Here is a 57,671-nt window from a genome sequence, read left to right on the forward strand (position 1 = left end):
ATGGGATTTCGTCAGCTGACCGTGTCCGACGGCGACAGCCTCGCACACCAGATCGCGCTCAGGTGAAGGCCACATGCGCCGCGCTCCTCGCTAGCCGGCAAACAAAGGCGCACTCAGCGCGCCTTTGTGGACAGCGGTGGAAAAAGGCGCTAGAGCGGTTTCATGACCGACACGCCCCGTGAAATCGAACTCAAGCTCGAACTTGACACCGACGCGCTGAAACGGCTGAAAACCGCGCCCGCGCCGGCGGGGTTCTCGGTCGATCGCGCCCGCACGCGGGTCCTGCGCTCCATCTATTTCGACACGCCCAACCAGGCGCTGCGCCAGGCGAAATGGTCGCTGCGGGTGCGCAAGGTCGGCGCGGACTGGATCCAGACGGTCAAGGCCGGAACGGGGGTTTTCGGCGGGCTGTCGACCCCCAGGGAAAGCGAGAGCCGGGTGGAGGCCGCCGTGCCGGACCTGACCCGCATTGCCAATGCGGATCTGCGCACCGGCCTTTGGGATCTCCTCGACGGCGCGCCGCTGTCGGCCGTCTTCGAAACCGAGATGCGGCGCACGACCCGTGTCTTTCGCGGCGCGGCGGAGACCGTCATCGAGGTGGCACTGGACACGGGCGAGGTGCGCACGCTGGAAAAGATCCAGCCGCTGAACGAAGCGGAGTTCGAACTGGTCGCGGGCGACGCCGGCGACCTCTTCCGCCTCGCCCGCGATCTGAGGGGGACCGGGGAAGCGCGGTTTTCGCGGGCAAGCAAGGCCGAGCGCGGCTATGCGCTGCTGGCGGACGCGGCCACCGAGGTCCTGCCGCAAAAAGCCGGGGCCGTCAGGCTGTCGCCCCGAAGGGACACGGCCGCAAGCGCGCTTCAGACCATTCTGCGCTCCTGCCTGGAGCAGATCGCCACCAACCGCGATGCGAGCCTTGCGCTCGACGCGCCGGAAGGCCCGCACCAGATGCGGGTCGGCCTGCGCCGGCTTCGCAGCGCCTTGAAGATCCACCGAAAGCACCTTCCCGAAGCAGACGCTGGCGAGCTCGACGCGCAGGCCCGCGCGCTCGCCGCACGGGTCGGCGCGTTGCGCGATCTCGATGTCCTTGCCGGCGAAATCGTTGCCTCCGCCAGCATCTCCGCACCGGCGGGCATCGATCTCGACCGGCTGCGCGCCACCGTGAGGAGCGCGCGCGAAGACACCCGCGCCGGCTTGCGCGTTCAGCTTCTCGATCCTTGCGTCAATGCGCTGCTTTTCGATCTCGCCGCTCTTGCCGAGGACGTGACGCTCAGCCCCGAACCGGAAGACGGCGACGCGGGCGCGCGCCTTGCCGCGCCGGCGACCGCCTTTGCCGCCCGGGCGCTGGAAAAGCGCTGGAAGGCCGTGGCGCGCCTCGGCGCACGCCTCGACGAGCTGACGCTCGAGGAGCGGCACGACATGCGCAAGGCCTTGAAGAAGCTGCGCTATGCGATCGAGTTCTACAAATCCCTCTACAAGAGGAAGTCGGTCAGGCCGTTCCTGTCGACACTGAAGAAGCTGCAGGACGTTTTCGGCTATCTCAACGACGTCGTGATGGCCCACAGACTGGTCGACCTCTTGCGCGAACGCGGCACCGCCGAAGGCGACGACATGCTGGCAGCCGGCTTCGTCATCGGCTGGCATGAGCGGCGCGCGGAGATCGAATGGGAGCGGGCACGCGCGCTTTGGGACGACACAAGACACGTGCGCAAATTCTGGCGCGACTGACCCCGGCCACGGTGCCGGCGGGACCGTCCCGCCTCATCCGGATGCGGAGCGGGGCCCCGACGCGGGTCCGTAGAGCCGCAGGCGCTTGCCGAACAACCGCAGCACGATCCCGCAAACCTGGCCCGCATCCGACAGCGCGCTGGCCAGCCGCCCGGAGCGCAGCGGCGACCAGACCAGGTGGTTCAACGCGTATCCGGTCTTTGTCACCGCGATCCGCGACGCTTCAAGCCACACACCCCCGCACGACGGCTTTCTGCGCATCAGGATCTGCACATCCGTCATGCCGTCGCGCAGGCCGCGCCGGAACATGTAGCCAAGGGCAAGGCGTTCGACGGGCACATGCTCGCGAACGAGCGCCCTGCCGGCCACAGCGGTGCGGGCACCCCCCTCCACGAGCCGTTTGAGAAACTCCCGGTCGCCGCCCCCCGTCGTCCCGAACTCGGGATAAAACCAGTCGCCCCGGTTCGCCGGCAGGGCGCCGACCCGCAACAACAGGTTGCTGGAACACAGCGTTTCGCCGGATTTTGAGAAAAACCGCCCCGCCAGCGCCCAGGCCGGCGGCGGTCCCTCGAACACCGGCTCGACCGGACCGCAGGCGATATCGCAGCGCTCCGCGAGCGCCGTTCCCAGAAGCTCTTCCAGCCATACGGGATCCGGCACTTCGTCGTCATCGAGAAACGCGAGAAATTCGAAGCCGGCATCGACGGCGAGCGCCATCGCCGCATTGCGCGCCGCCGTCACCCCGGTCACCGCCACCCGTCGATAGACAGGCGTAAGCGCGTCGCTCAGCAGGTCGGCGACCGCCGCCTCGGCCGAGCGCGCGCCATTGTCGGCGACGAAGACGGTCAGACGCCCCGGCAGCGTCTGTGCCGCAAGTGCCGCAAACAACGCCGGCAACATCGCGTGCCGGTCGCAGGTGCACAGGCACACGCACACCCGGGAGGCGTCGAGGGGCCGTGCGTCGCTCACAACGGCGTCCTTTCCGACGCCAGCCCCGATGACGTCGCGACCGCACCGGCATCGTCGGCCACGCCGTAGAAGCGCGTCTTGCGCCCTGCAAGGCACATCGCGATGCCGCAGGCCGTTCCGATGTCCGCGACCGCGCTTGCCAGACGCGCCCGCGACGTGAGGCTGGCGGCAAGGTGATAGAGCGCGTAACCGCATTTTCGCGCGGCAACGCCCGTTGCGGCAACAGCCCGCGATGCGGGCGGTCCCGGCGCGTGCCGCAGGATCTGGACCTCGACATAGCCGTCCCTGAGGCCGCGTTGGAACATGTAGCCAAACCGCAGCCGCGCGGCGGGAACATGCTCGCGCACAATCGCGGTATCCGCTGTCGCGACGCCCGCGCCCTCGCGCGCAAGCCGCTCCAGGAACTCACGATCCTCGCCGCCGATTGCGCCGAATGCCGGCTGATACCAGTCGCGCGCATCCGTCGGCAGGCTTGCCGCCCGCAGCATCATGTTGCTGGAGCAGGCGACCTCGCCGGTCTTGACGAAAAAGCCGCCTTCAACGGCCCAGCGCGGCGGCGCAACCGCGAAATCGGGCAGGACCGGCCCATAGACCAGATCCGCCCCCGTCTCCTGCATGCGGGCATGCAGCGCGGAAAGCCAGCCCGGATCGGGTACCTCGTCGTCGTCGAGACAGGCGATCCAGGGCGCACCGCTCTCGCGGGCAAGCGAAAGCGACCGGTTGCGCGCGGCGGCAAGCCCGCGCGCCTCGAGCCGGACATAGGCAATCGTCAGCGCCCCGGCGGCCGCACGCTCCAGCGCCACGCCCTGCGCGCTGAAGGTGCCATTGTCCACAACCACGACATGAAACCGCAAGCCGGTCGTCTGGCGGGCGAGACCGTCCAGAAGGAGGCCGAGCCGGTCCGGCCGGTCGCATGTGCATATGGCAACACAAATGTCAGGCATCGCTCGACAACAAGGCCCCGTGGTTCGATCGCTCGACGGTCGCATGCGGCCGGCACGCGATTTTCTCCCGATGATGTCGCACGATTGCCGCCCCGCAGACCAGAGCGTATTCGCGGATCCTTGAATGACGTTGCGTCATGCTCGATGAAAGGACAAGATGGACATCTCAATCGGGGCGCCCGGCGCATGGCCCGCATCTTCTGTTTCTGGACCGGTTCCAACGAGATGAGCGAGAACCGCAAACGCGGCATTGCGTCTCTGCGCGCGAACACCGGTTGCGAAATCGTCCTGATCACGCCGGACACACTCACCGACCTGGTGCCGGCGGCGGACCTTCATCCCGCTTATCGCCACCTCAATCTGGCGCATCGCGCCGATTACTTGCGCTGCTATGCCATGCGGCACGAAGGCGGCGGATATGCCGACATCAAGCCCAATCACCACGACTGGACGCCCTGGTTCGACCGTCTGGCGTCGAGCCCGAAGCTTTGGGCCATCGGGTATCGGGAGCATTCGCCCGGCTCGGTCTCCAACATGTACACGTCGTCGAAAGACCTCGGGCGCGCCGCGCCACGCCGCGCGGCCGCCTATCTCCACCGAAAGTGGCTTCAGGCCAACCACAAGCGGCTGATCGGCTGCTGCGCCTTCATCTGCAAGCCCGGCACACCCTTCGTCGAGGAATGGTGGCGGGAGATGAACCGCCGTCTCGACCGCCTGCTTCCCGAGCTGGAACGAAACCCGGCGCGCAGGCCGCACGAGCGGCCCGGCGACCTCGTCGACGGCGTGCCGTCACGCTATCCGGTTCCCTGGACGCATATTCTGGGCGACATCTTTCATCCGCTCGGACTGAAATACACCCGCCGCATGTCGCGCGACCTGCCGCCGCCGGAGTCGCGCAATTACCGTTAGGGCGGGAGGCGCCGGTTGGCGAAGCCTATTGCACCGGCGGCCGGTCTTCGTCCTGTTTCTTCTGGCCGAGACCGAAGGACCCGAGAAAGCCGGACGGCAGGCCGAAGCCCTGTTCCACCGCGTCGAGCACTTCCTTGTCGTCGACCTCGCCATCCAGCACCTTCTGCACGTCGATCTCGGTGTTGCCGCCCGTCGCGCGTTGCAGCGCCTCGTTGGCGACCTCGCCGAGACCGCCGGACGGAACGCTGTCGGCAACGCCCTTGAACAGCCCGCCGCCGAGGCTTTCCAGCTGCTTCAGCGCCGCTTGCGGATTGTCGAGAATGCCCTTGATGTCGGGGTAGATCCGCGGCCGGGCCCAGGAGCCGCGCACGATCACCGGCACGCCCAGGCCGTCCAGCTCACGCGCCTCGCCCTTGTCGCGCGGCACCGGCGCCGCCCCGCCGAGATCGGCGACCACCCGCGGCTCCAGCCGCCAGTCGAGCGTCTTTTGCGGCATGTCGACCGTGCCCGCGCCCGTCAGCCGCACAAGCGGCCCGACCATCTCGAGGTCGGAGGAAGTGGCGATGCCCCTGTCGACCGCGAAGCTTGCCGCGAGCACGGAGAAATCCGTCTTCTGCGCCGGGTTTTCCGACCAGCCGAGCAGTGTGTCGACGGTCAGCCCGCGCACCATCTGCGGAATGTTGAGACCAAGGATAGCGCCATTGGAGAAGTCGAACCGTGCCTGACCCGCGAGGGCCTCGACGAGCTCCGCCTGGCTGGCGCCCTGTGCGGAGAGATCCATCGAGGCCGCCACCCGGCCCTGGATCCAGTCGAAATCCGCCAGCGCGCTCAGGAAGGGCCGCGCGCTCACATTCTCCAGCGCGCCCTTGACGCTCACCTGCGGCACCGACCCCGAGCCGTCGAGAACGAGCGTGGCCCGGCCCGCCCCTTCGTAAAGCGCCATTTCCGCAAGCTCGGCGGTCAGGCGTCCGTCGCTCAGCGCGACCTGAAGCCGGCTGCGGCCGATTTCGATCCCGCTCGCCGAAATCGTCTCCGCGCTCAGATCCAGTTCCGCATCCACGGTTTTCAGCGCGGCCAGATCGAGCGGGTCGCGCGACCAGCCGGCATCGACGGGCGCTCCGGCTCCGGCTCCGGGCCCGGCGGCACCGGACGCGCCGGCGGTCGCGGAGCCGGACGCGGACCCGAGATAGGGATCGAGCCCGAGGCGGCGCAGCGCCAGCGTCGCGCTGACGCGCGGGCGTGCACCGCCGAGCGAGACCTCGCCCCGGCCGCGTCCCTCGATGTCGTCGAGCCGCAACGCCGCGTCGCTGAAACGCACCAGATCCGACGCGGCCTCCAGGTCGCCGGAGAAGGAAAATGCCCGCAGGCCGCCGCCATCGGGGAGCGGCGTTCCAAGCCAGCTTGCCAGCGCCCGCAGGTCGGCGGTTTCCAGGAACACCCCGCCGTCGAGCGCGCCTTCGGGCGACAGCGCGCCCTCAAAGCCCGTGCTCGCCCGCGAACCGGCGATCTCCACCTTTACCGGCGCCGGAAGACCCGTCATCAGCAGGGACGGCGTCGCGCCGCCCTCCACGCGAAAGGTCTCGCCGCGCCAGACAAAACCGCCCGACAGCGCGACCGGTCCGTCGACACCGGCGAAATCGAGTGCCAGCGCAAGATCGTCAATACGCCGCGCGGCCGGATCGTCGCCGATGGGCGCCGGTACGGGCAGATCGTCGATGCCGCCTCCGGTCAGCGTGAGCCGGCCGGACACGTCCAGAGCGCCGAGAAGCGTGGCCGTGTCGCGCCCGCGGGTGGCAAGCGCGATTTCGCCGCCCAGCGTGCCGCGCGCCTGTTCGCTCCGGCCGGCAAGCGTGAGGACCTGCGACAGGCCGAGATCCGAAAGCGTCAGGTCGGCATCGATCTCCGGCGCCGGCGCATCCAGACGCACCTTGCCCTGCCCGCGGATCTCGCCGCCGGCAAGGCGCAGGGAGAGCGTGCCGATCTCGAGGCTTTCGGCGGAGACCGAAAGGTCGGAGGCAAGAGCGTAGGGGCCGGGATCGCGTGCCAGCGGCATCCGCAGCCCGGCGAAGAGATCCGTCAGCCCGTCACCATTTGCCGAGACCCGCAGGCGGCTTTGCGCCGACGGCGCCAGGTCGCCCTCGATGGTTGCCTGCGCGTCGGCCGCGGAAACCGTGAGGTCCACCGCGCTCGCGCCGCCCTCGGACAGCGCCAGCGGGGCGGACACGACGCCGGTCAACGCCACGGTGAGATCGCGGTAGCCGACCGAGCCGTCGAGTTCGAGCGGCCCGGCGAGCGAGGGAAGCTGAAGCGTCAGGTTGACCGCCTCGACCGTGTGCCGCAATCCGCTGCGCCTGTCGTCGTAGGTCACCTGTCCGTCGACGATCGTCAGCCGGTCGATGCCGATGCGCGCGAGAAAGGGTGTATCGGTGTCGGCGGCCGGGGCGGACGACGGGGCAGACGGGGCAGGGACCGGCGCGGCATCCCCGTTCGATTGCGAAATCGCCTGTGTCGCCGAGGTCCAGCGGTCGACGGGAAACGCGGGACGCGGCGACCAGCTCGTCGTGCCGTCGGGGCCGATTTCGGCCAGGATCACCGGTTGGTCGAGGTTGACGTGGGTAAGGCGGATGTCTCCGCCGAACAGTCCGCTCCAGGCAAGACCGAAATCGATTTCGGCCGCGCGCGCGAACTCGACGCCATCGGCGCCGGAGGCCGCGGAAATGCCCACGTCCTCCGCCGTCATCCGGAAACCGGGCAGAAGCGACAGGCCGACGGGTCCGTCGAGCCGCAGCCGCCAGCCGGTGTTTGCCTCGATGCGCGCGATCAGCTCGGCGCGGATGGCATCCTTCGGCAACAGCAGAGGCACGACCAGAACCACAAGGGCCAGGATGAAAAAGAGGCTCAAAAGCCCGACGACGACCCGTTTCAAACCGGTCTCCCAAGAAATTATGCGAATCACCGGCAGTGTACGGCAAAGCGTGGCCGCAGCGTGGCCGCCCGCACGGTTTTAAAGTGGCCACGCGCATCCGCGCCATGGACAAACTCGTGACAATTTCCGATGTTCAACCGCAACACACGGCACGGACCGCGGGAACGACCGGGTTCGTGCCCGCTTGCAAGTGCTAGGAGGGCGCATGTTTCAAGCCTTGAAAAGCTTTTTGAAGAACGCCGTGACCGGCGAGAACGACACGTTGACATTCGCCGAGGACGACCATCGTCTGGCGGCGGCCGCACTCCTGGTCCACATCGTCTCCGTCGACGGTGTGGTGGACGACGCGGAGCGCGCAGCCCTCAACGACGTCCTCAAGCATCACTATCAGCTGACGCCGGAGATGACGGCCGACCTCATCAAGGCGGCGACCCGGCGCGACAACGAGGCGGTCGACCTTTACGGCTTCACTTCCGTCCTGAAGCGCTCTCTCGAAATCGAAGAGAGGCTGAAGATATTGGAGATGATGTGGCAGCTCGTCTATGCCGACGGCATCGTCCACGAATTCGAGGACAACACCGTCTGGCGGGTGGCCGAGCTCCTCGGCATTTCGTCCCGCGATCGGCTGGCGCTGCGCCGCAAGGTCGCCGGCGACACCGACCAGGACACGGCCGAAGACCCTTCGTGACCGCGCCCGACGGCCTTTTGCCACGGCAAGGGTCGACGCAGCAGGGCAACGCACGATAGACTTTGCCGATGATCATCGATCCCAAACAGATGCAGGGCCGGCCGAAGGTCCTGATCGTTCTACATCAGGAAACCTCGACGCCCGGCCGCGTCGGTCAGGAACTGGTCAAGCGTGGCTTTGCACTCGATATCCGCCGGCCCCGTTTCGGCGACCTGTTGCCGGAGACACTCGAGAACCACGAGGGCGCGGTGATCTTCGGCGGTCCGATGAGCGCCAATGACACGGATGCCTTCATCCAGCGCGAGACGGACTGGATCGACGTTCCGCTCAAGGAAAAGAAGCCCTTTCTGGGGATCTGCCTCGGCGCGCAGATGATGGCGCGCAATCTCGGCGCGCGCGTCACCGGCCACAACGACGGACTGGTGGAGATCGGCTATTACGACCTGCATCCGACCGAGGCCGGCAAGGATCTCCTGCCCTGGCCGACCAAGGTCTATCAGTGGCACCGCGAGGGTTTCGATCTGCCGGCCGGCGCGGAACTTCTGGCGCGCGGCGAGACCTATCCCAATCAGGCCATGCGCTACGGCCCGGCCGCCTACGGCATCCAGTTCCACCCGGAGCTGACCTACCACATGATGGTGCGCTGGACGACGCGGGCCGCACCGCGCATGGAGCTCCCCGGAGCACGGTCCCGGCGTGACCATTTCGCCGGCCGCTATGTCTTCGATCCCGCCGTCAAGGCGTGGCTCGACGCCTTCCTCGACCACTGGATCGGCCACGCCGACGATCGCGCCGCCCTCGCCGACGCCGCGCAGTAGAAGCGCCGGTCCTTGACCTCCGTTTCCAGGTTCAGTGGCGCGGTCGCCCCGGCGGACCGATGGGGTTGGCCTGCCGGGGCGCCTGCGGGAATCTGCGAGATTCGCGCTACTTCGCGTGGCCGCTCATGCCCCCTGAAATCTCTTCCGTCTGGTCCGCGCTGAGTTCGTCGGGCAAGAGCAGGTTGAGAACGATGGCCAGACCCGCGGCCGGCAAAAGACCGGTGGTGAGCAGAACCTGCAAGGTCGGGGAGAGATGCTGGAGCGCTTCGGGCACCAGTTGCAGCCCCAGCCCCACCGACAGCGACACAGCGAAGATCACCATGTTGCGCCGGTTCCAGGCGACATCGGCGAGCATCGACACACCAGCCGCCGCGACCATGCCGAACATCACGATGACGCCGCCACCCAGCACCTCGATCGGCACCGTGGAGATGATCGCGCCGACCTTCGGCACCAGGCCGCAGACGATCAGGAAGAGCGCCCCGAAGGTAACCACGTGCCGGCTCATCACCCCGGTCATGGCAATCAGGCCGACGTTCTGGCTGAAGGACGTGTTGGGCAGACCTCCGAACAGGCCGGCCATCGCCGTTCCCAGACCGTCGGCATAGGTCGCGCCGGCGATCTCGCGGTCGCTTGCCTCGCGGCCCGCGCCGCCCTTGGCGATGCCGGAGATGTCGCCCACAGTCTCGATCGCCGAGACCACGCCCATCAGGCCGAAGCCGATCACCGCCGCCCAGTCGAAGGCAAAGCCGAAGTGAAAGGGATCGGGCACCATGAACCAGGCCGCGCGGCCCACATTGGCGAAGCTCACCATGCCGAGCGCGAAGGCCAGCACATAACCGGCGATCAGGCCGATCAGCACGGCGGCGACCGACCACATGCCACGGGTGAAGAATTTCAGGCCGAGCGTCACCAGAATGACGCTGAGCGCGACGAACCAGTTCTGCGCGCTGCCGAATTCGGGCTTGCCCATCGCCGGAACGCCGCCGGCGGCATACTGGATGCCGACCTTGACCAGCGCCAGGCCGATCATCAGCACGACGAGGCCCGTCACCAGCGGCGGCAGGGCGAAGCGGATCCGCCGGATCACGGTGCCGAGCGTTGCATGAAAGAGCCCGCCGATGATCACGCCGCCCATCAGCGCGGCCATCGCGTCGACGCCCTTGCCGGCGACCAGCGGGATCATGATCGGCAGGAAGGCGAAGCTCGTGCCCTGCACCACCGGCAGGCGGGCGCCGACCGGCCCCATGCCGATGGTCTGGAACAGCGTGGCGATGCCGGCGAAGAGCAGCGACATCTGGATCATGTAGATCAGGTCGAAGACACCCGGCGTGCCGAAGCCGAAGCCGGCGGCCCCGGCGACGATGATCGCCGGCGTGATGTTGCTGACGAACATCGCCAGCACGTGCTGGATGCCGAGCGGCAAGGCCGTTGCCAGCGGCGGCGTGTAGTCCGGATCCCGCAATTGTTCCGGCGTCCCGATCGAATGGTCGGCAGCCATGGGTCTGTCTCCTTCTGGAAGGCGCGCGGTGGCGCTTTGGGTCGTTCCGGCGCCGGTCTCGTTGCGTCCGCGTTCCCCTGCGGACGACCGGTCTTTTCCGGATAAAAAAAGGCCCGGCGCCACAGCGCCGGGCCTCGGGTCGCCAGCCTCAGGCGAGGCGGCCGAAGAGCCGAATGCGGCTGATGCCGCCGTCGGGATAGATGTTCAGACGCACATGAGTCACCGGTTTGGGCGCGCGCACATCGGCGGAGCCGATGTCGTGGATCGCGTCGGCGGTCAGTTTCGTGGGCGCGATGACCTCGTCCCAGAACATCGACGATGTCACCACCGCATCGTTGAGATCGGCTGCGAAATCGCCGAGATCGGCGGCCTGCAGCGAGAAGCTTTCCGGGAAGTTGCCCTTGTAGAAGGCGGTATCGATGCTGGCGCGCTCGACGAGCCCGCGCGCGCCGAGCGCGATGATGATCCAGTCGTTGCCCGGCTCCCGGCGCCGACGCGTCTCCCAGCCGTCGCCCATGTTGACGCCGCGCCCCGGCGCAAGCAGCCGATGGTAGGCGCCGTAGTGGGCATCGGAAAACGCCAGCACCCGCCCGCCGTTGAGCGCGGAGGCAAGGTCGACGTCGCCGGAGCCGACCGACGCGCGGTCGATCTCGGGCCGGCCGAAGACGCGAAAGCGCGCGACGCCGCCATCGGGGTGAATGTGCAGCCGCACATGGGTCCACACCTCGTCGCTGGCGCAGGCGAAATAGTGATGCGCGCTCGGACCCAGCGGCGCCATGCCGACAAGCTCGGTCCACGTCGTGGCCTCGTCCGGGTCACCGTCGACGGCGCAAGCTTCGATACGGGCCGCCGGCGGGTAGTTGCCGGTGAAATGGGCGGTGTCGACGTCAAAGCCGGTGATGCGGCCGCGTGCGGCGAGCCGGACCACTGCGCTGTCGTGACCGGGACCGCGGCGGCGGCGCGATTCCCAGCCGTCCATCCATTTGCCGTTGTCGTCGTATTTGTCGGGGTGGAAGACCGCCTCGTCGTCGGCGAGCATGCGCTCGACGCTGGCGAAAAAATCGTCGGTGACCGACAGCGCCTTCGCGCCGAGGCCGGCGGAAGCGAGGTTGATGTCGGTGAGGGCGAACTCCGGACGGGCGTCCGGCGTGTCGAGTGTCATGGTCTCAAGTCCTTCATGAACGCACCGGCGGACGGCCGGCGAAAAACACCGGACAGGTCAGTCCGGCAGGATGTCGGCGAGGCGAAGCCCGGCGATCCGCTCCACCTGGGCGCAGGCCGTGGCAAACTCCGTGTCGCGGTCGTTGTCGACGCGCGCCTCGAAGTTTTCCAGGATCTGGCCCTTGCTGCGGCCCTTCACCGCCAGGATGAAGGGAAAGCCGAAGCGCGCCTGATAGGCGTCGTTGAGCGCGGTGAAGCGCGCCCGCTCGTCGTCGGTCAGCGCGTCGAGGCCGGCAGAGGCCTGCTCGCCCGTCGATTCCGCCGTCAGCCGTTTGGCGCTCGCGAGCTTTCCGGCAAGATCGGGATGGGCGCGCAACACGCCAAGCCGCGCATCTTCGCTCGCCGCGCGAAAGACACGCACCATCGCCGCGTGCAGGCCGGACGCGGTGTCCTGGTCTGGCCCGAGACCGGCGTCATGGGCGCGCTCGGCGATCCAGGGCGAATGTTCGAAAATGCTGCCGAAGCGGGCGACGAACTGGTTGCGGGTCATCGTGGCGGGCGAAAGACCGCCGTTCGGTTGCACGGTCTCATCCGGCATGCACACCTCCCCTTGAGTGGACGCGAAGCTTTATTGGTAAACCAGAATAATCGACGCGATTGTCAAAAATTTCTTGAAAGAGATGCAGCGGCGAAGCGTGCCTCTCCTTCGGGAACGGCCAGGGCCGCAGCGCGGGGATATCGGGCAATCGAGCGGCCGGACCGGCTACGGCGTCAAGGCCGCGCCACGACGGCAATTCCGACTTATTTCGCCAATTCCAGAATCGATTTTCGCAAGATTTTGCCAGGATTGATCGAAAATTGCACCGCCGCGGCACCTCTTCGCGGTCCCCCGTCAGGCCGGCGCCTCAGAAATATCCCCGCGCCCCGCTTCCGCCAGAAGTCCGTCGAGCGCCTGCTGGCAGCCGGCGGTGACGAAATCGATGAAGAGCCGGATCTTGGGATCCTGGAACCGCTTGTGCGGATAGAGACAGGCAAGCTGCACCGGCGGCGGCGGGGCCGCCTTGCAGACCTCGACGAGAGCACCGCTGCGCAAATGGTCGACCACCTCGAACAGCGGCTTGTTGACGATCCCGCAGCCCTCCAGCGCCCAGTCGGTGAGCACGTCGCCATCGTCGGATTCGAACGGTCCCGAGACCTCGTAGCGCAGCGGACCGTCGGGCCCGTCGAGCGTCCACTGAAATTCGTTGGCGCCTGGAAAGCGCAGCAACAGACACTTGTGGTGACCGTCGACCAGATCGCGCCCGCTCTCCGGCATGCCGTGTTCCGCCAGATAGGAGGGGGCGGCAACGAGGACCCGTGCGCAGTCGAAGACGGGCCGCATGCGAAGATTGGAGTCTGGCGGCGTGCCGAGAACGAAGGCGATGTCGAGCCCCTCGCCCATGACGTCCAGCTTGCGGTCGGAGAGGCGCAGCCGCACATCCACCGCCGGATAGGCCTTCTTGAAATCCGGAATCAGCGGCGCAATCAGCCGCCGGCCGATGCCAAGCGGAGCTGCGACGAAAATCGAGCCGCGCGGATTGCGCGCCACATCGGCGACGGCGGCCTCCGCCTCCTCGATGGTGTCCAGGATCTTGACCGCGCCCTTGTAGAAGATGGCGCCATGCTCCGTCGGCTGAAGCTTGCGGGTGGTGCGGTTGAACAGCCGGACGCCCAGGTGCTTTTCCAGTTCGCCGATGCGGCTGGAGACCACCGCCGGCGACACCCGGCGGTCGCGCGCGGCCGCCGACATGCTGCCAAGCTCGACAACCCGGACGAACACCTTGAGATTGTTCACATAGGACATGATCTGCCGATACCATCTTCAAGATTTTTTTGATAGTGCTGGCTGTGTCATCGGACTTTTTTGCAAATCGCCGATCTGTCAGTCTGCGAGGCTGACGGAGGCGCGCACCGTCCCGCCCCTGTCCGCACCGCAGCGGACCCGCAGAAACGGAGACCCTCGATGGAAATGGCGATTGCCTGGGACTGGCTGTCCTTTGCGCTCAGATGGCTGCATGTGATCACGGCCATCGCCTGGATCGGGTCCTCCTTCTATTTCATCGCGCTGGATCTCGGCCTGCGCAAGGCACCCGACCTGCCGAAGGGTGCCCACGGCGAGGAATGGCAGGTGCATGGCGGCGGCTTCTACCACATCCGCAAATATCTGGTGGCGCCGGCCGAAATGCCCGAGCACCTGACCTGGTTCAAATGGGAGAGCTACGCCACATGGCTCTCCGGCTTCGCGCTGATGGCCGTGGTCTATTACGCCGGCGCAGACCTTTATCTGATCGACGCCAACGTCCTTGAGATGTCGCAGCCGGTGGCGATTGCCGTGTCCATCGCCTCGATCGCGCTTGGCTGGATCGTCTACGATCTCCTGTGCAAGTCGCCGGCCGGAAAGAGCACCACGGGGCTGATGCTGCTCCTCTATGTGGTGCTGGTCGCCATGGCCTGGGGCTACACACAGCTCTTCACCGGGCGCGCCGCCTTCCTGCATCTCGGCGTCTTCACCGCCACGATCATGTCCGCCAATGTGTTCATGATCATCATTCCCAACCAGAAGAAGGTGGTCGCGGCACTGCTGAAGGGCGAGACGCCCGATCCCGCGCTCGGCGCCCAGGCCAAGCAGCGCTCGCTGCACAACAACTACCTGACGCTTCCCGTCATTTTCCTGATGCTGTCGAACCACTACCCACTGGCTTTCGCGACCCCCTACAATTGGGTCATCGCCTCGCTGGTGTTCCTGATGGGCGTGACGATCCGCCATTTCTTCAACAGCATGCACGCCGGGAACGGCAAACCCTGGTGGACCTGGGGCGCGACCGCCGCGCTCTTCCTCGCCGTTGTCTGGCTCTCCACCCTGCCGCCTCCCGGTGAAAGCGACGGCGAAAGCGCCGCAACCGTCACGGCGCCGGCCACCGCGATGACACCGGCGATGGCGCGCCTGATCGAGGCGCCCGGCTTTGCCGACGTGCGCGACACGGTTCTGGGGCGGTGCTCCATGTGCCATGCCGCCGAACCCCTGTGGGACGGCATCGCCGTCGCGCCGAAGGGCGTGCATCTGGAAAGCGACGCCGAGATCGCCGTCCACGCCCGCCAGATCTACCTGCAGGCCGCGCGTTCGCACGCCATGCCGCCCGCCAATCTGACCTATATGGAGCCGGACGAGCGCGCCCTGCTCGCCGCCTGGTACGAGGACGCGGTACGCTAGCTCCGCGCATCTTCTCGTGCCTGCCTTCGCACGGATCCGTGCCGAACACCGCTGCGCGCCATTGCGCCGGCGGTTTTTTCGTGCCCGCGCCATAGCCGCTCCCCTTCCGCGAACCCTGCGCGAAAAGGCGGCGGCTGCGCGAATAACGTGCAACCGCCGCCGCAAGGTGGATTGTTTCATCAAAACGTATTAACAAGACCATCCAGCCTCTTTTGGCGCGCCACGCGCCAGCCCGGAGCGTTTCCGTTCCGGGCAACGACAGAAAATTCGCAATTTCCCGGACGGCTCGATCTTTGCGGGCCGACGCACGATCGATGACAAGGAGACGACAGACCGATGCCGACCCTTACGGAAGCGGAAGAAATCTCGGATATTGCTTTTGGCTACATGGGCTCGAAAGCTTTGTTTGCTGCCCTTCACTTCGGCATCTTCACGCAACTGGCCGAAGCGCCGGCAACGGTCGATGCGCTGGCGAAGACGGTCGGCCTTCCGGGCGAACGCTGCCGCACGCTGCTGACGGCCCTTGCCGCGCTCGGCCTGGTCGAACAGGACGATGGAACCTATCGCAATTCGCCGGCGGCCGAACGCTTCCTGGTCAAGGGCGCGAAATACGATTTCGGCGACTATCTGCGGCTCCAGGTCGGCCAGCAGATGTATCCGCTGATGGATCAGATCGAGCCGGCGCTGTCCGGCGACCTGCCGGACGACGCCACCGCCTCCTATGCCGACTGGTTCTCCGATCCCAAGGAGGCGCGGCTTTATTCCGAAAGCCAGCACGCCGGCTCGCTCGGCCCGGCGCTCGGCCTCGCACGGCGGATCGACCTGTCGAAGGCGCGCAAGCTGCTCGACGTCGGCGGCGGCACCGGCGCCTTCGCGATCACGCTCTGCCAGTCGTTCCCGGAGCTTTCGGCAACCGTCGTCGAATTTCCCAATGTGGCGAAGCTCGGCCGCAGCTTTGTCGACAAGGCCGGCCTGTCGGAGCGCATCTCCTATCTGGAGGGCAACGCGCTGGAAACCGAATGGCCGCGCGACCAGGATGCGATCCTGATGTCCTATCTGCTGTCCGGCGTGCCGGACCATGCGCATGAGGACCTGTTCAAGCGCGCCTTCGATCACCTGGCACCGGGTGGCCAGCTGATGGTGCACGACTTCGTCGTCGACAGCGACCGCGCCGGCCCGAAGAACACCGCGCTCTGGCAGTTGCAGCATACCGCCTTCACGCCGGAGGCACGCTCCATCGCCGACGACTGGCTGGAAAAGCAGATGATCAAGGCGGGCTTCGAAAACGTCGGCGTCGAGCCGCTGATCCCGGGCATGACCAAGCTGGCGCTCGGCACCCGCCCCGCCTGAGCCGGACGGGGCGAAAGGCCTCAGGTGTCGCGCTGGTCGAGCAGCCAGTCGCGCACCTGCTCGCCCGACGGCGTCAGAACGCGGTCGCGCGGCCACACAAGCTGGAAGGGCGTCGCCGTTTCCAGCACGTGGTCGTCGACCGACACCAGAAAGCCGTCGCCGACCAGCCGGTCGGTGAGGTGGTGCCACCCGAGCGCAATGCCCTGCCCCCCCATCACCGCCTGCACGACCAGGACATAGTCGTTGATCGACAGCCCGCTGGCGCGCGCGGGGCGCGGCAACCCGACGCTTGCAAACCAGTCGCCCCAGTCCGTGCAAGGCCGATAGGGCTCTTCCAGATGGATGAGCCTGTGCCGGGCAAGCGCCTCTGCGCCCTCCGGCAGGCCATGCGCCTCCACATAGGCGGGGCTTGCGACCGGCTGGATCCGCTCCGGCGCCAGAACCTCCGCGTCATAGGCGAAGAACCCGCCGACGACGCCAGACCGCACCCCGAGCGGAATGTCTTCCGCCGCGATGTCGAGATCCCGCTCGGACGTCTGGATGCGCAGGTCGATCCCCGGCAGGTCCTCGCGAAACCGCGCCAGACGCGGCAGCATCCAGAAACTGGCGAAGGCGGTCGAAGCCGACAGCGTCACATGCCGCTCGGTGCCCAGCGCGCGAAGCTCTTCCGCCGACTTGCGGATGGTCCCCAGCCCGCGCGCGACATCGGCGTGAAACCGCGCGCCGGCGTCCGTCAGTTCCACGCGTCGGTGCCGCCGGTGAAACAGGCGCACGCGAAGCGTGTCCTCCAGCCCCTTTACCGCAAGACTGACCGCCGCCTGGCTCATGCCGAGCTCTTCGCCGGCACGCGTGAAACTGCCGTGGCGGCCTGCCGCCTCGAAGGCGATGAGCGCACTGGCGGAGGGCAGCAGGTGGCGCAGGCTTTCCATCAGGTGAGCTTATCTCACGCATGAGAATTTTCCAGCATCACGCGACGTTTGACGACAGCTAGGCTTTTGACCGGATGCAGGAGACGGCAGCGGGTTTACCGGCCCGGCCGCCGCGACCGGGAGGAAAGCACAATGGCTGTTGCAGGACTGTCGCCGCCACCGCAGGGCGCGAAGGACGCCCCGGAGACAAGCACCCCCCGACGCGGCGCGCGCGAGCGCCGCCGCGAACGCCGCGCGGCCGCCAAACTTGCCGGTCCGGCCTATGTCACCCGCGCCATTCCGCCCTACGAGATCCTGGACGAGGACCGGCTTTGCCGCATCGAGGCGGCCGCCGACCGGATCCTGGCCGAGATCGGCATCGAGTTTCGCGGCGACGACGAGGCGCTGCGCCTGTTTCGCGAAGCCGGCGCCGGCGGTACGGGCCTCACCTGCACCTTCGAACCCGGCATGCTGCGCGAGATCCTGAAGACAGCTCCGGCCGAATTCGTCCAGCATGCGCGCAATCCGGCCCGCTCGGTCAGGATCGGCGGCCCGCACATGGCATTCGCGCCTGCCTATGGCTCGCCCTTCGTGATGGATCTCGACCGGGGCCGGCGCTACGGCACGCTGGAGGACTTCGAGAACTTCGTGAAGCTCGCCTGGATGGCGCCCTGGCTGCATCATTCCGGCGGCACCGTCTGCGAACCGACCGACATACCGGTCAACAAGCGCCATCTCGACATGGTGTTTTCGCACCTGAAGTATTCCGACAAGCCGTTCCTGGGGTCGATCACGGCGCCGGAACGCGCGGAAGACAACATCGAGATGTGCCGCATCCTGTTCGGCGCGGAGACGGTCGAGCGCGACTGCGTGATCATGGGCAACGTCAACGTCAATTCGCCGCTCGTCTGGGACGGCACGATGACCGGCGCAATCCGCGCCTATGCCGCCGCCAACCAGGGCTCGGTGATCGTGCCCTTCATCCTGGGCGGCGCGATGGGACCGGTGACGAGTGCCGGCGCCATCGCCCAGGCGCTCGCCGAAACCATGGTCGGCTGCGCGCTCACGCAGCTTGTGCGCCCCGGCGCGCCGGTGATCTTCGGCAATTTTCTTTCTTCCATGGCGCTGCGCTCCGGCTCGCCCACCTTCGGCACGCCGGAGCCGGCGGCAGGCTCGCTCGTCGTCGGCCAACTGGCGCGACGGCTCAACCTGCCGCTGCGCTGTGCCGGCTCCTTCACCACCTCCAAGCTGCCCGACGCCCAGGCCATGCAGGAAAGCGCAATGTCGATGCTCTCCGCAGTGCAAAGCGGCGCGAATTTCCTGCTGCATTCGGCCGGCTTCCTCGATGGCCTCCTGTCGATGAGCTACGAGAAATTCGTGCTCGACGTCGACCAGTGCGGCGCGTTGCACAGCTATCTGGCCGGCGTTGCCGTCGACGACAACGCGCTGGCGCTCGATGCCTTTGCCGAGGTCGGCCCCGGCAACCACTTCTTCGGCTGCGCCCATACGATGGCGAATTACGAGACCTGCTTCTGGGACAGCGAACTGGCCGACAACGATCCCTTCGAGACCTGGGAGGAAGCCGGCGGCAAGGACGCGGCGACCCGCGCCAACACCCGCTGGAAGGCGATGCTTCGCGATTATGAGGCACCGCCGCTGGATGTTGCCGTGGAAACGGAACTCCTGGATTTCATTGCGCGCCGCAAGGCGTCGATGGAAGATGCGTGGTATTGACCGAAGCCCGAGCGAGCTCAATGACGTCGACGGACCCCCTGCTGCAACCGTACCGGCTCAAGCATCTGGAATTGCGCAACCGGCTGATGTCGAGCGCCCATGAGCCGGCCTACTCGCACGAAGGCCTGCCCAAGGAGCGCTACCGGCTCTACCACGCGGAGCGGGCAAGGGGCGGCATCGCGCTGACGATGACGGCGGGTTCGGCCGTCGTCTCGCCGGACAGTCCGGCCGCCTTCGGCAATCTCCACGCCTACAAGGACGAGATCGTGCCCTGGCTGAAGGAGCTTGCCGACGACTGCCATTCGCATGGCGCGGCGGTGATGATCCAGCTCACTCACCTTGGCCGGCGCACCGGCTGGAACAAGGCCGACTGGCTGCCGGTGCTCGCCCCCTCGCCGACCCGCGAAGCCGCCCACCGCGCCTTTCCAAAGGAGGCGGAGGACTGGGATCTCGAGCGCATCCTGAAGGATTATGCCGATGCGGCGGAACGCATGCGGGCGGCCGGTCTCGACGGCATCGAGATCGAGGCCTACGGCCATTTGCTCGACGGCTTCTGGTCGCCGGCCACCAACCGCCGCGAGGACCACCACAACGGCTCGCTCGACAACCGGCTGCGCTTCACCCGCACCGTGCTCGACGCGATCCGCAAACGCGTCGGTCCGGACTTCATCGTCGGAATCCGCATGGTCGCCGACGAAGCCTTCGACAAGGGACTGACGCGGGAAGAGGGCGTGGAGATCGCGCGGCGCCTGGTTGCCGACGGCAGGATCGACTTCCTCAACCTCATTCGCGGCCACATCGACACCGATGCCGGCCTCGCCGACGTGATCCCGGTCCAGGGCATGCGTTCCGCGCCGCATCTCGACTTCGCCGGCGAAGTGCGGGACGCGACGAAGTTCCCCGTGTTTCACGCCGCCCGCATTTCCGATGTCGCCACCGCGCGCCACGCCATCGCCGAGGGCAAGCTCGACATGGTCGGCATGACGCGCGCCCATATCGCCGATCCGCATATCGCGCGGAAGGTCGCCGAGCGGCGCGAACACGAAATCCGCCCCTGCGTCGGCGCCACCTATTGTCTCGACCGCATCTACGAAGGCCACGAGGCGCTCTGCGTCCACAACGCGGCGACGGGCCGCGAGGCGACCATGCCGCATGTGATCGCGCGCGGTGACGGGCCGGCGAGGCGCGTCGTTGTCGTCGGCGCGGGGCCGGCGGGACTGGAGGCCGCGCGCGTCACGGCCGAGCGCGGCCATGACGTGACGGTCCTGGAAGCCGCGCCCCAGGCGGGCGGACAGGTGCGGCTCGCCGCGCAAAGCCCGCGCCGGCGCGAGCTGATCGGCATCATCGACTGGCGGCTGGCGGCCTGCGAGGCCGCAGGCGTCGTGTTTCGCTTCAACACCTGGGCGGAGGCCGCCGACGTGCTCGACCTCGCCCCCGACGTGGTCCTGATCGCCACCGGCGGGCTGCCCGACACCGAGGTGGTCGAAACCGGCGCGGAGCTTGCGGTGTCTTCATGGGACATCCTCTCGGGCGACGTGACGCCGGCCCGGCGCGTGCTCGTCTTCGACGACAACGGCGGGCACCCGGGCATGCAGGCCGCCGAAGTCGCGGCAAACGCGGGAGCCGAGGTGGAGATCGTCACGCCAGAGCGGTTCTTCGCGCCGGAAATGGGCGGGCTCAACCATGTGCCCTACGCCAGGCTCTTTCAGGAAAGGGACGTGCGGATCACCATCAACACGCGATTGTCCGGGATCGCGCGCGACGGCAACGAACTGGTCGCGACCCTCGGGTCCGACTATTCGCCGCACACACATGACAGGCGCGTGGACCAGGTGGTCGTGGAACATGGCACCCTGCCGCTCGACGACCTCTACAAGGCGCTGAAACCCGCCTCGCGCAACCACGGCGCCATCGACTGGCCGGCGGTGATCGCCGCGAAAGGCGCATCGCCCTTCCCCCGGACCAATCCGGATGGCGAATTCCTGCTTGCGCGGATCGGCGACGCCGTTTCCTCGCGCAACATCCACGCCGCGATCTACGAGGCGCTGCGGCTGACGAAGGACCTGTGACGCCTCCACCGGTGCACAAGTGCAACACTTCCGGCAATTCGCCGTTGCGTTAGCCAATTCGGCAACGAAACAGCGTATAACCGGAAAAATCAGTTCAGTCTGCCGGAGCGGTCCTTCCCATCATGCGAAATTTCAAGCTTCTGACCGTCCTTGCCAGCGTCGCGACGCTGGCGATCGCAGCTCCTGCCGGCGCGCAGGACGGACTTGCCCCGCCGGACGATTTGCCGGTGCCGCAGAGACAATATGTGATCGACCTGGGCGTGGGCGCGCTCGCCAAGCCGAGATACGAAGGCGCGGACAGGCTTCTGGTCATGCCCATGCCGATCGTCTCCGTCGGCCGCTTCTATCTGCCGGGCTTCGGTCAGGTTGCGGATGGCGAAACCAAGAAGCGCGGCGTCTTCTTCTTCCCTTCGTTCAACTTCGTCGGCGAACGCAAGGCCTCCGACAGCGCCTCGCTGACCGGCACGCGCACCGTCGACTGGGCACTTGAACTCGGTCTGGGCGCAGGCTTCCGCTACGACTGGTTCCGCGCCTTCGTCGAGCTGCGCCAGGGCATCAACGGCCACTCCGGTCAGGTCGGCCAGATCGGCGCGGACGTGATCTTCAATCCCATGGAGCGGCTGCAGCTCAGCATCGGCCCGCGCGCCGATTTCGCTTCCGGCGACTACATGAGCACCTATTTCGGCGTGACAGCAGCCGAGGCGGCGGCCCCGGGTAGCACGCTGACGGCCTACAACGCCGACGGCGGCTTCAAGTCGCTCGGCATTCTGGGGCGCGCGAGCTACGCGGTCACCGACACCACGGCCCTGCACCTGCAGGCCGGCTGGGACCGTTTCATCGGCGATGCCAAGAACAGCCCGATCGTGCGCGACGGCAATGAGAACCAGTTCTCGATCGGCGCCGGCGTCACCTACCGCTTCGCCTTCGATCTCTTCGACTGAGCGTTTTCAGGGCCTCTTGAAACGACAAAAGCCGCCTCCGGGGATCCGGATGGCGGCTTTTTCGTGCTTACGCAAAGGCGCGCCTCAGTCGCGCAGGTCCGCGCAAGTCTCGATCTGCAAGCCGTCGGGCAGCTTCGTGCTGCCGTCGCCGCAGGCCCCGATCATGCGCGCCTTGTCCAGCCCTCGCGCACCGGTGAGATCGGCCCCGACCAGCCGCGTGCGGCGGAACAACGTCCCTTCGAGACGCGCCCCGGTCAGATTGACCCCCGTCAGGTTCGCGCTGGAAAAATGCGCGCCTGTCAGGTCCGTATCGCGAAAATCGGCGCCCTTCGCCTCGATCCGGTCGAAATCGGCGTATTTCAGCCGGGCGCCGGAAAAATCGGCGCCGGCGAGATTGGCGCGTTCCAGGCTGATGCCTTCCATCTTGGCACCGCGAAAGGACGCGCCGTCGGCCTTCACACGCACCAGCAGCGCGAACCGCAGGTCCGTGTCGACGAGGCTCGCGCCGGTCAGGTCGGAATCCGACATGTCGGCATCGCGCAGATCCGCGTCATTCAACCGCACTCCGGCAAGCGTCGCCTTCTCCAGATCGACGCCGCGCATCGACGCGCCGGTCATATTGGCGCGCGACAGGTCGGCCCGCTCCACCTCGGCACGGCGAAGATCCGCACCGCTCAGGTCCGCCTCGACCAGCGAAGCCGCCTTGAGATCGGCCTCGCGCAGGATGGCGCCCGACAGGTTCGCGTTTTCAATCGCGATCCCGCGCATCTCGGCAAGCCGCAGGTCGCAGTCCGGACATTGCCCGCTCTCGCGGAACCCCTCCAGCACCGTTTGCGCGGCAGCGCCCGTCGACAGACCTGCGCCGAGCGCAAGGACAAGGATGGTCGAAGCCGCGTGCGGGATGGAAAATGCGCGTCTCATGGGGTCCTCTCCGGATAAACTGGCTCTTCCCTAATCTGGGAACAGTCGCGGTCTATTGTAAGGCCAAAGCCTCGCCAACACCTTACCCGCTTCCACGCCCTCGACAGAACCCGGTCGGTGCCGCCTGGCAAGGCGACCGAACACCGCAGGCGAGGCGATGGATCGACAGGGCAGCACTTGCAAGCCCTTGCAAGGCGCGGCCCCCGCAATGCGTGATTCCTTTGTGTGTGACGAGACGGAAATGCGGATATACTGCCGTTTCGGAACATACAGGCGAGCCGAAACGGCTTGGGAGGGCTTTCGCATGATCACCGCAAACGCTTTTCGGGCACGCTTCCTCCCAATCGCGAGCGCCGTGTTGGTCGGTCTCGCGGTGGCGCTTGCGGCGCCGGCCGCCGAAGCCGACAGCATTCTTGCCCGCATCGACCTGTCGGACCAGCGCATGAAGGTCTTCGTCAACGGGCGACACACCGCCACCTGGCGGATATCGACGGCCCGGCGCGGATACCGCACCCCCGTCGGCACCTTCCGGCCCGGACGCATGCATGTGCGTTACTTCTCCCGCAAGTACAACAATTCGCCGATGCCCTATTCGGTGTTTTTCCATGGCGGCTATGCAATCCATGGCACCACGGCGATCAAGAGCCTCGGGCGCCCGGCATCGCACGGCTGCGTGCGCCTGCACCCCGAAAATGCACAACGGCTGTTTTCGTTGATCAAGCAAAACGGCAAACGCAATGCGCGAATCGTTATTACCCGGTAACCTTTACAGGCCAATGGCTCTCACGGCGGATTGACGCAAGGCCTGCAAGGCCTAATGTGCGGGTGAATGGCGCCGCCGACGCAAAGCGTGTCGGCGCAGGCTGTCAGGCTTTCGCGGACCGGCCCTGCCGGTCTCGTCGGGGTCTGCGGCTTGAGAAGCCGGCGGGACGAAGGAAGATAGCGGGGTCGCATTTGCCACCTTCCCTCGTCCGCCAATTGCTGACGACGCACTACCTGACTATCAGCGTGCCAATCATGCGGCAAAACCCTTGCCAAAAGGTTGGCACGCTGTCGTTTCAAGATGCGGCGCGCACAGCAGAACCCACCACAAGATATTGATGTCGTTAGGTATTTGGTAACCATTGCGCCTTGCAATCGGCGACATGCACGGCCCATTGCGTAAAGCGGACGTTAACGCACGCCGGGAAAGCCGCAAAACGACTGGCGAACCGGGCCCGGAAAATCCGCAGCGCGAATCGCGGGCGAATCGCCGCTACAGGTATTCGCTGCGCAGATCCACGCTCGAACGATGGCCGATGGCGTCAAAGTTCTCCGCCTCCCAGGCCTTCGCGGCATCGCGACCGATGTCGTGAAGATGCTTCAGGAAGCGCCACTCGGCATTGACCTTGGAGGAGGCCTGCAGCGGTTTCAGATCTTCGGCGGCAATGCGGTGCATGTGGATTTTCCGGTAGTCCTTGCGGTCGAGCTTTCCGTCCTCGATGAGCCGGCTGACGAACTCGATTGCCCGCATCTCGCGCAAAAGCGTGGAATTGAAGGTGATCTCGTTCAGCCGGTTGAGGATCTCGCGCGCGCTCTTCGGCGTCTCCGGGCGCTCCACCGGGTTGATCTGGATGAGCACCGTGTCGGACGTGGCCGTTTCCCCGAACAGCGGAAACAGCGGCGGATTGCCCATGTAGCCACCATCCCAATAGGGCACGCCGTCGATCTCCACCGCCTGAAAGAGATGCGGCAGGCAGGCCGAGGCCATCACCGCATCGACGTCGATCTCGGCCCCCGAAAACACCCGGATCTTGCCGGAATGCACATTGGTGGCGGCGACGAAGAGGCGAATGCTGTCGCAGGCGCGCACGGCATCGAAATCGACGGAGGCTTCGACGACGTCCCGCAAGGGATTGATGTTGAGCGGATTGAACTCGTAGGGCGAGGAAAACCGCGAGGCAAGGTCGAAGGCGATGAAGCTCGGCGACATGTCGAGGCTCCACTGGCCCATGATCATGTCGATGGGCGTGCGCTTGATCGGGCTGAGCCACGCCTGGTCGCTCACCGCCTTCCAGAAGCGGTGCAGCGCCTCGCGCGCGCCGTCCCGACCGCCCTTGTGAAGCCCGTCGGCAAGCACCACCGCATTCATCGCGCCGGCGGAGGTACCGCTCACGCCATCGATGACGAAATTCTCGCTTTCCAGCAGCCAGTCGAGAACGCCCCAGGTGTAGGCGCCATGCGCGCCGCCGCCCTGAAGTGCCAGATTGATCGCCTTGGGACCTGCGGTCATGGGGCGCCTTTTCGTGGGAGGATCGTTCGACAGCGACCGGAGATCCGCTCGCCCGCTATTGCGCCACCCAGCCGCCGTCCATTTGCTGCAGCGATCCGGTGATGCAGGAGGCGGCGTCGGAGGTGAGATACAACGCCATGGAGGCCACCTGGTCGACGGTGACGAATTCCTTGGTCGGCTGCGCCGCCAGAAGCACGTCGCGCTTGACCTCGTCTTCGGTGAGCCCGCGCGCCTTCATCGTGTCGGGGATCTGCGCTTCGACCAGCGGCGTCCAGACGTAGCCCGGGCAGATCGCGTTCACGGTGATGCCCGACTGCGCCACTTCCAGCGCGACCGTCTTGGTCAGGCCGGCGATGCCGTGCTTGGCCGCGACATAGGCGCTCTTGAACGGCGAGGCGACCAGCGCATGGGCGGATGCCGTGTTGATGATGCGGCCCCAGCCCTTTTCCTTCATGCCCGGCACGGCCGCGCGGATCGTGTGGAAGGCGGAGGAGAGGTTGATCGCGATGATCGCGTCCCATTTCTCGACCGGAAATTCCTCGATCTTGGAAACATACTGGATGCCGGCATTGTTCACCAGAATGTCGACCGCGCCGAAGGTGTCGGCGGCCTGCCCCATCATCGCGGCGATCTCCTCGGGCTTGGTCATGTCAGCGCCGGAATAGACGCATTTGACGCCATGTTCCTTTTCGATGCCCGCCCGCTCTTTCTCGATGGCCTCCGCGTCACCAAAGCCGTTGATCACGACATTCGCGCCGTTCTTCGCGAACGTCTGCGCAATCGCCAGCCCGATGCCCGAGGTGGAACCGGTGACAAGAGCCGTCTTGGAGCTGAGCATGAAAATCCCCTTCGTCGCCATGGCCGCCCGACCAGTCCGGCGGCGCGCCGGCGCTCATAGAACATGAGATCGCGTTGCACCGCAACATGGGCCGCGACGCCCCACGCGACAAGACCCCGACGAGACCCGCCTCCTGCGTCAGCGGCTCAACTCTCCGGTGTCTCCGGTGCTTGCGGTCCGCCGCCGGACGGCATCTGCCGTTCGCGCAGGATGTAATAGCCCCCGGTGAGGATGCCGGTGTAGAGAACAAGTCCGAGGTTGGCCACAGCCTCCAGTACAAACGTCTTGATTGCACCAAGAACCGATCGAGCGGACTCAGCCGGGACAAGAAAATCAATGAGATAATACACACAGAGCAGGACGCCCCCCACAACAAGATACGAAACGATCATAGGGAGCCTGAGCCCGCGACTCTCGTAAAACGCTTGCTTGAGCGTCAGGTCTTCATCAAGCGCCTTCGCGGGAAGAATGAGAGAAAGCGCCGCATACAGAAACGAGACAAATGCTACAATTGCTGCAACCGCGACGTAGGAAAAGACCTGAAAGGCACCCGAACCAACGAAAAAAAGTAAATTCGCCACGAAGAACGATAAAATCAAATCCAATATTGCAAATAAAAAAACAAAAGCACCCAAGATAAGAATAATTATTATAGTCCAGAAAAAGAAAATGGCCTCTCGAGTCTGAAACCGCAGATTTATCGAGGAAACTGACGTCTTCAGTAGCACCCCGCGTATCCAGGCAACGGAAATCGACGCTGCAGAGATCATTCCACCCACCAGGTAGGGGATGTCTGCCGGCTGAAACGATGTCGTGTGGCCGGCAGACATGTTTGTCACCGAGCCAGACACGATGCTCAGGACAGCAAGAAGCACCGTCCATGCCCCGCAGACCTTCACGAACAGCACGGGATTCATGGAGACAGCTTTGACGGTGCCGACCAGTAACCTGCGCGTGGTTTCGATGAACATTGTCGCAAGACCCTTGGGTTCGAATGACTTGCTAGAGGAAGTCGAGGGCGGCTCAGCTCTGCGGCGCCTGCGGTCCGCCGCCGGACGGCATCTGCCGTTCGCGCAGGATGTAATAGCCGCCGGTCAAGACGCTGACCTGCAGGGCAGTTGCCGAGATCTGCAGGGCGAGGGTGAGAATGAACACCGCGATGCCGGCGAAGACGCTCGCCCCCCCGGCCGCGAGCAGACCGACGACGAAGGTCCCACCGCCGATCACGAGCGAAAGACCGGTCGCCGCGAAGGACATCGGCAAACCCAACCCCTCGCTGTCGCTGAACGCCTCGCCGAAGCCGAGGGGTTCATCCAGCGCGACGGCGGGCAGAACAAGACTGAACCGCAGCATGAAGGGAAGGACCACGAGGACAACCGCAGCCGTCATGACGACAAAGGTCAAGACGCCCAGCGTGGCAACGACAAAGGCCAGGGCCCCCACCGGGATCATCAGGACCATCACGATCAGCATAACCACGAGAAACTTCCCCGCGTAGCGCAGCTCACGACCGCCGACGGTGAGATGCAGCCAGCCCGGCCGCTCCTCCATCAGCAGGCAACGGTGCCAGGCAACCGCAATGGAGGCATTGCCGAGGATATAGGCAGCGGCGAAGACAAGCGTCACCGCAAAATGGGCCGCGCTGAACGCGAACGGCTCCTGGGGCGCGAGGCCAAACATCATTGCCTGCCCCACCACAAAGATCGCGAACCAGGCCCAGCTGATCTTGAGGAAGATCTCGAAATTGGCGAAGAGCGCCTTGAATGCGCCGACAAAAAGCCGGCCGGTCGTCTTGAAAAGCATGCATCCCCCCAAAAACGTAAACGAAAACGGTCCTTACGCAGGCCAGCACCCGCAAAGCGGTTGAAACCAGGTTGCACTATCCCAACCCCTGCGCGCATCGGCAAGCGTTCCGCCGCGAAAACGGTGGATGTCGATCATGTGCCGGCGCGGATCGTCAGCGCCGCCGCTTGTCCGAGAGACCGCGTACGGCATCCACGGCCCGCGCCGCCGTTTCGCGCGTCGCCTTGCGGCGGCGCACTTCAGCCTCGGCCAGTTCCGCCGTCTTGAGGCCGGCTTGCGCCGCGAAGCGCTCACGCGCCAGCGCATAGGCCGTGGTGTGCAGGCTGGCGAAAAGCCAGGTGACGAGCACCATCGCGCCCATGGGAAACAGCGCGGAGCGCAGCTGCGCCAGCGCGCCCATGTCGCTGACCAGCGCGCCGAGCAGGATCAGCAGCAGCGACCAGATCCAGACGCCGAGACCCGCAAGCAGCGTCACGGCAAGGGCCGCCACCGCCAGCGCCCAGCCGATCCCGCGGGTCAACGCCCACGACTCCTTCAGCGTCATCTCGTCGTCGAGGGCGGCCGCCGGCAGTACCAGCGAGATGCGCTGCACCAGCATCAACGCCACGAAGGGCGCGGCGACGAGCGCGAAGACCCCGATCGGCCCGAGCAGCGGCACCAGGACGCCGGCGAGCATCACAAGCGGCACCAGCATCAACAGCCCGAGCAGACCGAGGATCACGAGCTTCCAGGCGACCCGGAGATTGCGCGCACCGAAAGCAAGCGGGAACTCGCGCGCGCCGAGAAGAACCCGGCGCAGATAGGCGACCCCGATGGAAAAGCCGGCAAGCAGATTGGCAAGCACGGCGAGAAGCCGGAGGGCGGCGTCGCGCTCGGCGGTTTCGGTCCCCTCCACGATGGGCTCCATCATGTAGGAGCCGGTGGTGAAGCCTTCCGCGGGCATCAGGGACGCGCTGATCGCCACATTCAGCGCGACGAGCAGAAGCATGTAGCCCCAGCCGGCCGCGAACAGCGTTGCAAGACGTTTGCGCGCCAGATCCAGCGTGCGGCTCAGAACCACCAGAAGCATGATGCAATTTTTCTCCGTTCCCTCTCAGATGCGGCTTCGCGCCCGCCGGGTCAAGACGCGCCGTTCCTGCGACAGCACCGGCCCTTGCGCACAAGGGTGGCGCGCCCTATTCAAACGGCGTTAGTCTTCGACATGCCGCGCGCGCCGGGACGGCGTAAGCGCGCAACGGACGCGGATCTCATGAACGGAAGCGGACGCATGACAGCTGACCATCAGGGCGACAGCATTCCAAACCAGCCGGTGCCGAGCGGACCGGCACCGCGCCGGGTCTCGGTTCCCGTGAAGGTGGGGACGGTCACAGTCGGCGGCGGCGCCCCCGTCGTGGTGCAGTCGATGACCAACACCGACACCGCCGACATCGACGGCACCGTCGCGCAGGTGTCCGCACTGGCGGCTGCGGGATCTGAAATCGTGCGCATCACCGTCGACCGCGACGAAGCCGCCGCCGCCGTGCCGCGCATCCGCGAAAGGCTAGATCGCATCGGCTGCCATGTGCCGCTCGTCGGCGATTTCCATTACATCGGCCACAAGCTGCTGGCCGATCATCCCGCCTGCGCCGAAGCGCTCGCCAAATACCGGATCAATCCCGGCAATGTCGGCTTCAAGGACAAGCGCGACCGGCAGTTTTCCGACATCATCGACATCGCGCTGAAACACGACAAGCCGGTGCGCATCGGCGTCAACTGGGGCTCGCTCGACCAGGAGCTGCTCACTCACCTGATGGACGAAAACGCCAAGCTTGCCGCCCCCGCGCCCGCCGACGCGGTGATGCGCGAGGCGATCATCCGCTCGGGTCTCCTGTCGGCGGAACGCGCCGAGGATCTCGGCATGGGCCGCGACAAGATCATCCTGTCGGCCAAGGTCAGCCAGGTGCAGGACCTGATCTCGGTCTATGCCGATCTCGCGGCGCGCTGCGACTATGCGCTGCACCTCGGCCTCACCGAGGCGGGCATGGGCACCAAGGGCATCGTCGCTTCGGCTGCCTCCATGGGCATCCTGCTGCAACAAGGCATCGGCGACACAATCCGCGTGTCGCTGACGCCGGAACCCGGCGGCGACCGTACCCGCGAGGTGCAGGTGGCCCAGGAACTCCTGCAGGTGATGGGCTTTCGCTCCTTCGTGCCGGTCGTCGCGGCCTGCCCGGGCTGCGGACGCACCACCTCCACGGTGTTTCAGGAACTGGCGCAGGACATCCAGGACAACCTGCGGGTCTCCATGCCGGTGTGGCGGGAGAAATACCCCGGCGTCGAGACGCTCAACGTCGCGGTGATGGGCTGCATCGTCAACGGACCGGGCGAGAGCAAATTCGCCGACATCGGCATATCGCTGCCCGGCACCGGCGAGACGCCGGCCGCCCCCGTCTTCGTCGACGGCCGAAAGGTCGCCACACTGCGCGGGACAAACATCGCCGACGACTTCAAGAAGATGGTCGACGACTATATCGAGACGCGCTTCGGCGGTGACGCGCGGTCCGCAGCGGAATGACCGCGCCCGCGCAAAACGCCCCCCGGACGGACATTCTCGTCATCCATTCGCAGGTGGTGCGCGGCGCCGTCGGCGGGCGGATCGCCGGGTTCGCGCTGGAGCGCCTCGGCCACCGCGTCTGGTTTCTGCCGACCGTGCTCCTGCCCTGGCACCCGGGTCAGGGACGCAGCCATCGCCATGTCGCCGACGATGCGACCTTTGCCGCACTCGTCGACGACCTGATCGGCGCGGACACGCTCTCCGGCATCGGCGCAGTGGTTTCCGGCTATCTTGGAAGCCCCGCGCAGGCACGCGAGATCGTCCGGCTCGTCGCGGCCGTGCGCAAGGCGAACCCGGAGGCGCTCTACGTCTGCGATCCGGTGAGCGGCGACCGCGCCGGCCTTTATGTCTCGGAAGAAACGGCTGCCGCCATGCGCGACACGCTGCTGCCGGAAGCCGATGTCGCCACGCCCAACCTGTTTGAGCTGGAGTGGATGTGCCAACGGACGATCGCGACGGAAACGGAGGCCATTGCCGCCGCCCGCGCGCTTGGCCCCGCCCGCGTTCTGGTCACTTCGGCCCCGGCCATGCGGCGCAACTCCGTCTCGAACCTGCTGGTGAGCGACAAGGCGGCGATTGCCGCCGAACATGGCGCGATCGCCGATGCCCCCAACGGCACCGGCGACCTGATGGCGGCCCTGTTCACCGCCAATCTGCTGGCCGGGCAGTCCGACGAGGCAGCACTCAAGCGCTCGGCCGCCTCGGTGTTCGAACTGGTCGCGCGCTCGGTCAAACGCGGGTCTCGCGACCTGCTGGTCGCCTGGGAGCAAGCCGCCCTGGTGCAACCGATGGCGCTGGTTTCGAGCCGGCGGGTGATGGACGCGCCGATCCGCGCGTAAACGAGGATTGCCGATGAGAGTTGCCGGTGTCGATGGCTGCAAGAAAGGCTGGATCGTCGTCACCCGCGATCTCGATGGAGCCGCAGTGCCGACCATCGCCGTCGTCCCGCAGTTCCGCGACATCCTCGCCGATGAGACACTCGCCGTGATCGCCGTCGACATGCCGATCGGTCTTCCGGAACGCTCCGGGCCGAAAGGCCGGGAACCTGAGCGACACGTGCGCCCGCTGCTCGGCCAGCGCCAGTCCTCGGTGTTCTCCGTGCCCTCCCGCGCCGCCGTCTTCAGCAACGACTATCGCAAGGCCTGCGAGACAGCGCTTGCCACCTCCGACCCACCGAAGAAGGTCTCGAAGCAGGCGTTTTATCTCTTTCCCAAGATCCGGGAGATCGATGCGCTGATGACGCCATCGCTGGAGGAGCGCGTCTTCGAAGTCCATCCCGAACTCGCGTTCTGGCGGCTCAATGGGGACAGCGCCATGAGCCTGCCGAAGAAGGTGAAGTCACGGGCGAACCCGGCCGGACTGGACCAACGCAAGGCTCTTCTCGAGGCCAATGGTTTCGACCGCCCGTTCCTCGATCAACGCCCACCGAGGGGGGCCGGCGTGGATGACCTGGTCGACGCCTGCGTCGGCGCGGCAATCGCCGAGCGCATCGCCAAAGGCCGCGCGCAGGCTTTCCCGGACCCGTTCAAACGCGACGAACGAGGATTGCGCATGGCGATCTGGGCGTGAGGGCCCGTCGGCGCGGTCCCGCACGGCCGGCCGCTGGAGGCACGGTCGGACGAAGCGTTCGACAATTGCCTGTCAGGGCTTTGCCGCGGGCACCGGGGCGTCGGGATCGATGGCGCCCGGACCAGCCTGCGCCTTGTCGTCACCGCTGGAAAAGATCCGGCTGAAAAACCCGCCGCTCTTCTTTTCCGGCGCGGGCGCAAACGCGGTCTGGGATGCCCCCTGGTCCGCGGCGGGGACGGAAACCGGCGCCGCATCGGCTGTCGCGGTGGCAGTCGCCGGAGCATCGGCAGCAGGCGTCTCCGCAGCCTCATCGGCATCGTTGCCGCCGCCGAACAGCGCGGCGAGTTGCGCCTTGCGCTTCTCGGCGCGGATTTCGGCCTCCGCGATCTGGCGAACCTTTTCCTCGTCGCGCTGCTGCATCTTGTTGACGGCAACCTCGACATTGTCGGGAATGTCGTAAGCCGGGCATTTCGCGGTGGCGCGGAACGGCACGCCCTCCACCAGCGGTGTGGCGTCGAAGACGTATTTCTTCTCGCAGACCTCGACCTTCGGCGGGACCTTGGTCACCTCGAAATGGTCATGTCCGCGCTTCAGCATCTGCCAGAAGGCATAATGCTCGTTGTCCCGGTGCTCGGCCATGTTTTCCGCCGTCATGCGAAACGGAAAGGCCTGCACCTGGAAGGACCGCTGTCCGCCGGAAAAACTTTCGCGCGCGAGCGCGTAAATGTCCTGTACCTGGGCATCGGTCATCGCGTAGCAGCCGCGCGAGGAGCAGGCGCCATGCACCATCAGGTGCGAACCGGTGCGGTTGTAGGCCCGGTCAAAGCGGTTCGGATAGCCGAGATTGAAGGCGAGATGATAGCTGGAATTGGGGTTCATCAACGCCGGCGTGATCTCGTAGAAACCTTCCGGCGCCTGCCGGTCGCCTTCCTTGAACTTCGGCCCGAGCTTGCCCGACCACTTGCAGATTTCGAAGGATTCCAGAAGCGCATAGCGGCCGGACTTGGTCTGCTTCCAGACCTCAAGCTCCGATTCCTGCTTGAAAATGCGCAGCATGATCGGGCTCTTGGTATCCATTCCGAGCCGCGTGATCTCGCGCTTGACCTCGGAACTGACCGGACGCTTGTGCTTTGGTCCGTAGCCGAGCTCATCCGCCTGGCAGGCTCCGAGCAGACCCGCCAGGGCCACCACCGCCACGGTTTTCCACGACGCCCAGCTGTTACGCGCGATATCTTGCGCCATGCCGATTACCTGCCTCAGATTTCGCGCACCGCAATCTTGCGGCCCGTTCGATGGAAAAGGCTAGTCACAGAGCGTTTACCATCCGTTACGACGGCAACGTCGGAGCGAGAAACGCCCTCAATAGTCAGGTGCTGACTCACAAATCTGGCGTTTTGGCGGCAAAGCGTCCGCTTCGCCGGCAGGCAGGCCGATCAAAGGCTGCGGCCGATTGCCAGGAACTTCTTGCGCCGCTCCGCGCGCAGCGCGGCCGCATCCATGCTCTCGAGCCGCGCGAGCGCGGTATCGATGGCCTTGCCAGCCCGATCGACGACGATCTCACGGGCGCGATGCGCGCCACCCAGCGGCTCCTCGACGATCTCGTCGATCACCTTGAGCTGCATCAGGTCCTGCGCCGTGATCTTCATGTTCGTTGCGGCATCCTGCGCCCGGGCGCTGTCGCGCCACAGGATGGATGCACCGGCTTCCGGCGAAATCACGGAGTAGATCGCGTGCTCGAGCATCGCCACATGGTTGGCCGTCGCGATCGCAATGGCGCCGCCCGAGCCGCCCTCGCCGATGATCAGCGCGATGTTGGGAACGCCAAGCCCCAGTCCCGCGTCGGTGGATCGCGCGATGGCCTCCGCCTGGCCGCGTTCTTCCGCCCCGATGCCGGGATAGGCGCCCGCCGTGTCGACGAAGGAGATGAGCGGAAGTGCGAACCGCTCGGCCATTTGCATGATGCGGACCGCCTTGCGGTAGCCTTCCGGCCGCGCCATGCCGAAATTGTGCTTCAGGCGCGATTGGGTGTCGGCGCCCTTTTCCTGCCCCAGAACCGCAACGGAGCGTCCCCGGAACCGGCCGATCCCGGCGATGATCGCGGCATCCTCTGCATAGTTGCGATCACCGGCCAACGGCGTGAAATCCTCGAGCAGCCCGGCGACATAGTCCAGCGCATGCGGACGGTCGGGATGACGGGCCACCAGCGTCTTTTGCCAAGGGGTCAGCCGCGAGTAGAGGTCACGCAGCGCCTGTTCGGCCTTTTTTTCCAGCCGTTCGATCTCGTCGGACACTTCGACCGTCTCGCCCGTTTCGGCGACGGCGCGCAATTCATGAACCTTGCCCTGAAGGTCGGCGACGGGCTTTTCGAACTCGAGAAAACTGTGCATTGCAAGTGGGTCCAGGCGCTGTGCGGGAAGGGTCAGTCCATCCCGCGCGGATTGCGGCGCGACACTGGCGAGACCGGCCCGCCCTGTCAAGACATGCAAGCACGGGATCTGCAGCCCGAAATTTGCCGCCCCCTCCTTATCGGCAAGCCGAGGCCGACCCGCGTCAGCGCGCCGCCTGGTCCCGGCCTCCGGAGAAGTCCAGCTTGCGAGGCTCGACGACCAGCGTGCCGCGCTTCGTGCCCATGGACACGCGGTAGGGCACAAACACCCCGCCCGCGCCAAGCGGCGCAAGCCAGGCTTCCATCTTGCGATTTTCCGCCATGTATTTCACCGAGGCGCGCGAGGGGCGATGCCCCGCGACCGGGATCCAGCGCGCGGAACACACGACGACCTTGCCGTCATAGCCGCGCCCGGAGACATCCTTCATGCCCTTGTAGCTCAACTGGATGTCGAAACGCGTCCAGCCGTCGAACACCGAGATCCGGCGCTTGCAAACCGAGGCGTCCGGCTTGCCCCCCTTCGCCTTCACCGGCATCAGGATGGCGCTCAGCGGATCGACCACATTGCGCTTGTGCTTGGACCGCACCTTGATCCGCTCCGGATTTGGCTTAAACTTCGGCGTCACGCGCATGTCGCGCACGCGTCCGGACCCTTGCGCCAGGTCGACGAAGAAATCGCGGTCGGCCGCGCGCGACGCCATCTTGTAACGCGCGGGAATGACGCCGCGGGAATTGACCCAACCCGAGGCCTCCGCTCCGCCCTTGCCGGTGGAAAACAGCGTGCCGATCCCGGCGGGTGCCATGCCGATCTTGGCGGAATAGGCGTTTTTCTGAAGAACCAGCGACAGCGATCCGCGCGCGATCTTGAAGCCCGAGACAGAGATATCGTAGACGCCGCCAAGCCGCGTCGTCTCCGCATGGACGGCGGATGCCATCGCGGCGAGCGCACCGCCGGCAACCACCGGAACGACAAGCCGCATGGAGCGGCGGAAGAGGCACATTACCCTGGACATCGGATCCTCACACGGCGCGCGGCCCTATCGGCCGGATACCACAACGCTTATGCCGCCGCCGGGACTTCCCGGCCGCTTGAAATTCGCGCGGACCCGCAGGCTTTGCAAATCACGCCGGGTCCGGTGTACGAGTGTCACATCGCTACGGTAACCGCATGGTTAATGGACCGCAAATGATTGCCGTAGCCCGTCCGCATTTTGCATCGACGGCTTTTCGCCCGCGCGCGGCGCGCATGATGCCTTGACGGCGGCGGCTTTGCCCCTTATAGCAAGCCGACTTTTCATCCAATGCCGGCCGCGTGCGCCGGACCACAGGGGTCCGCGAACGCTTGGCATTCCAGCAGCCGGGGTCTGACCCCGTCGTCGTAACCGCCCGCTCACAGATGCGGGCAAGAAACAAAAGGTGTCCCATGGCCCGCCGTTGCGAACTGACCGGCAAGGACGTGATGACCGGCAACAACGTCAGCCACGCCAACAACAAGTCGCGTCGCCGGTTCCTCCCGAACCTGTGCAACGTGTCGCTCCTGTCGGATGCGCTTGGCGCAACCTACAAGCTGCGCGTCAGCGCCCATGCGCTGCGTTCGGTCGAGCACCGTGGCGGTCTCGATGCCTTCCTCCTGAAGGCGGCCGAAAGCGAGCTTTCGCCCAAGGCACGGATCCTGCGCACCGAAATCAAGCGTCGTCTGGCCGAGTCCGCCGCAGCCGCGGCCTGATTCTCGCCGCAGTGGCGTCACGACAGGGCGAGGACGCCCGTCGGGCCTGGCACGGCGGCACATGGCGGCGACAGATGTCGAGAAGATGCAAAGAGGCGCAACGCGCCTCTTTTTGCCGTTTTCGGAAGGCCGCCCGACCGATCGGGTTGCCTTGACCGGGTGACCGCCCCGGTCGATCCGCACACCGCGCGGGAGCGGCGGACCGGACCATGGAGTGTCGGACATGATGGATTTTCGCGAGTTTACCGCATCGCGCGCGCTGCAGGCCATCCTGGCGATGGCGCTGGTCGTCGTCGCCTCCAACATTCTCGTGCAATATCCGGTTTCCGGCACACTCGGCGGGGTCGATCTCGCCAATCTCCTGACCTGGGGCGCCTTCACCTATCCGGCGGCCTTTCTGGTCACGGATCTGACCAACCGCCGTTTCGGCCCGGCCGCCGCGCGCAAGGTGGTTTTCGTCGGCTTCGCCCTCGCCGTTATGCTGTCGATCGTGCTGGCCACGCCGCGCATCGCCGTCGCTTCGGGCTCGGCCTTCCTGTTCGCGCATCTGCTCGACATCCTGCTCTTCGACCGCATGCGCCGCATGAGCTGGTGGAAAGCGCCGATCCTGTCTTCCGCCACGGCTTCGGTGCTCGACACCGCGCTGTTCTTCGGCCTCGCCTTTTCCGCAGCCGCCACGCCGCTGCTCGGCTACGGCGACGGCTTTGCAACGGATGCCGCGCCCTTCCTCGGCGTCTTTGCGCTGGAGGTTCCGCGCTGGGTCTCCTGGGCGGCCGGCGATCTTGCGGTCAAGCTTCTCGTCGCAGCCGCGCTGCTGCTGCCCTACCGGCTGCTGCTCGCCTATTTCGGCGCATCGACGCAGATTGGCCGCGCCTGAGGCGCCGCGCGGCTCCGACACAGGCTCACGGGTTTCAAAAAAGCCCCGCGCGAGGATCGTCGCGCGGGGCTTTTTCGGTTTGAAAACGGCCGTTCGCGTTCCGCTACATCGCGGGAACGGAAAGTCCGCGCCGGCGGCAGGCCGCCACCACCGTGTTCGCCAGCAGGCAGGCAATCGTCATCGGCCCGACACCGCCCGGCACCGGCGTGATCGCGCCTGCCACCTCCACGGCCTCCGAAAACGCGACATCGCCCACCAGACGCGTCTTGTCCGGCCCCTTGTCGGGCGCGGGCACCCGGTTGATGCCGACGTCAATCACCGTGGCGCCGGGCTTGATCCAGTTTCCGCGCACCATCTGCGGGCGCCCGACGGCCGCGACGAGGACATCCGCGCGCCGGCAGACCTCCTCGAGGCCGCGGGTGCGCGAATGCGCCATCGTCACGGTGCAGTTCTCGTTTTGCAGCAACAGCGACACCGGCTTGCCGACCAGAATGGAGCGACCGAGCACCACCGCATCGAGACCGCTCAGGTCGCCGCCGCGCGCCTCGCGCGCCAGCAGCACGCAGCCTTGCGGCGTGCAGGGCACCAGCCCCGGCGCGCCGAGCACCAGCCGTCCGGCGTTTTGCGGATGCAGCCCGTCAACATCCTTTTCCGGGTCGATCGCCAGCACCACCTGATCGGTATCGAGATGCGCAGGCAGCGGCATCTGCACCAGAATGCCGTCGACGCCCGGATCCGCATTGAGGGTCGCCACCAGGTCCATCAGATCGGCCTGGGACGTCTCCTCCGGCAGCCGGTGCTCGATGGAGCGCATGCCGCACTCCTCGGTCTGGCGCACCTTGTTGGCGACATAGACCCGGCTCGCCGGATCGTCGCCGACGAGCACCACGGCAAGTCCCGGGGTGATCCCCGGCGCCGCCTTCAACCCGGAAACGGCCTGAGCGACCGACGCCCGCAAGCGCGTCGCGCGCGCCTTGCCGTCGATAAGGGAAGCGGACATGAAACCTCCGAAGAACTGAAACCCTGAACCGGCCCCATCCTAGGCGGACGGACCGCAGAATTGGCGCAGACGTGCGGCAAGCATTTGCGCGTCTGCGTCAAGTTCGAGCATTTTGACCCTGGCCGTCGCGCCCGCGACCAGCCGAACGTCTCGCTTCGCCAGACCGAGCGACCGCGCGACCAGAGCCGTGACCGCGGCATTGGCGGCGCCCTTGTCGGGCACCGCCCGCACGCGACAGCGCAACACGCACAGCCCGTCGTCGCGGATCTCGATCCCCTCGAGGCGGTCGTGCGCGGCTTTCGGCGTGACCCGCACCCGCAGCCTGAGGCCGCCGTTTGCAGCCGGCTCCCAGGGACGCGGCATGCGCGCGGTCACACCCGGATCAGAAGACGTTGGGGTAGAGATAATAGACGATGATGCGCTGGAGCAGGAAGATGCCCAGAAGCAGCACGATCGGCGAGATGTCGAGACCGCCCATGCTCGGCAGGCGCTCGCGGATCGGACGCAGCAGCGGCTCCGTCAGATTGTAGAGCACCTGCGCGATCATGGCGACGAACTGGTTGCTCGAATTGATCACGTTGAAGGCGAACAGCCAGGAGAAGATCGCGCTGGCGATGATCACCCAGGTGTACATGTTGAGAATGATGAGAACGACGTCGAGAATGGCGCGCATGGGCGGGGAGGCTCCGGCTCGGTCCTGGGTTCCAATGACTGTTCTTCATGTAACGGGAGCACCGCTTTCCCGCAAGCTCGGGAACGGCCCGCCAACACACGCCGCACGCTGCATTGGGACAGCTTCAGACCCGGCAGCCGGGACGTCGTGTGCAATGCGACGCCCAAAGGGGGCGGGCGCCGGGCACACGATGGCAACGGTCTGGCGCGATTCGCCGCTGCAACCGCTTTGGATCCGCAGCCTTTCACCGTCGCCCGCAGCGCATCGCGCTGTTGCCTTTCCGGCCGCTTCATCCTCGCCGTGCGGCAAAATCCGGGCGATCGGCAACGACGGTGCCCCCGCGCGGGCGAGCCCCTTGACAGGAGCCCGGCCCCTCCCCTAAATGCCGCACACGCTCAAAGAGCGCGGGGCCGTAGCTCAGATGGGAGAGCGCTGCAATCGCACTGCAGAGGTCAGGGGTTCGATTCCCCTCGGCTCCACCAAATTCCCACCGAAATAATTTTGCGAACCGAAACGCCAGGCTTTTGTTTGCCGCGCCTGTTCGGTGGCAGCTATACGGCTGCGGTCATTCCGGCCCGACGGCATCCCGGAGACCAACAGAGCAGCGGACATCCGCCGACCAATCACCGGAACCCGACGAAGCCATCGCCGCTCAAGCCGCGCTGACAACCTCGTGACAACCGACAAGGCCTCCGCTCAGGCTGCCCGCGCCGGGGACAGCAGGCCGGCCCCCGCGGGCGCGCCAGGCGCGACACCACCTTGTCATTCCAAAAGGCTTGAAACCACGCGCAAGTCCCGCGCTTGCCGCGGCTTGACGAGATGCAGACCGACGCAAGCCACGGCACTCCGGTTTACAGGGCCTCGCCTAGCCGCAATAGGCGCGCTTGTCGGGCTGGACCTTCAACAGCGCCTCGCGGAGCTTCTCGAGCGCCCGGCTCTCGATCTGGCGCACGCGTTCCTTGGAGATCCCGAGCTTGTGCCCGAGGGCCTCGAGGGTGGCCCCCTCTTCCGACAGACGCCGTTCGCGCACGATCCGCAACTCCCGCTCGGACAAAACGCCGAGCGCGCTTTCCAGCCACAACGACCTGCGTTCTGTGTCGATCGCGCCGCCGACCATTTCCTCGGGCAGCGGATCGTCCGACACCAGAAAATCCTGGCGGTCGGCGCTGGACCCGTCGGATTCCATCATCGGCGCATTCAGCGACGTGTCCGGGCCGGACAGCCGGGCGCTCATGGTCGCGACATCCGCGACCTTGACGCCCATCGTCTGGGCGATCTTGCCGACGAGTTCGGTTTCCGTTACCCGCGTGGTGCCGCTGCTCAGCTTGGCCCGCAGGCGGCGCAGGTTGAAGAACAGCGCCTTTTGCGTCGACGACGTGCCACCGCGAACAATGGACCAGTTGCGCAGGATATAGTCCTGGATCGACGCGCGGATCCACCAGGTCGCATAGGTCGAGAAGCGCACCTCGCGCTCCGGCTCGAAGCGGGACGCCGCCTCCAGCAAACCGATATGCCCCTCCTGGATGAGATCGCTCATCGACAGCCCGAAGTTGCGGTATTTCGCCGCAACGGCAATCACGAGACGCATGTGCGAGAGGCTCAGTCGGTCAAGTGCCGCCTGATCGTCATTGTCGCGCCAGTCGAGCGCAAGTTGATGCTCTTCCTCGCGGCTCAGGTAGGGCGCGTTCATCGCCGCACGCACCAGTTCTCGACGATTTCCGGAAAGGTAGCTCACGGTCAATACCTCCGCGCCGTTGCATTCTTACCCTGGAATACGCGCGGAGAGCTGGTTTGGTTCAGTTTTCCGCCGTAAAAATCGAGTAGGCGGTGCGCGCCTCGCGTATTGGCACGCATCGATCCGCGACCGCCATTCCACAGAGTGCCCTGCCAACGCGATCAGAACCAATACGAGTTTGTAGTTCTGGCGATAAGTTTACTTGATGAATGTGCCGTTGGCGTGACGGTGACGCCAATGCCCACAACGGCGTCCGGCGCCAGGACGCCCTGCAAACGCACCCGACAACGAAAAGGCCCGGCGCAGGGCCGGGCCTTCAAGAATGCTTCGGCGAACCGAACCGGCTGAACCGCCTCAGGCGGCCGCTGTCTGCTCGCCTTCGCTGCCATCGCCTTCCGCAGCCGCAGCCGCCGCTTCCGCAGCCGCCTTGCGGCTCGCCGACTTGGCCAGGTTCTGCTCGATCTGCCGGATCGCTTCCGTGTCGGAGCACTTGTTGACGGCCGCAATCTCGCGCGACATGCGGTCGAGCGCCGCCTCATAGAGCTGGCGCTCCGAGTAGGACTGCTCCGGCTGCGTGTCGGAACGGAACAGGTCGCGAACGACTTCGGCGATCGAGATCAGATCGCCGGAGTTGATCTTCGCCTCGTATTCCTGCGCGCGACGGCTCCACATGGTCCGCTTGACGCGCGGACGCCCGCGCACGGTCTCCAGAGCCTTTTTGACCGCAGGTGCATCGGCCAGCTTGCGCATGCCCACGCTCGCGATCTTCGCGACGGGAACCCGCAGCGTCATCTTGTCCTGTTCGAAGTTGATTACCAGCAGTTCAAGCGCATACCCGGCGACATTCTGTTCCTCGATCGCCGTGATCTGACCGACCCCGTGAGCCGGATACACAATGAACTCTCCTGTCTTGAAACCCTGTCTCTGCGCGGTTTTTTTCACCGTTGTTGCCATACGCCTTTATTACTCCTGCGCAGTTGCGGCCGTGAGGCCGATGGTTGACGCCCGCGCGCCACCTTTTTTCGGAGAAACGCACGCCTCCGGCCTGGAAACCCGAGCCGCCGGTGTCCGTCTTGGTGTGTTCAGCCTGCCTGCTGCGATCTCAACTCATGAATGTCATGGAAACCGGCTTCAGCCCGAAACGTTTTCCGGGGAAGCTGCAACCACAAAGCCTCCGTGGGAGGGGGAGATCCGAAGATCAGACGACTAGAGAAAGACGATACCACATTTTCTGTGGATTTCCAAATGCAACGCACAATAACCCCGCCGCCGGCGGGGGCAGCAGGGCGCCTTTCAGCAAGGGCCGAGCCCGGGAGCGCTCAGTCTCCCTCGCCCGGCTCCGAGGAAAAGAACTTTTCAAACTTGCCGTCCTGCCCGTCGAATTTCTCCGCCTCCGGCAGCGGATCCTTCTTGACCGTGATGTTCGGCCACTTGGACGCATATTCGGTGTTCACCTCGAGCCATTTTTCCAGGCCGGGTTCGGTGTCGGGCTTGATCGCGTCTGCCGGACATTCCGGTTCGCACACCCCGCAGTCGATGCATTCGTCGGGATGAATGACGAGCATGTTGTCGCCCTCGTAGAAACAGTCTACCGGGCACACTTCAACGCAGTCTGTATACTTGCACTTAATGCAGTTGTCCGTGACGATATAAGTCATCGCGATCCTCTCATGACGGCCCCCGGACCCGTCCCGGTTGCCGCGGCACCCGCATCCCAGCCGGCGAAACGACGCCGCCTGCCGGAGGCACGGCGCCTTTTGACGATTGCCTACCGGGTTTGTCAGCCCGCATCAAGTTCGGAATATGTTGAGTTTGAGTGCGCCTTTGGAACAATATTCCAGCGCCCGCACGCCGCGCCAGCGACGAGAACGCCTGCCCCACGCAAGACCGGGACCGCCGGCACTACCCTTCACCGAAGCGAAACCGGTCGGTCTCCCGTCTTTCCCGCTTGGTCGGTCGCCCGCTTCCCGGTTCGCGGTGCGCCGGAGCCCCCGGTTCGGCAACCGGAGCGTCCCGCGGCGGCGGAGGCGGCGTCAGATCTTCGTAGAGCAGCCGGGCTTCCGGCGCCGGCCCGCGCCGCTCGCCCGGTGCCAGCACCTTGAGAATACGAACGCTACGGGCAACGGAAACCGTCAGGACGTCAGCGGTACGCACCGGTTTCGAGGGCGCGGTCACCTTGTCGCGATTGACCCGGACATGCCCGGCCGCCACAAGCTTTTGCGCAAGGCTGCGCGACTTGACGATACGCGCATACCACAACCACTTGTCGATCCGCTGCACGGGCAGCGCACCGTCGCCCTCGCCCATTGTCGCCAACCTCCGTGTCGGCCGTCGGACCCTTTCGCAGGACGCCCCGACCGGCGCCATGATGTTTCAGCGCGCTGGTGTCAGCGCGGCTTCTTTTCCAGATTCGCCTTGAGGGCGGCAAGCTTGGCAAACGGTGAATCCGGGTCGATTGCGCCGCCTTTGGCCGGTCGACCGCCACGACCGCCCGCCTTGTCCGGACGCGGCCCGCCCGGCTTTCCGCCCGACGTCCGGCCCGGGGTCTCGCCCGCGTGGCGCGGCTTGGCCTTCGGCTTGCCACCGCCGCGCCGCGGCGCCTGTTCGTCACGCCCGCCGGGTCCCTTGGCCGATGCGGCGTCGCGCGCGCCGCCGCCCCGGTTGCCCGGCCGGCGTCCGGCCTTCTCTCCGCCGCGCGGGCGGCGATCCCGCCGGCCCGGGCGCCAGACCTCGATCACGACTACATCCGTGCCCTGCGCCTCTGCGGACGCTGCCTCGCCCGACGATGCCTCGGCGCCCGTCTCCGGCGCTCCGGCGTCAGCGGTGACCGTGTCGGCACCTGCCGTTTCCGGGGACACGGCTTCAGGGGCTGCCGCACCATCGGGGGGGACAGCACCAGGGGCCGCAGGTTCTGCAACCTGCGCATCCGCGGATACGGACACGTCGGCCGCGTCGCTCTCCGCGCTCGCGGTCCCGGCAGCGGTCGCGTCCCGTTCCGTCGCGGCGACGACGCCGGCGCTCTCCGGTTCGGTCGCGGAAACAGCCGATTCGTCTGCTCCGGCCGCGGCCGGAGATGCAGCGTCCGTCGCCCCGGCGTCAGACGTCTCGGCTGCCGGTGTTTCGGCTGCCGGCGTTTCGGCAGCCGTCGCTTCGGCAGCCGGCGTTTCTGCATCGGCTGCCGGACGCTGGACCTCGCGGCTTTCGCTGCGATAGCCGAGCGACTTGAGAATTGCGGAGAAATCCTCGCCCGCGCACCCGAGCAGCGACGTCATCGCCACCGTTACGGTAAAGCCGCCGCCTTCGCGAACCGCGCCCTCCGGCGGCTCGACGGTGGCGTCGAGCGGTTTCCAGGCAAGCAGGGGGCGAATCAGGTCGGCGAGTCGTTCCAGGATATCGACCCGCACAGCGCGCGGGCCGCACACGCGAAAGCCGACGACCTTGTAGAGGTCCTTGGAAATTTCCGGATCGACGACGACCGACGTGCGTCCGGAGGCCGACATCTGCGGCAGCTCCGACAGGCCCGGCATCTCCAGGTCGCCGTGCTTCAGCGCCCACAACTGGGCCATCAGCCGGCTTGGCGCCGGCTTCAGCAGTGCCGGAACGAAAATATGATAGGCGCCGAAGCGCACGCCGAGCCGCCTCAGGCCGGCGCGCATGGTCTGGTCGAGCTGGCGCACGTCCTCGGAAATCTCGGCCCGTTCGACGATGCCGAGCGATTCCACCAGCCGGAAGGCGACGCCGCGGGCGAGTCCCTCGAGCCCTTCCCCGACCTCGAGATCGCGCAAGGGTTTGGCCAGCGTGTCGATATGCGCCCGGAGCCAGAGCGTGAGCCGGGCGTCCACCTTCTCGCGGTCGGCAGCCTCAAGCGTGTCGTCGCACAGGACGACCAGACCCGGCGCAAGCACGGTTTCGCCGGCAATCAGCCGCGCGACGACCTCGCCCTGCCAGCGGATAAAGCCATCCGAGGTCAGGGTGAAATCCTCGTTGCCCGCGCGCGCCACCTTGTCGGCGCGTGCCGTGAGCTCACTGGCAAGCGCCTTTTGCGCGGCCGCGCGCAGCGCCTTGCCGTCGGGACCGTCGGCAGCCGCATCGGGCGCGAAGCGAAAGCCCTGGAGCTGGCCGACATGCTGCCCCTCGACAAGCACATCTCCCACTTGTGTGATTTCCGCTTCAAGCATCGCGTTCTCTCTCAACCGTCGCATCAATACGCTTGTCCGCCGGTCGACAAAGCGCTGTGTAAGCCTGTCGTGCAAGGCGTCCGACAACCGGTCTTCTACGCCGCGCGTGACGCCTTGCCAATGGGCGGGATCCGACAACCAGTCGGCGCGATTGGCGACGAAGGTCCATGTACGGATGTGCGCCATGCGATTTGACAACGTATCGATATCGCCGTCCACCTTGTCGGCGAAGGCCACCTGGCGCGCGAACCAGTCGTCCGGAACGACGCCGTCGCGGGTCAGATGCGCATAAATCCCGGCAATCAGATCCGCATGATTGGCCGGCGCGATCTTGCGGTAGTCCGGGACCTGGCACACATCCCACAACAGCCGCACGCGCTCCGGGGAAGACGCCACCCGGCGGATCGCCTCGTCGCGCACGGCATGATCGAAGGCGGTTTCGTCCGCTGACGGCGGCGCGCGCGTCAGCCCCTGTTCGCGCGGCGGCACGTCGAGCGAGGCCCGCAGGCTTCCCACCGAACCGAAATCCAGCGCCCTGCTGCGCCACTGGAAAACCTTGAGCGCGTCGAACCGGTGGCTTTCCAGCGCCTCGACCAGTTCGTCGTCGAAGGGATCGACCCGGCCTGTCACGCCAAAGGTTCCGTCCCGGGTGTGACGCCCGGCGCGCCCGCCGATCTGGCCCATCTCCGCCGGTGTCAGCATGCGGTACTGATAGCCGTCGAACTTGCGGATGCCGGCAAAGGCGATGTGGTCGACATCGAGGTTGAGGCCCATGCCGATCGCGTCGGTGGCGATCAGGTGCTGCACGTCGCCGTTCTGGAACAAGGCGACCTGGGCGTTTCGCGTGCGCGGGCTGAGCGAACCGAGCACCACGGCCGCGCCGCCATGCTGGCGCCGGATCAGCTCGGCGATCGCATAGACTTCAGAGGAGGAAAAGGCGACGACGGCCGAGCGCGGCGGCAACCGCGTGATTTTCTTCTGCCCCGAATAGGCCAGCACGGACATGCGCGGCCGGGTGACGACATTGAGGCCCGGGAGCAGCCGCTCCAGCAGCGGACGCGCGGTCGCCGAGCCAAGAAGCAGCGTTTCCAGATGACCGCGCATGTTGAGGATGCGGTCGGTGAAGACATGGCCGCGCTCCAGGTCGCCGGCGAGCTGCACCTCGTCGATGGCGACGAAATCCGTCTTCAGGTCCAGCGGCATCGCCTCGACGGTCGAGACCCAGTAGCGGGCCTCCGGCGGGATTACCTTTTCCTCGCCGGTAACAAGCGCGACCTTGTCCTCGCCCACGCGCGCGACGATGCGTCCGTAGACCTCGCGCGCCAAAAGGCGCAGCGGCAGGCCGATGATGCCGCTTTCGCGCGAGATCATCCGCTCGATGGCGAGATGGGTCTTGCCCGTGTTCGTCGGACCGAGCACGGCGGTCACGGTCCGGGCGCGCACACTCGGCGGAAGCTGGGAGTTGGGAGACTGAAGCATGTGGTGCGACGACGCGAGACGCGACCTCTTGGGCGAGGGCAAAACTGGGCGGCGAAAATCCGGCAGACCCACCCGCAGGCAGGGCGACACACAGATTTCTGGTACCACAGTCGGCACGCGCATGTCGCGCATTCTTTTGCCAACGACAGGCGGTGACACCCCGCGAATCGCCCCGCCCGCCGGCTCAACGCCCTGCAACCGGAACGAGTCCGGAACAAAGCCGGACCGAATCGCTGCCGACAGCATGTTCATGGTTTGTTTTATACAAGATGTGGTGCCAAAATGGCAGAATGGTCCGAAATCATGAATCGGCACAGGATATTGGCCCTGCCGCGAATGGCAGAAGGCGTCGCGCATCGCATCTGCCAAATCCTTGCGATTTCGTAAACTCCGACGGCAAAGTTCGAGCGATCCGGTTAACCTTTCAACTAAAGCGGGAACAAAGCCTGTCCGAATCGCTGACGGCAGAATGTTCCTGTTTTGTTTTCCCAAGATACAGTGGCTTGCCGCCTACACGCACCGAGATGCGGACGCGAGGGCGCAACGCGCTCGCGGCGGGGGCCTCCCCGGCTTTACCGCTCCGTTCCGTTTTGGCACAGATAGCAGGATGGTGCAGCGCACCACCTTTCCTTGCGACGCCGCGCCCTGTAAAACCCGTCGGGAAAGCCAATACAGGAGGGGTAAATTTGGCCATTCGCAAGATTCTCGTCGCCAACAGATCCGAGATTGCCATCCGCGTGTTCCGCGCGGCGACCGAACTGGGCATGCGCACCGTTGCCGTCTATGCCGAACAGGACAAGCTCGCCCTGCATCGCTTCAAGGCCGACGAGGCGTATCAGATCGGACGCGGCCCGCACCTGGAGGCCCCGCTCGGCCCGATCGAGTCCTACCTGTCGATCGACGAGATCCTGCGGGTCGCCAAGGCCTGCGGCGCGGATGCCATTCACCCCGGCTACGGCTTCCTGTCGGAAAGCCCGGAGTTCGCCGACGCCTGCGCAGAAGCCGGCATCGTCTTCATCGGCCCGCGTCCCGAGACCATGCGGCGGCTCGGCAACAAGGTTTCGGCGCGCGACCTCGCCGTCGAGGCCGGCGTTCCGGTGATGCCTGCGACCGATCCACTGCCCGACGACATGGAGACGGTGCGCCGGCTTGCCGCCGAAATCGGCTATCCTGTGATGCTCAAGGCCTCCTGGGGCGGCGGCGGGCGCGGCATGCGCGTGATCGGCGACGAGGAAACGCTGCTGCGCGACGTGGAAGCCGCCAAGCGCGAGGCCAAGGCCGCCTTCGGCAAGGACGAGATCTATCTGGAAAAGCTCGTCGAGCGCGCCCGACACATCGAGGTGCAGATTCTCGGCGACAGCCACGGCAACCTGCTGCATCTGTTCGAGCGCGACTGCTCCATCCAGCGACGCCACCAGAAAGTCGTGGAACGGGCGCCGGCCCCCTATCTCACGCCCGAGCAACGCAAGGAAGTCAGCGACTACGGCCTGAAGATCGGCAAGGCGACCAACTATCGCGGTGCCGGAACGGTCGAGTTCCTGATGGATGCCGATACGGGCAAATTCTACTTCATCGAGGTCAATCCGCGCATCCAGGTCGAACACACGGTCACCGAGGAGGTGACCGGCGTCGATCTGGTCAAGGCGCAGATCCGCATCGCCGCCGGCGCCATGATCGGAGACCCCGGCTCGGCGATCCCGACGCAGGACGCGATCAAGCTCAACGGCCACGCGTTGCAGTGCCGGATCACCACCGAGGATCCCGAGCAGAACTTCATTCCCGACTACGGCCGCATCACCGCCTATCGCGGCGCGACCGGTTTCGGCATCCGCCTGGATGGCGGCACCGCCTATTCCGGCGCGGTGATCACCCGCTTCTACGATCCGCTCCTGGAAAAGGTCACCGCCTGGGCGCCCTCCGCCGAAGAGGCCGCCCAGCGCATGGACCGTGCCTTGCGCGAGTTCCGCATCCGCGGCGTCGCGACCAACCTGGTGTTTCTGGAAAACGTGATCGGCCACCCGGATTTCCGGGGCAACAACTACACCACCCGCTTCATCGACGAGACGCCGGCGCTGTTCGAGCAGGTGACGCGGCGCGACCGTGCGACCAAGCTCCTGACCTATATCGCGGATGTCACCGTCAACGGCCATCCGGAGACCAAGACCCGGCCGCGCCCGCCCGCCGAGGCGGCAACTCCGCAGGCGCCCGCCATCGACGCGCCGATCAAGAACGGCACGCGCCAGCTCTTGGAAGAACTCGGCCCCGCCGGTTTCGCCGACTGGATGAAGGCGGAGCGCCGCGCGCTCGTCACCGACACCACGATGCGCGACGGCCACCAGTCGCTGCTCGCCACCCGCATGCGCAGCCATGACATCGTCGCGGTGGCCGACGCCTATGCGCGCGGCATGCCGCAGCTGTTCTCGCTGGAATGCTGGGGCGGAGCGACCTTCGATGTCGCCATGCGCTTTCTCACCGAAGACCCTTGGGAGCGGCTTCGCCTGATCCGCGAGCGCGCGCCCAACATCCTGCTGCAGATGCTTCTGCGCGGCGCGAACGGCGTCGGCTACACCAATTATCCCGACAATGTCGTGCGCCATTTCGTCAAGCAGGCGGCAAACGAGGGCGTCGATCTCTTCCGCGTGTTCGACTGCCTAAACTGGGTGGAGAACATGCGCGTCTCGCTCGACGCGGTGATCGAGGAGGACAAGCTCTGCGAGGGCGTAATCTGCTATACTGGCGACCTCAACGACAGCGCCCGGCCGAAATACGATCTCGCCTATTACATCCGCCTGGCGAAGGATCTTGAAAAGGCCGGCTGCCACATCCTCGGCGTCAAGGACATGGCCGGACTGATGAAGCCGGCGGCGGCACGGGAGCTCTTTTCTGCCCTCAAGCAGGAAGTCGGCCTGCCGATCCACTTCCACACCCATGACACCTCGGGCATTTCCGCCGCCAGCGTGCTCGCCGCCGTCGACGCGGGGGCCGATGCCTTCGACGCGGCGATGGACGCCTTTTCGGGGCTCACCTCGCAGCCCGCGCTCGGCTCGCTGGTTGCAGCCCTCAAGGACACGCCCCGCGACACGGGGCTGGACGCCGGCACGATTCGCGACCTGTCGCTTTACTGGGAGGCGGTACGCAACCAGTACAGCGCCTTCGAAAGCGACCTGAAAGCACCGGCCTCCGAGGTCTACCTGCATGAAATGCCGGGCGGCCAGTTCACCAACCTGAAGGAACAGGCCCGTTCGCTCGGGCTGGAAAGCCGCTGGCACGAGGTCGCGCAGGCCTATCACGACGTCAACATGATGTTCGGCGACATCGTCAAGGTGACGCCCTCGTCCAAGGTCGTCGGCGACATGGCCCTGATGATGGTGGCGCAGGGCCTCAGCGTTGCCGACGTGCTCTCGCCGGACAAGGACGTCGCCTTCCCCGAAAGCGTGGTGCAGATGATGCACGGCGACCTCGGACAGGCGCCGGGCGGCTTTCCCGAAGACATCCAGAAGCGCGTGCTCAAGGGAGAAAAGCCGATCACGGTGCGTCCGGGCGCGCTGCTGGACGACGACGACCTGGAGGCCCGCCGCGCGGAAATCGCGGAAAAGACCGGCACGGACATCAACGAGGCGGAACTGGCCTCCTACCTGATGTACCCCAAGGTCTTCACCGAGTTCGCGGCGGCGCGCGAGGTTTATGGTCCCGTCAGCGTGCTGCCGACCCCGATCTACTTCTACGGCCTCCCCGCCGGCGAGGAGGTGATGGTCGACCTGGAACCGGGCAAGACACTGGTCGTGCGCTGCCAGGCGATCGGCGAGACCGACGAGAACGGCGAATGCAAGGTGTTCTTCGAGCTCAACGGCCAGCCGCGTATCATCAAGGTGCCCGACCGGGCGCATGGAGCCGCCGGGGCCGCCGCGCGACGCAAGGCGGAAGACAACAACCCAGCGCATGTCGGCGCGCCGATGCCCGGCGTTATCTCCACAGTCGCTGTCTCCGCCGGCCAGAAGGTGACGGCCGGCGACGTGCTCGTCTCCATCGAGGCGATGAAGATGGAAACCGCGCTCCATGCCGACCGCAACGGAACCGTTTCCGAAGTGGTCGTGAGCGCGGGACAGCAGGTCGACGCCAAGGATCTGTTGGTGGTGCTCGCCGACGTCGAAGACTGAAACAGCGGCGAGAAGATGGAGCCGCAATGAGCCTCGCCATCGCCAGTGACGATCTGCGCCGGACATTCCTGCACCTGCAGGGACTGTCCGGCGCGCCCGGCCGGAAGCTGGATACCGACGGCTGCCAGGTGCTGATCCGCGACCTCGGCTTCGTCCAGGTCGACAGCATCAACACGGTGGCGCGCGCCCATCACCAGATCCTGTTTTCGCGCAACCAGACCTATCGGCCCGACCAGCTTGCGCGGCTGCTGGAAACCCGTCGCGACCTCTTCGAGAACTGGACGCATGATGCGTCATGCATTCCGGTGGAGTTCTATCCCCTGTGGCGGCACCGTTTCGCGCGCGAACGCGACCGGATGAAGGCGCGCTGGACCAACTGGCACGGCCATGACTTCAAGGCGGAGCTGGACAAGGTGCTTGCCCGCATCCGGGATCACGGCCCGGCGGGCACCCGCGACTTCGACCGCGACGGCCCGCGCAAACAACCCGGCTGGTGGAACTGGCATCCGGGAAAGGCGGCGCTGGAATATCTCTGGCGCACCGGCGAGATCGCCGTCACCCGCCGGGAGAACTTCGCCAAGATCTACGACCTCGCCGAACGGGTCATTCCGCCGGAGCATTTCGGGCGCGAGATCGCGCATGATGCCTTCGTCGACACGGTCTGCGCAGAGGCGATCCGGCGGCTCGGCGTTGCCACTTCAGGCGAGATCGCGGCGTTTTTCGACCTGATCACGCCTGCGGAAGCCGCCAGTTGGTGCGCGGCCAACCTTGGCGGCCGCATCCGCGCCGTCGCCGTGGATGGGAGTGGCGGACGCCGTGCCGCCTTCGCACGCGCCGATATCGAAACCTGTCTCCGGGAAACGCCCGCCCCGCCGAAGCGCCTGCGCGTGCTCAGTCCCTTCGATCCCGTGCTGCGCGACCGCAAGCGCGCCGAACGGCTGTTCGGTTTCCGCTACCGGATCGAGGTCTTCGTTCCCGCGCCAAAGCGCGTCTACGGCTATTACGTCTTTCCGCTTCTGGAAAACGACCGGATCATCGGACGCATCGACGTGACCTGCAAGCGCGCCGAGGGCCGGCTTGCCGTCAGGGCGCTCTGGCCGGAACGCGGCGTGCGTTTCGGGAGCGGTCGCCAGGACAGGCTGGAGGCGGAGCTTTCCCGCATGGCCCGCTTCACCGGCATGGAAGAGGTGACATTCGAGGGCGGATGGCTGCGCGACCCTGTCGGGTGACAGCGCGCGACTAGCGCTCGCCGAAGGCGGTGTCGAGCGAGCGCACGATCGGCTTCAGCATGTAGCGCATCAGCGACTTGGAACCGGTGACCACATTGGCCTGAACCACCATGCCCGGCAGCACAGGACGGATATTGGCGCCCGAACCGACCTCGCGCGCTGCGAGCGCGATCACCGCCTTGAAATAGGCCTCGCCGTTTTCGTCCTTGAAGCTCGAGGCGGAAATCGTGCGCACCGTGCCCTGGACCGAGCCGTATCGGCTTGCATCGTAGCTGGTCACCTGCACGTCGGCCGCGTCACCTTCCTTGATGTGACCGATGTCCTTCGGCTCGACCTTGACCTCCGCGACGAGGTCCTCCTCGAGCGGCACGATCTCGGCGACCAGGTCGCCGGGCCTGACCACCGACCCGGATCCGGATTGCTCCACCGACTTGACGAGGCCGCCCACCGGCGCCCGAACGACGAGCCGGTCGGCCCGGTCCTGAAGCCCGGCGAGCTGTTCGCGAAGCTCCGCGCGCTCCTCGCCGATCTTGCTCTTCTGTTCGGCAACCTGCTGCAGCACGTCCGCCCGCGCCTTTGCCAGTCCCGCCTGCGCTTCGGCCAGGCCGGCGCGAGCCTGCCCGAGCTGGCCGACAACGCCGGCGAAGTCGTTTTCCGCAGCGTGCAGCTGGGTCTTGGCCTCCAGATACCGACGACGCGAGGTATAGCCTTCCTTCAGCAGCTCGCTCTGGATCGCGACCTTCTCGCGCTCCGTCTCGAGCTGCTGTTGCAGCAGCTCCTTGCGCGCCACGAGGCCGGCGATTTCCGCCTCGCGTTGATCGACCCGGGCGGCAAGCGCATCCTGTTCCTTCTTGCGGGAGCGCAGATTGGCGAGGAAGGCATCGCGCTGGCGGTCGCTGAGCGCGATCCGGCCACTGACACCGCGCAGGCCCGCGCCGCCGCCGGCGTCTCCAAGCGCCTCCGCGTCGAGACGCTCGTCTTCCAGCGTCAGCCAGTCGAGCCGCACCCGGATACGGGCGAGTTCGCTGCTCGCGTCGCTCGCGCGAAGCTGCATCAGCGGCGCGCCCGCCTCGACGAGATCGCCCTCGCGCACGAGGATCTTCTCGACAATGCCGCCTTCCAGATGCTGCACCGGCTGCACGGCCCCGGAGGGCACGATTTCTCCGCGCGTCGGCGCAACCTCGCGGATTTCGCCGATGCTGGCCCACAACAGGAGAGCGATCACCAGCCCGCACAGGATGTAGAGCGCGCGACCGATGGCGCGCGGCGGCTCGCCGTCCTCCAGCTCGAGCGGGAGCGACAGGCGTCCGGAAACACTGCGTTGATTTGCGGGCGACTGCACCAAACACACCCCTGACGGAACTCGATACCAAATCCGGCTGCCAGTCTAGGCGCACACCGTTAATAGAGCGTGTGAAACACGCCTCCATGCGCGCGGCTCCGGGGCGCGACCCAAACGGCGGCTACGCCGCATTCATGATCCGCGGCACGATCTCGTCGGGCGTCCCCTGCGCGGCGATCCGTCCCTCGCGCATGTAGATGACCCGGTCCGCGAGCCGCATGTGGCTCGGCCGGTGCGTCACGAGAAAGACGGTGGCCCGGCCCTTGAGCGCACGGATCTTGTCCATGAGAAGCTTGTCGCTCTCGAAGTCGAGATTGTTGCCGGGATCGTCGAGCAGATAGAGCGCCTCGTCGCGCACGAAGGCGCGGGCGAGCGTGATCTTCCGCTTCAAGGAGTCCGGCAACCGGCGCAGAACCTGGCTCGAGAGCCGCGTCTGGAAGCCGTCGGGCAACAGACCCTGGTCCGACAGAAGATCGACCTCCGCAGCCGCGCGTGCCAGGTCCGCGTCGCTTGCCTGCGGATTGGAGAGGCGAATGTTCTGGGCCAGCGTGCCGTAGAAGAACTCGGCCGTCTGCGGCACATAGCCGACGGACTGGCGCCACTCGCCCACGTCCAGCTGGCGGATGTCGAGCCCGTCGACGATGACCGCTCCGCCCTGCGGCGGATAGAGACCCAAAAGAATCTTGAGAAGGGTGGATTTTCCCGCGCCGCTCGGCCCGGCGATGGCGATCAGTTCGCCAGGCTTCACCCGCAGATCGATACCGCGAAGCGCCGGCTCGCTCTTGTTGGGGTAGCGGAACACCAGCTGGTTGATCGCGACCGCCCCCTTGAACCGCCGGTTCATGGACGGCGCTTCTCCGGGCGTGCGCTCCTGCGGCAGGCGCATCAGCGCATTGACCTGCTCGACGGTCTGCTGCGCCTGGCCGATGCGGCTGAGTGAGAGAAAGGCCTGGTTGAGCGGGTTGAGCACGCGCCACGCAAGCGCCATTACCGCGATAAGCGCACCCTGGCTCATGTCGCCGTTCAGCACCTGAACGGCGCCGAGACCGAGAATGCCGACCCCGCACAACGACATCAGCATCTGCGAGATCGCCTGCACCGTCTGCTGGATCATCCGGGTGCGCAGGTTCTTTTGCGCATGATCGGCGGACAGCCGGCGATAACGTTCGATCCAGACCGTCTCCGCCGAAAGGTCGCGGATCGATCCCTGATGGGTGATCGTCTCGATCGTCAGGTTCTGAAGGTTGGATTTCGCCTGGCCGGAGGCGGCGATTGCGCTGCGCATCTTCGGAATCGCAAACACCGCCATGATCGCATAGAGCGCAATCAGCACGACCGGCAGCCAGACGAGCTGCCCGCCAAAGATGGCGATCGCGCCCAGAAACAGCAGCGAAAACGGCAGGTCCACCGCAGCATTGGCCAGCGGACCGGTGAAGATTTCCCGGATACCCTCGAACTGGCGCAAGCGTGCCAGCTGCGCGCCGATCGGCGCCGATCCCGTGAGGACAAGCGGCAAATGCAGGATCTGGACAAAGGCCTCGTTGCCGATTGTCGTGTCGAGCCGCGCGCCGAGATAGGCCTGCAACGAGGCGCGAATGCGCTTCAGCAGGTAGTCCGCGACGAGAATGACCGCGATCCCGACGCTCAGCGTCACGAGCACGGACACGGACTTGGCGCCGATGGCCTTGTCGTAAACCGCCATGACAAAGAGCGGCACCGCGAGCGCGAGACTGTTCAGCACGAAGCCAAGCGCGAAGATCGAAAGCGTCAGCTTGCGGAACCGCCCAAGCGCGAACCCCAGCCAGCCGCGCCGGCGCGCATCGGCTGCTTCCGTGCCGCTGTCCGGTTCGCGAAAAACGAAAACGGCTCCCTCGCCCGCCTTCGGGCGAAGCGTCTTTTCCGTGCCGGAGCTGGCGTCGAAGGCGCGAAACCCGCCTTCCGCCGAAAGTCCCAGCAGGGCATAGACATGCCCGTCGCACGAATAGATGCAAGGCAAATGCCCTTCGCGCAGCGCGGTCGCGCCGCCCGTGAACCGGCGCGTCGGTCGATCCAGGCGGCTCAGCACCGCCCGCAGCTCGTGAACGGAAAACAGCCCGTCGAAATGCGGCATCGCCTCGAAGATCAGACGCTCGTTGCCACGCCAGGAAAGCGCCTCAAGCAACACCCGCAGACACGGCTCGAGACCGGCGTGATCTTCCGGCGCCGGAACGGGAGGCGGCCCGTCCTCCTCTGCCGGTCGCCCCAGCGCGCGCGTCAGGGCGTTGAGCTGCCGGTGGACCGCATTCCTGCGGACCGGCGCTTCGGAAAAGCCTGTTGCAGCGGGGTCCCGCGTCATGGCTGCGCCCTCATGCCGTCAACTTTCCGCTGATCGAAAACGGCCTTGCCGGCGCGGCCGCGGAAGGCATCGTGTCGGGACCGGCTTTCGCGGCGTCCTGGACCGGTTGGTCGGCGACCGGCTCCGGATTGACGGCGCTCACCTGCCCGTCGGCAACCTCCAGCAGGTGGTCGGAGATTTTCAGAAACGACGGGCGATAGCTGACGATCAGGATCGTCATGTGCCCGCGCAAGCTCTTCAGGGCCTCGATGAGGAGCGCCTCGCTGCGCTGGTCGAGTGGCGCATTCGCCTCGTCGAGGATCAGGACCCGCGGGTCGCGCGCCAGCGCGCGGGCAATGGCGATGCGCTGTTTCGTCGCCCCCGGAAGCGCATCCATGACGCCGACGCCGAGATCGGTGTCATAGCCATTCGGCAGAAGATGAATATCGTGCTCCAGGCCGATGAGCGCCGCGGCCTCCCGGGCGCGTTCCGGAGCGGCACTGCAACCGAACATCGTGAGGTTTTCCAGGATCGTGCCCCGGAACAGCGGCGCGGCCGGACCGACGTAGGAAATGCGCTCGCGCAGCGCCGTGTGAGCCGGTCCGTAGAGATCGTGACCGCCATGACGGATCGTGCCGCTGTCGGGCTGCAGGTCGCCGGACAGGATGCGCATCAGGGTCGAGCGTCCGCTGCCGTCGGCCCCCAGGATGCCGGTAATCGCGCCGGCCTCGACCGCAAACGACGCGCCCTCGAACCCCGCGCCCGCCTTGCGCTTGCTGCGGAACGACAGGTCGCGCACGTGAATGCCCTCGCCGAAATCCTCGAGCGTTCCCGCGAATTCCTGTTGTTCCGGCAGGTCGAACAGACGCAGGCCCTCGGCCACATCGTGACGGGTTCGCTGGACTTCGCCAAGCGCCGAAATGCCCCGCAGGACGGGCTGGATTACCTGGCCGGTCAGCAATGTGCACGCCGCCACCGCACCAACGCTCAAGGAGCCGCCGATTGCCAGAAGCGCACCGGCGAAGACGACCGAGATCGTCGCGATGGAGGAGTACAGGCCGATGGCGTTCTGCGAGCTGTTCGCCAGCTGGATGGCGGTATAGCTGCATTCCCCGACCTGGCGCTGAAGGCGCTCGTAGCGCCGCACCATCTGCGGCTCCAACGCCAGCGCTTTCACCGTCTGGATATGCGACATCACCTCGATCACGAAGTCGTACTTGCGCGAATCGCTCTCGCTGCGCGCCTCGATGGAGGCCGTGACGGCCTTGTTGCGGCGGATGTTCAACACGGCGAAAATTGCGATGAGCGCCACGGGAACAAGCGCGACCGGTCCGCCGATGATCGCCATCAACACGAGAAAGACGCCGGTGGCCGGGATGTCGATCGCCAGCAGACGCGTCTGGCCGCCATAAAAATCCGCGACCGCGCCAAGCGATCCGAAACGCTGCATGTGGTCGCTGAGCGGTGTGGCGCCGAGCTTGTCCGGCTGGGCCTGCACGACGCGACGGAACGCAGCAAGGCCGATGCGATGCCCGAAAGACGCCGCCGACCAGCCCATCAGATGCGCCCGGGCGATCTTCAGTCCGGCGTCCAGTACCATCACCGCCATGAGACCGAGGATCAGCAGCGACAACGTGTGCGTCGATGCATTGGGAAGGATGCGGTCGTAGACCTGCAAGACGGTCAGCGGCAACGCCAGCGACAACCCGTTGACCAGGATCGACGCCGTGATGACCGGCGCGCTCAGGGGCGGCGACGCAATCGTGCCGCCATGCGATTGCGGCACCGCGATCTCGGGAAGGATCTGCCGCAGCGCCGCAAGCAAGCGGGGTCGGCCGGATTGTGGGACTGGCGTCGTCATACACCGAGATTGAAGCTATTTTCTTTTAAATTTCTTTACCAAGAATCCGTCCGCTTGACCGGAAGTGGCCCAAAACCCGGCTTTCCGAGATCGATTTAACGATTGTGCAGCGGATTGACCGCTTTCATCGGGCAAAGTCACAACTCGAATGGCGGATCCCATGTCCGACGATACCTCGCACACCCCTCAGACGCCGGTGCCCGCACCGGGCGGCCCGCGCAACGCGGTGACGTCGGGCGGGCAGGATGGCGTGGCCGCCAGGAACCGGGTCGACGCCGACCGCAAGGCGCTGAAGGAAGCGCATGAATACGATCACGATCCGTCCGATCCGGTCTCCAACGAAACGACGCTTTCAAGCCTGCATCTTGGCGCGGTGAGCGGCGCAGCCCTGGCCGCGACGATCCGGCAGGGCACGGCCATGCCCGCAGCCGGGGAAGAGATGCCGCCCGCCGGCGAGCCGTGGCAGCCGCCGCACGCGCAACATCGAGCGGCCGTGCGCGGCACGACCGACGACGATGTCGATGCCGGTGGGTTCGTGCCCGACGCCGCAGCCGCTGCTCCGCTCGGGTCCTCGACCTATCGCGGATCCTCCGCGCCCGTGGCCCCGGTGGCGACATCGTCGTCGGCGCCAGCCCCCGCATCCGGCGATTTCGGCGCGCCTGTAGCGGCCGCCGGGGCCGTCGCCGACACGCCCGTGCAGAACGAAGGCGCCGCAACAGCCTCCGGTGGATCGGTGCCGCAGGATCTTTTTGACGTCTCGCCGGTCACCGACACGGATGGTTCTGCGAACACATTGGCGGAAGACGCCGCCGGCGGAACCGC

46 protein-coding genes, 1 tRNA gene and 1 pseudogene (2 of these 48 running past the window's edge) are annotated in these 57,671 nt (G+C 66.1%); 20 read left to right on the forward strand and 28 right to left on the reverse strand.

The features are described 5' to 3' along the window. On the forward strand, window positions 1-66 hold the 3' end of the coding sequence (locus G572_RS0111650) for a hypothetical protein (protein WP_208979098.1). 441 nt of this gene lie to the left of the window's left edge; the window shows 66 of its 507 coding nt (coding positions 442-507); its start codon lies beyond the left edge, outside the window; it ends in the stop codon at window positions 64-66. Between the two features lie 96 nt (window positions 67-162). Further along, window positions 163-1,728, forward strand: a complete 1,566-nt coding sequence (locus G572_RS0111655) for a CYTH and CHAD domain-containing protein (RefSeq protein ID WP_029058635.1) — start codon at window positions 163-165, stop codon at window positions 1,726-1,728. Between the two features lie 33 nt (window positions 1,729-1,761). Here the strand turns inward: G572_RS0111655 and G572_RS0111660 are convergent, their stop codons facing one another. Beyond that, window positions 1,762-2,697, reverse strand: a complete 936-nt coding sequence (locus G572_RS0111660; RefSeq protein ID WP_029058636.1) for a glycosyltransferase — start codon at window positions 2,695-2,697, stop codon at window positions 1,762-1,764. Further along, entirely contained in the window at window positions 2,694-3,641 is a 948-nt protein-coding gene (locus tag G572_RS23565) for a glycosyltransferase family 2 protein (protein ID WP_051242252.1), read from the reverse strand. Before G572_RS23565 ends, G572_RS0111660 begins: the two co-directional genes overlap by 4 nt. 186 nt (window positions 3,642-3,827) lie before the next feature. Here G572_RS23565 and G572_RS23570 point away from each other — a divergent pair, with 186 nt between their 5' ends. Next, complete coding sequence (locus G572_RS23570) at window positions 3,828-4,550, forward strand: glycosyltransferase family 32 protein (protein ID WP_051242253.1); 723 nt, start codon at window positions 3,828-3,830, stop codon at window positions 4,548-4,550. 25 nt (window positions 4,551-4,575) lie between these two features. On the opposite strand, the gene G572_RS0111675 is transcribed toward G572_RS23570, so the two are convergent. Beyond that, on the reverse strand, window positions 4,576-7,476 hold the full coding sequence (locus G572_RS0111675) for an AsmA family protein (RefSeq protein WP_029058637.1): 2,901 nt from the start codon (window positions 7,474-7,476) through the stop codon (window positions 4,576-4,578). Window positions 7,477-7,681: 205 nt separating this feature from the next. Here G572_RS0111675 and G572_RS0111680 point away from each other — a divergent pair, with 205 nt between their 5' ends. Together G572_RS0111680 and G572_RS0111685 are read left to right on the forward strand one after the other, a co-directional pair. Further along, entirely contained in the window at window positions 7,682-8,164 is a 483-nt protein-coding gene (locus tag G572_RS0111680; RefSeq protein WP_029058638.1) for a tellurite resistance TerB family protein, read from the forward strand. 68 nt (window positions 8,165-8,232) lie between these two features. After that, the gene (locus G572_RS0111685; protein ID WP_084650083.1) at window positions 8,233-8,982 is read left to right on the forward strand and encodes a glutamine amidotransferase; all 750 of its coding nucleotides are present in this window, start codon (window positions 8,233-8,235) and stop codon (window positions 8,980-8,982) included. A gap of 106 nt (window positions 8,983-9,088) precedes the next feature. Here the strand turns inward: G572_RS0111685 and G572_RS0111690 are convergent, their stop codons facing one another. The 4 genes and pseudogenes from G572_RS0111690 to G572_RS0111705 form a co-directional block, all read right to left on the reverse strand. Beyond that, entirely contained in the window at window positions 9,089-10,483 is a 1,395-nt protein-coding gene (locus G572_RS0111690; protein ID WP_029058640.1) for a uracil-xanthine permease family protein, read from the reverse strand. Window positions 10,484-10,631: 148 nt separating this feature from the next. Further along, window positions 10,632-11,645, reverse strand: coding sequence for an allantoicase (gene alc / locus G572_RS0111695; protein WP_029058641.1), 1,014 nt, complete (start codon window positions 11,643-11,645; stop codon window positions 10,632-10,634). A 57-nt stretch (window positions 11,646-11,702) separates the two neighbouring features. Further along, window positions 11,703-12,188, reverse strand: a pseudogene (gene uraD, locus G572_RS0111700) (2-oxo-4-hydroxy-4-carboxy-5-ureidoimidazoline decarboxylase); the annotation flags it as partial. A 348-nt stretch (window positions 12,189-12,536) separates the two neighbouring features. Then, a complete protein-coding gene (locus G572_RS0111705; protein WP_029058643.1) occupies window positions 12,537-13,487 on the reverse strand; it encodes a LysR family transcriptional regulator in 951 nt (316 codons plus the stop codon). Between the two features lie 159 nt (window positions 13,488-13,646). On the opposite strand from G572_RS0111705, the gene G572_RS0111710 reads away from it, so the two are divergent. Both G572_RS0111710 and G572_RS0111715 read left to right on the forward strand, forming a co-directional pair. Further along, a complete protein-coding gene (locus tag G572_RS0111710) occupies window positions 13,647-14,894 on the forward strand; it encodes a urate hydroxylase PuuD (protein WP_029058644.1) in 1,248 nt (415 codons plus the stop codon). 336 nt (window positions 14,895-15,230) lie between these two features. Next, complete coding sequence (locus tag G572_RS0111715; RefSeq protein ID WP_029058645.1) at window positions 15,231-16,244, forward strand: methyltransferase; 1,014 nt, start codon at window positions 15,231-15,233, stop codon at window positions 16,242-16,244. A gap of 20 nt (window positions 16,245-16,264) precedes the next feature. Here the strand turns inward: G572_RS0111715 and G572_RS0111720 are convergent, their stop codons facing one another. Further along, window positions 16,265-17,173 (reverse strand): LysR substrate-binding domain-containing protein, encoded by a 909-nt coding sequence (locus G572_RS0111720; RefSeq protein ID WP_029058646.1) that lies wholly within the window; start codon window positions 17,171-17,173, stop codon window positions 16,265-16,267. Between the two features lie 132 nt (window positions 17,174-17,305). Here G572_RS0111720 and G572_RS0111725 point away from each other — a divergent pair, with 132 nt between their 5' ends. The 3 genes from G572_RS0111725 (at window position 17,306) to G572_RS0111735 (ending at window position 21,896) form a co-directional block, all read left to right on the forward strand. Continuing rightward, window positions 17,306-18,886, forward strand: coding sequence for a trimethylamine methyltransferase family protein (locus G572_RS0111725; RefSeq protein WP_029058647.1), 1,581 nt, complete (start codon window positions 17,306-17,308; stop codon window positions 18,884-18,886). 20 nt (window positions 18,887-18,906) lie between these two features. After that, on the forward strand, window positions 18,907-20,955 hold the full coding sequence (locus tag G572_RS0111730; protein ID WP_029058648.1) for an oxidoreductase: 2,049 nt from the start codon (window positions 18,907-18,909) through the stop codon (window positions 20,953-20,955). A 122-nt stretch (window positions 20,956-21,077) separates the two neighbouring features. Then, the gene (locus tag G572_RS0111735) at window positions 21,078-21,896 is read left to right on the forward strand and encodes a MipA/OmpV family protein (protein ID WP_029058649.1); all 819 of its coding nucleotides are present in this window, start codon (window positions 21,078-21,080) and stop codon (window positions 21,894-21,896) included. 84 nt (window positions 21,897-21,980) lie between these two features. On the opposite strand, the gene G572_RS23575 is transcribed toward G572_RS0111735, so the two are convergent. Further along, window positions 21,981-22,817, reverse strand: coding sequence for a pentapeptide repeat-containing protein (locus tag G572_RS23575; RefSeq protein ID WP_051242255.1), 837 nt, complete (start codon window positions 22,815-22,817; stop codon window positions 21,981-21,983). A 304-nt stretch (window positions 22,818-23,121) separates the two neighbouring features. Here G572_RS23575 and G572_RS0111745 point away from each other — a divergent pair, with 304 nt between their 5' ends. Next, window positions 23,122-23,580 (forward strand): L,D-transpeptidase, encoded by a 459-nt coding sequence (locus tag G572_RS0111745; RefSeq protein ID WP_037546694.1) that lies wholly within the window; start codon window positions 23,122-23,124, stop codon window positions 23,578-23,580. Window positions 23,581-24,072: 492 nt separating this feature from the next. Here G572_RS0111745 and G572_RS0111750 read toward each other — a convergent pair whose 3' ends face one another. The 5 genes from G572_RS0111750 to G572_RS0111770 all read right to left on the reverse strand — a co-directional run bounded on the left by G572_RS0111750 (window position 24,073) and on the right by G572_RS0111770 (window position 28,799). After that, window positions 24,073-25,089, reverse strand: coding sequence for a patatin-like phospholipase family protein (locus tag G572_RS0111750; RefSeq protein WP_029058651.1), 1,017 nt, complete (start codon window positions 25,087-25,089; stop codon window positions 24,073-24,075). Between the two features lie 55 nt (window positions 25,090-25,144). Continuing rightward, window positions 25,145-25,927, reverse strand: a complete 783-nt coding sequence (locus G572_RS0111755; RefSeq protein WP_029058652.1) for a 3-hydroxybutyrate dehydrogenase — start codon at window positions 25,925-25,927, stop codon at window positions 25,145-25,147. 146 nt (window positions 25,928-26,073) lie between these two features. After that, complete coding sequence (locus G572_RS0111760; protein WP_029058653.1) at window positions 26,074-26,898, reverse strand: hypothetical protein; 825 nt, start codon at window positions 26,896-26,898, stop codon at window positions 26,074-26,076. Between the two features lie 52 nt (window positions 26,899-26,950). Next, window positions 26,951-27,730, reverse strand: a complete 780-nt coding sequence (locus tag G572_RS0111765) for a hypothetical protein (protein WP_029058654.1) — start codon at window positions 27,728-27,730, stop codon at window positions 26,951-26,953. Between the two features lie 154 nt (window positions 27,731-27,884). Continuing rightward, window positions 27,885-28,799, reverse strand: coding sequence for a hypothetical protein (locus tag G572_RS0111770; protein WP_029058655.1), 915 nt, complete (start codon window positions 28,797-28,799; stop codon window positions 27,885-27,887). Window positions 28,800-28,997: 198 nt separating this feature from the next. Between G572_RS0111770 and ispG the strand changes: the two genes are divergently transcribed. Genes ispG through G572_RS0111785 form a run of 3 tightly spaced genes read left to right on the forward strand, consistent with a single transcriptional unit; the run spans window position 28,998 to window position 31,892 of the window. Next, window positions 28,998-30,284 (forward strand): flavodoxin-dependent (E)-4-hydroxy-3-methylbut-2-enyl-diphosphate synthase, encoded by a 1,287-nt coding sequence (gene ispG, locus G572_RS0111775; RefSeq protein ID WP_051242266.1) that lies wholly within the window; start codon window positions 28,998-29,000, stop codon window positions 30,282-30,284. Then, entirely contained in the window at window positions 30,281-31,162 is an 882-nt protein-coding gene (gene pdxY, locus G572_RS0111780) for a pyridoxal kinase PdxY (RefSeq protein ID WP_029058657.1), read from the forward strand. Before ispG ends, pdxY begins: the two co-directional genes overlap by 4 nt. A 13-nt stretch (window positions 31,163-31,175) precedes the next feature. Beyond that, the gene (locus G572_RS0111785; protein WP_029058658.1) at window positions 31,176-31,892 is read left to right on the forward strand and encodes a DUF429 domain-containing protein; all 717 of its coding nucleotides are present in this window, start codon (window positions 31,176-31,178) and stop codon (window positions 31,890-31,892) included. Between the two features lie 72 nt (window positions 31,893-31,964). Here G572_RS0111785 and G572_RS23580 read toward each other — a convergent pair whose 3' ends face one another. The 3 genes from G572_RS23580 to G572_RS0111800 form a co-directional block, all read right to left on the reverse strand. After that, a complete protein-coding gene (locus tag G572_RS23580; RefSeq protein WP_051242257.1) occupies window positions 31,965-33,134 on the reverse strand; it encodes a L,D-transpeptidase family protein in 1,170 nt (389 codons plus the stop codon). A 191-nt stretch (window positions 33,135-33,325) separates the two neighbouring features. Next, window positions 33,326-34,279, reverse strand: a complete 954-nt coding sequence (locus G572_RS0111795) for an acetyl-CoA carboxylase carboxyltransferase subunit alpha (protein ID WP_029058659.1) — start codon at window positions 34,277-34,279, stop codon at window positions 33,326-33,328. A gap of 163 nt (window positions 34,280-34,442) precedes the next feature. Next, complete coding sequence (locus G572_RS0111800) at window positions 34,443-35,291, reverse strand: DUF3108 domain-containing protein (RefSeq protein WP_208979099.1); 849 nt, start codon at window positions 35,289-35,291, stop codon at window positions 34,443-34,445. A gap of 410 nt (window positions 35,292-35,701) precedes the next feature. Between G572_RS0111800 and rpmB the strand changes: the two genes are divergently transcribed. After that, entirely contained in the window at window positions 35,702-36,004 is a 303-nt protein-coding gene (gene rpmB, locus G572_RS0111805) for a 50S ribosomal protein L28 (RefSeq protein WP_029058661.1), read from the forward strand. Between the two features lie 223 nt (window positions 36,005-36,227). Continuing rightward, on the forward strand, window positions 36,228-36,881 hold the full coding sequence (locus G572_RS0111810; RefSeq protein ID WP_029058662.1) for a queuosine precursor transporter: 654 nt from the start codon (window positions 36,228-36,230) through the stop codon (window positions 36,879-36,881). Window positions 36,882-36,984: 103 nt separating this feature from the next. Here the strand turns inward: G572_RS0111810 and folD are convergent, their stop codons facing one another. From folD to G572_RS0111825, 3 genes are read right to left on the reverse strand one after another with little or no spacing between them, the layout of a single operon-like run. After that, on the reverse strand, window positions 36,985-37,881 hold the full coding sequence (folD, locus tag G572_RS0111815; RefSeq protein WP_029058663.1) for a bifunctional methylenetetrahydrofolate dehydrogenase/methenyltetrahydrofolate cyclohydrolase FolD: 897 nt from the start codon (window positions 37,879-37,881) through the stop codon (window positions 36,985-36,987). Window positions 37,882-37,920: 39 nt separating this feature from the next. Beyond that, window positions 37,921-38,244 (reverse strand): DUF167 family protein, encoded by a 324-nt coding sequence (locus G572_RS0111820; protein ID WP_029058664.1) that lies wholly within the window; start codon window positions 38,242-38,244, stop codon window positions 37,921-37,923. A 19-nt stretch (window positions 38,245-38,263) separates the two neighbouring features. Next, window positions 38,264-38,554, reverse strand: a complete 291-nt coding sequence (locus G572_RS0111825) for a YggT family protein (RefSeq protein WP_029058665.1) — start codon at window positions 38,552-38,554, stop codon at window positions 38,264-38,266. Between the two features lie 406 nt (window positions 38,555-38,960). On the opposite strand from G572_RS0111825, the gene G572_RS0111830 reads away from it, so the two are divergent. Continuing rightward, window positions 38,961-39,036 (forward strand) — tRNA-Ala (locus G572_RS0111830). 383 nt (window positions 39,037-39,419) lie between these two features. On the opposite strand, the gene G572_RS0111835 is transcribed toward G572_RS0111830, so the two are convergent. The 5 genes from G572_RS0111835 to G572_RS0111855 form a co-directional block, all read right to left on the reverse strand. Then, window positions 39,420-40,295, reverse strand: a complete 876-nt coding sequence (locus G572_RS0111835; RefSeq protein WP_156884574.1) for an RNA polymerase factor sigma-32 — start codon at window positions 40,293-40,295, stop codon at window positions 39,420-39,422. 348 nt (window positions 40,296-40,643) lie between these two features. Beyond that, the gene (locus G572_RS0111840; protein ID WP_029058667.1) at window positions 40,644-41,243 is read right to left on the reverse strand and encodes a CarD family transcriptional regulator; all 600 of its coding nucleotides are present in this window, start codon (window positions 41,241-41,243) and stop codon (window positions 40,644-40,646) included. Between the two features lie 365 nt (window positions 41,244-41,608). Next, window positions 41,609-41,947: a ferredoxin FdxA gene (fdxA, locus tag G572_RS0111845; protein ID WP_029058668.1), complete on the reverse strand. Its 339-nt coding sequence runs from the start codon at window positions 41,945-41,947 to the stop codon at window positions 41,609-41,611. A 244-nt stretch (window positions 41,948-42,191) separates the two neighbouring features. Further along, window positions 42,192-42,596, reverse strand: a complete 405-nt coding sequence (locus tag G572_RS0111850; protein WP_029058669.1) for an RNA-binding S4 domain-containing protein — start codon at window positions 42,594-42,596, stop codon at window positions 42,192-42,194. Window positions 42,597-42,676: 80 nt separating this feature from the next. Further along, window positions 42,677-45,946, reverse strand: coding sequence for a helicase-related protein (locus G572_RS0111855; RefSeq protein ID WP_029058670.1), 3,270 nt, complete (start codon window positions 45,944-45,946; stop codon window positions 42,677-42,679). Between the two features lie 686 nt (window positions 45,947-46,632). Between G572_RS0111855 and pyc the strand changes: the two genes are divergently transcribed. Together pyc and G572_RS0111865 are read left to right on the forward strand one after the other, a co-directional pair. Next, entirely contained in the window at window positions 46,633-50,103 is a 3,471-nt protein-coding gene (gene pyc / locus G572_RS0111860) for a pyruvate carboxylase (protein WP_029058671.1), read from the forward strand. 26 nt (window positions 50,104-50,129) lie between these two features. Continuing rightward, on the forward strand, window positions 50,130-51,332 hold the full coding sequence (locus tag G572_RS0111865; protein ID WP_029058672.1) for a winged helix-turn-helix domain-containing protein: 1,203 nt from the start codon (window positions 50,130-50,132) through the stop codon (window positions 51,330-51,332). A gap of 10 nt (window positions 51,333-51,342) precedes the next feature. Here the strand turns inward: G572_RS0111865 and G572_RS0111870 are convergent, their stop codons facing one another. The 3 genes from G572_RS0111870 to G572_RS0111880 all read right to left on the reverse strand — a co-directional run bounded on the left by G572_RS0111870 (window position 51,343) and on the right by G572_RS0111880 (window position 56,813). Then, window positions 51,343-52,674, reverse strand: a complete 1,332-nt coding sequence (locus G572_RS0111870; protein WP_208979100.1) for an HlyD family type I secretion periplasmic adaptor subunit — start codon at window positions 52,672-52,674, stop codon at window positions 51,343-51,345. A 121-nt stretch (window positions 52,675-52,795) separates the two neighbouring features. Then, window positions 52,796-55,009 carry a peptidase domain-containing ABC transporter gene (locus G572_RS0111875; RefSeq protein ID WP_029058674.1) on the reverse strand — a complete coding sequence of 738 codons (2,214 nt, stop codon included), beginning with the start codon at window positions 55,007-55,009 and terminating at the stop codon, window positions 52,796-52,798. A 10-nt stretch (window positions 55,010-55,019) separates the two neighbouring features. Then, on the reverse strand, window positions 55,020-56,813 hold the full coding sequence (locus tag G572_RS0111880; RefSeq protein ID WP_029058675.1) for a peptidase domain-containing ABC transporter: 1,794 nt from the start codon (window positions 56,811-56,813) through the stop codon (window positions 55,020-55,022). A 196-nt stretch (window positions 56,814-57,009) separates the two neighbouring features. Here G572_RS0111880 and G572_RS0111885 point away from each other — a divergent pair. Beyond that, window positions 57,010-57,671, forward strand: part of the annotated coding region (locus G572_RS0111885) for a cadherin repeat domain-containing protein (RefSeq protein WP_483855117.1) (this coding region is incomplete at its 3' end). 331 nt of the annotated region lie beyond the right edge of the window; 662 of its 993 annotated nt are in view.

This window comes from Stappia stellulata DSM 5886, assembly GCF_000423705.1.
Taxonomy (GTDB): Bacteria; Pseudomonadota; Alphaproteobacteria; order Rhizobiales; family Stappiaceae; genus Stappia; species Stappia stellulata.

Coding starts and splice junctions, on each gene's coding strand:
- G572_RS0111655 (WP_029058635.1), top strand. CDS start 163: ATGACCGACACGCCCCGTGAAATCGAACTCAAGCTCGAACTTGACACC.
- G572_RS23565 (WP_051242252.1), bottom strand. CDS start 3,641: ATGCCTGACATTTGTGTTGCCATATGCACATGCGACCGGCCGGACCGG.
- G572_RS23570 (WP_051242253.1), top strand. CDS start 3,828: ATGGCCCGCATCTTCTGTTTCTGGACCGGTTCCAACGAGATGAGCGAG.
- G572_RS0111680 (WP_029058638.1), top strand. CDS start 7,682: ATGTTTCAAGCCTTGAAAAGCTTTTTGAAGAACGCCGTGACCGGCGAG.
- G572_RS0111685 (WP_084650083.1), top strand. CDS start 8,233: ATGATCATCGATCCCAAACAGATGCAGGGCCGGCCGAAGGTCCTGATC.
- G572_RS0111690 (WP_029058640.1), bottom strand. CDS start 10,483: ATGGCTGCCGACCATTCGATCGGGACGCCGGAACAATTGCGGGATCCG.
- alc (WP_029058641.1), bottom strand. CDS start 11,645: ATGACACTCGACACGCCGGACGCCCGTCCGGAGTTCGCCCTCACCGAC.
- G572_RS0111705 (WP_029058643.1), bottom strand. CDS start 13,487: ATGTCCTATGTGAACAATCTCAAGGTGTTCGTCCGGGTTGTCGAGCTT.
- G572_RS0111710 (WP_029058644.1), top strand. CDS start 13,647: ATGGAAATGGCGATTGCCTGGGACTGGCTGTCCTTTGCGCTCAGATGG.
- G572_RS0111715 (WP_029058645.1), top strand. CDS start 15,231: ATGCCGACCCTTACGGAAGCGGAAGAAATCTCGGATATTGCTTTTGGC.
- G572_RS0111720 (WP_029058646.1), bottom strand. CDS start 17,173: ATGGAAAGCCTGCGCCACCTGCTGCCCTCCGCCAGTGCGCTCATCGCC.
- G572_RS0111725 (WP_029058647.1), top strand. CDS start 17,306: ATGGCTGTTGCAGGACTGTCGCCGCCACCGCAGGGCGCGAAGGACGCC.
- G572_RS0111730 (WP_029058648.1), top strand. CDS start 18,907: ATGACGTCGACGGACCCCCTGCTGCAACCGTACCGGCTCAAGCATCTG.
- G572_RS0111735 (WP_029058649.1), top strand. CDS start 21,078: ATGCGAAATTTCAAGCTTCTGACCGTCCTTGCCAGCGTCGCGACGCTG.
- G572_RS23575 (WP_051242255.1), bottom strand. CDS start 22,817: ATGAGACGCGCATTTTCCATCCCGCACGCGGCTTCGACCATCCTTGTC.
- G572_RS0111745 (WP_037546694.1), top strand. CDS start 23,122: ATGATCACCGCAAACGCTTTTCGGGCACGCTTCCTCCCAATCGCGAGC.
- G572_RS0111750 (WP_029058651.1), bottom strand. CDS start 25,089: ATGACCGCAGGTCCCAAGGCGATCAATCTGGCACTTCAGGGCGGCGGC.
- G572_RS0111755 (WP_029058652.1), bottom strand. CDS start 25,927: ATGCTCAGCTCCAAGACGGCTCTTGTCACCGGTTCCACCTCGGGCATC.
- G572_RS0111760 (WP_029058653.1), bottom strand. CDS start 26,898: ATGTTCATCGAAACCACGCGCAGGTTACTGGTCGGCACCGTCAAAGCT.
- G572_RS0111765 (WP_029058654.1), bottom strand. CDS start 27,730: ATGCTTTTCAAGACGACCGGCCGGCTTTTTGTCGGCGCATTCAAGGCG.
- G572_RS0111770 (WP_029058655.1), bottom strand. CDS start 28,799: ATGCTTCTGGTGGTTCTGAGCCGCACGCTGGATCTGGCGCGCAAACGT.
- ispG (WP_051242266.1), top strand. CDS start 28,998: ATGACAGCTGACCATCAGGGCGACAGCATTCCAAACCAGCCGGTGCCG.
- pdxY (WP_029058657.1), top strand. CDS start 30,281: ATGACCGCGCCCGCGCAAAACGCCCCCCGGACGGACATTCTCGTCATC.
- G572_RS0111785 (WP_029058658.1), top strand. CDS start 31,176: ATGAGAGTTGCCGGTGTCGATGGCTGCAAGAAAGGCTGGATCGTCGTC.
- G572_RS23580 (WP_051242257.1), bottom strand. CDS start 33,134: ATGGCGCAAGATATCGCGCGTAACAGCTGGGCGTCGTGGAAAACCGTG.
- G572_RS0111795 (WP_029058659.1), bottom strand. CDS start 34,279: ATGCACAGTTTTCTCGAGTTCGAAAAGCCCGTCGCCGACCTTCAGGGC.
- G572_RS0111800 (WP_208979099.1), bottom strand. CDS start 35,291: ATGTCCAGGGTAATGTGCCTCTTCCGCCGCTCCATGCGGCTTGTCGTT.
- rpmB (WP_029058661.1), top strand. CDS start 35,702: ATGGCCCGCCGTTGCGAACTGACCGGCAAGGACGTGATGACCGGCAAC.
- G572_RS0111810 (WP_029058662.1), top strand. CDS start 36,228: ATGATGGATTTTCGCGAGTTTACCGCATCGCGCGCGCTGCAGGCCATC.
- folD (WP_029058663.1), bottom strand. CDS start 37,881: ATGTCCGCTTCCCTTATCGACGGCAAGGCGCGCGCGACGCGCTTGCGG.
- G572_RS0111820 (WP_029058664.1), bottom strand. CDS start 38,244: ATGCCGCGTCCCTGGGAGCCGGCTGCAAACGGCGGCCTCAGGCTGCGG.
- G572_RS0111825 (WP_029058665.1), bottom strand. CDS start 38,554: ATGCGCGCCATTCTCGACGTCGTTCTCATCATTCTCAACATGTACACC.
- G572_RS0111840 (WP_029058667.1), bottom strand. CDS start 41,243: ATGGCAACAACGGTGAAAAAAACCGCGCAGAGACAGGGTTTCAAGACA.
- fdxA (WP_029058668.1), bottom strand. CDS start 41,947: ATGACTTATATCGTCACGGACAACTGCATTAAGTGCAAGTATACAGAC.
- G572_RS0111850 (WP_029058669.1), bottom strand. CDS start 42,596: ATGGGCGAGGGCGACGGTGCGCTGCCCGTGCAGCGGATCGACAAGTGG.
- G572_RS0111855 (WP_029058670.1), bottom strand. CDS start 45,946: ATGCTTCAGTCTCCCAACTCCCAGCTTCCGCCGAGTGTGCGCGCCCGG.
- G572_RS0111865 (WP_029058672.1), top strand. CDS start 50,130: ATGAGCCTCGCCATCGCCAGTGACGATCTGCGCCGGACATTCCTGCAC.
- G572_RS0111875 (WP_029058674.1), bottom strand. CDS start 55,009: ATGACGCGGGACCCCGCTGCAACAGGCTTTTCCGAAGCGCCGGTCCGC.